The organism is Paenibacillus sp. Paensp111 (assembly GCF_059492195.1).
Genome location: NZ_CP168527.1, coordinates 3,322,501 through 3,380,171 on the forward strand (window position 1 = coordinate 3,322,501; position 57,671 = coordinate 3,380,171).

At 50.4% G+C, this 57,671-nt stretch carries 53 protein-coding genes and 1 riboswitch (2 of these 54 only partly in view); of the genes, 13 read left to right on the forward strand and 40 right to left on the reverse strand.

What is annotated here, in order from left to right; all coding sequences use genetic code 11:
- From yhbH to ACEN86_RS15610, 3 genes are all read left to right on the forward strand, one after another.
- Positions 1-768 carry the 3' portion of a sporulation protein YhbH gene (gene yhbH / locus ACEN86_RS15600; protein WP_495631494.1) on the forward strand. It extends 396 nt beyond the left edge of the window, so the window shows 768 of its 1,164 coding nt (coding positions 397-1,164); the start codon falls outside the window, past its left edge; the stop codon is at positions 766-768.
- Complete coding sequence (locus ACEN86_RS15605; RefSeq protein WP_495631495.1) at positions 765-2,207, forward strand: SpoVR family protein; 1,443 nt, start codon at positions 765-767, stop codon at positions 2,205-2,207. The genes yhbH and ACEN86_RS15605 overlap by 4 nt, the downstream gene beginning before the upstream one ends.
- Before the next feature lie 135 nt (positions 2,208-2,342).
- A complete protein-coding gene (locus tag ACEN86_RS15610; RefSeq protein WP_495631496.1) occupies positions 2,343-2,855 on the forward strand; it encodes a DUF3231 family protein in 513 nt (170 codons plus the stop codon).
- A gap of 80 nt (positions 2,856-2,935) precedes the next feature.
- On the opposite strand, the gene ACEN86_RS15615 is transcribed toward ACEN86_RS15610, so the two are convergent.
- The gene (locus ACEN86_RS15615) at positions 2,936-4,831 is read right to left on the reverse strand and encodes a PrkA family serine protein kinase (RefSeq protein ID WP_495631497.1); all 1,896 of its coding nucleotides are present in this window, start codon (positions 4,829-4,831) and stop codon (positions 2,936-2,938) included.
- 287 nt (positions 4,832-5,118) lie between these two features.
- Between ACEN86_RS15615 and ACEN86_RS15620 the strand changes: the two genes are divergently transcribed.
- Positions 5,119-5,880, forward strand: a complete 762-nt coding sequence (locus ACEN86_RS15620) for a DUF2161 domain-containing phosphodiesterase (protein WP_495631498.1) — start codon at positions 5,119-5,121, stop codon at positions 5,878-5,880.
- Between the two features lie 129 nt (positions 5,881-6,009).
- On the opposite strand, the gene ACEN86_RS15625 is transcribed toward ACEN86_RS15620, so the two are convergent.
- Entirely contained in the window at positions 6,010-7,284 is a 1,275-nt protein-coding gene (locus tag ACEN86_RS15625; protein ID WP_495631499.1) for an aminotransferase class I/II-fold pyridoxal phosphate-dependent enzyme, read from the reverse strand.
- Between the two features lie 188 nt (positions 7,285-7,472).
- Between ACEN86_RS15625 and ACEN86_RS15630 the strand changes: the two genes are divergently transcribed.
- Complete coding sequence (locus tag ACEN86_RS15630; protein WP_495631500.1) at positions 7,473-7,883, forward strand: hypothetical protein; 411 nt, start codon at positions 7,473-7,475, stop codon at positions 7,881-7,883.
- Entirely contained in the window at positions 7,880-8,950 is a 1,071-nt protein-coding gene (locus ACEN86_RS15635) for a phosphodiester glycosidase family protein (RefSeq protein ID WP_495631501.1), read from the forward strand. The genes ACEN86_RS15630 and ACEN86_RS15635 overlap by 4 nt, the downstream gene beginning before the upstream one ends.
- Positions 8,951-9,217: 267 nt before the next feature.
- On the opposite strand, the gene ACEN86_RS15640 is transcribed toward ACEN86_RS15635, so the two are convergent.
- The 20 genes from ACEN86_RS15640 to metA all read right to left on the reverse strand — a co-directional run bounded on the left by ACEN86_RS15640 (position 9,218) and on the right by metA (position 32,330).
- Complete coding sequence (locus ACEN86_RS15640) at positions 9,218-9,472, reverse strand: AbrB/MazE/SpoVT family DNA-binding domain-containing protein (RefSeq protein ID WP_068622459.1); 255 nt, start codon at positions 9,470-9,472, stop codon at positions 9,218-9,220.
- Positions 9,473-9,703: 231 nt separating this feature from the next.
- The gene (gene trmL, locus ACEN86_RS15645; protein WP_495631502.1) at positions 9,704-10,168 is read right to left on the reverse strand and encodes a tRNA (uridine(34)/cytosine(34)/5-carboxymethylaminomethyluridine(34)-2'-O)-methyltransferase TrmL; all 465 of its coding nucleotides are present in this window, start codon (positions 10,166-10,168) and stop codon (positions 9,704-9,706) included.
- Positions 10,169-10,520: 352 nt separating this feature from the next.
- Entirely contained in the window at positions 10,521-11,609 is a 1,089-nt protein-coding gene (gene serC / locus ACEN86_RS15650) for a 3-phosphoserine/phosphohydroxythreonine transaminase (protein ID WP_495631503.1), read from the reverse strand.
- A gap of 291 nt (positions 11,610-11,900) precedes the next feature.
- On the reverse strand, positions 11,901-13,325 hold the full coding sequence (gene glnA / locus ACEN86_RS15655; RefSeq protein WP_495634320.1) for a type I glutamate--ammonia ligase: 1,425 nt from the start codon (positions 13,323-13,325) through the stop codon (positions 11,901-11,903).
- 226 nt (positions 13,326-13,551) lie between these two features.
- A complete protein-coding gene (gene aroF / locus ACEN86_RS15660; protein ID WP_495631504.1) occupies positions 13,552-14,595 on the reverse strand; it encodes a 3-deoxy-7-phosphoheptulonate synthase in 1,044 nt (347 codons plus the stop codon).
- A 342-nt stretch (positions 14,596-14,937) separates the two neighbouring features.
- Positions 14,938-15,897 carry a 4-hydroxy-3-methylbut-2-enyl diphosphate reductase gene (locus ACEN86_RS15665; RefSeq protein ID WP_495631505.1) on the reverse strand — a complete coding sequence of 320 codons (960 nt, stop codon included), beginning with the start codon at positions 15,895-15,897 and terminating at the stop codon, positions 14,938-14,940.
- A 64-nt stretch (positions 15,898-15,961) separates the two neighbouring features.
- Positions 15,962-17,419, reverse strand: coding sequence for a HAMP domain-containing sensor histidine kinase (locus tag ACEN86_RS15670; RefSeq protein WP_495631506.1), 1,458 nt, complete (start codon positions 17,417-17,419; stop codon positions 15,962-15,964).
- 2 nt (positions 17,420-17,421) lie between these two features.
- Entirely contained in the window at positions 17,422-18,111 is a 690-nt protein-coding gene (locus ACEN86_RS15675; RefSeq protein WP_495631507.1) for a response regulator transcription factor, read from the reverse strand.
- Between the two features lie 281 nt (positions 18,112-18,392).
- Positions 18,393-19,991, reverse strand: coding sequence for a S1C family serine protease (locus ACEN86_RS15680; RefSeq protein WP_495631508.1), 1,599 nt, complete (start codon positions 19,989-19,991; stop codon positions 18,393-18,395).
- A gap of 118 nt (positions 19,992-20,109) precedes the next feature.
- Positions 20,110-20,766, reverse strand: a complete 657-nt coding sequence (locus ACEN86_RS15685; RefSeq protein WP_495631509.1) for a response regulator — start codon at positions 20,764-20,766, stop codon at positions 20,110-20,112.
- Entirely contained in the window at positions 20,756-21,799 is a 1,044-nt protein-coding gene (locus tag ACEN86_RS15690; protein WP_495634321.1) for a sensor histidine kinase, read from the reverse strand. Before ACEN86_RS15690 ends, ACEN86_RS15685 begins: the two co-directional genes overlap by 11 nt.
- 5 nt (positions 21,800-21,804) lie before the next feature.
- Positions 21,805-22,782: a cell wall-active antibiotics response protein LiaF gene (liaF, locus tag ACEN86_RS15695; protein ID WP_495631510.1), complete on the reverse strand. Its 978-nt coding sequence runs from the start codon at positions 22,780-22,782 to the stop codon at positions 21,805-21,807.
- A 208-nt stretch (positions 22,783-22,990) separates the two neighbouring features.
- Positions 22,991-23,284, reverse strand: a complete 294-nt coding sequence (locus ACEN86_RS15700; protein WP_495631511.1) for a hypothetical protein — start codon at positions 23,282-23,284, stop codon at positions 22,991-22,993.
- Positions 23,285-23,358: 74 nt separating this feature from the next.
- Positions 23,359-23,898 carry a 3D domain-containing protein gene (locus tag ACEN86_RS15705; RefSeq protein ID WP_495634322.1) on the reverse strand — a complete coding sequence of 180 codons (540 nt, stop codon included), beginning with the start codon at positions 23,896-23,898 and terminating at the stop codon, positions 23,359-23,361.
- 365 nt (positions 23,899-24,263) lie between these two features.
- Complete coding sequence (gene thrS / locus ACEN86_RS15710) at positions 24,264-26,201, reverse strand: threonine--tRNA ligase (protein WP_495631512.1); 1,938 nt, start codon at positions 26,199-26,201, stop codon at positions 24,264-24,266.
- 406 nt (positions 26,202-26,607) lie between these two features.
- Positions 26,608-27,540 carry a putative sporulation protein YtxC gene (locus ACEN86_RS15715; RefSeq protein ID WP_495631513.1) on the reverse strand — a complete coding sequence of 311 codons (933 nt, stop codon included), beginning with the start codon at positions 27,538-27,540 and terminating at the stop codon, positions 26,608-26,610.
- 197 nt (positions 27,541-27,737) lie between these two features.
- Entirely contained in the window at positions 27,738-28,871 is a 1,134-nt protein-coding gene (gene mqnC, locus ACEN86_RS15720) for a cyclic dehypoxanthinyl futalosine synthase (protein WP_495631514.1), read from the reverse strand.
- 166 nt (positions 28,872-29,037) lie between these two features.
- A complete protein-coding gene (locus tag ACEN86_RS15725) occupies positions 29,038-30,192 on the reverse strand; it encodes a trans-sulfuration enzyme family protein (protein WP_495631515.1) in 1,155 nt (384 codons plus the stop codon).
- Positions 30,192-31,373 carry an aminotransferase class I/II-fold pyridoxal phosphate-dependent enzyme gene (locus ACEN86_RS15730; protein WP_495631516.1) on the reverse strand — a complete coding sequence of 394 codons (1,182 nt, stop codon included), beginning with the start codon at positions 31,371-31,373 and terminating at the stop codon, positions 30,192-30,194. The genes ACEN86_RS15725 and ACEN86_RS15730 overlap by 1 nt, the downstream gene beginning before the upstream one ends.
- A 21-nt stretch (positions 31,374-31,394) precedes the next feature.
- Positions 31,395-32,330 (reverse strand): homoserine O-acetyltransferase MetA, encoded by a 936-nt coding sequence (gene metA, locus ACEN86_RS15735; protein ID WP_495631517.1) that lies wholly within the window; start codon positions 32,328-32,330, stop codon positions 31,395-31,397.
- 116 nt (positions 32,331-32,446) lie between these two features.
- Positions 32,447-32,573: riboswitch (SAM riboswitch) on the reverse strand.
- 500 nt (positions 32,574-33,073) lie between these two features.
- Between metA and corA the strand changes: the two genes are divergently transcribed.
- On the forward strand, positions 33,074-34,009 hold the full coding sequence (corA, locus tag ACEN86_RS15740; protein ID WP_495631518.1) for a magnesium/cobalt transporter CorA: 936 nt from the start codon (positions 33,074-33,076) through the stop codon (positions 34,007-34,009).
- Positions 34,010-34,094: 85 nt separating this feature from the next.
- On the opposite strand, the gene ACEN86_RS15745 is transcribed toward corA, so the two are convergent.
- Positions 34,095-35,099, reverse strand: a complete 1,005-nt coding sequence (locus tag ACEN86_RS15745; protein ID WP_495631519.1) for an HRDC domain-containing protein — start codon at positions 35,097-35,099, stop codon at positions 34,095-34,097.
- Between the two features lie 199 nt (positions 35,100-35,298).
- Between ACEN86_RS15745 and ACEN86_RS15750 the strand changes: the two genes are divergently transcribed.
- The gene (locus ACEN86_RS15750) at positions 35,299-35,601 is read left to right on the forward strand and encodes a DUF3055 domain-containing protein (protein WP_495631520.1); all 303 of its coding nucleotides are present in this window, start codon (positions 35,299-35,301) and stop codon (positions 35,599-35,601) included.
- Positions 35,602-35,927: 326 nt separating this feature from the next.
- Positions 35,928-36,920 carry a biotin synthase BioB gene (bioB, locus tag ACEN86_RS15755; RefSeq protein ID WP_495634323.1) on the forward strand — a complete coding sequence of 331 codons (993 nt, stop codon included), beginning with the start codon at positions 35,928-35,930 and terminating at the stop codon, positions 36,918-36,920.
- Between the two features lie 215 nt (positions 36,921-37,135).
- On the opposite strand, the gene modB is transcribed toward bioB, so the two are convergent.
- The 3 genes from modB to ACEN86_RS15770 form a co-directional block, all read right to left on the reverse strand.
- Entirely contained in the window at positions 37,136-37,807 is a 672-nt protein-coding gene (gene modB / locus ACEN86_RS15760; RefSeq protein ID WP_495631521.1) for a molybdate ABC transporter permease subunit, read from the reverse strand.
- A complete protein-coding gene (locus ACEN86_RS15765; RefSeq protein ID WP_495631522.1) occupies positions 37,808-38,785 on the reverse strand; it encodes an MBL fold metallo-hydrolase in 978 nt (325 codons plus the stop codon). It lies immediately after the preceding gene.
- A 197-nt stretch (positions 38,786-38,982) separates the two neighbouring features.
- Entirely contained in the window at positions 38,983-40,104 is a 1,122-nt protein-coding gene (locus ACEN86_RS15770) for a foldase protein PrsA (RefSeq protein ID WP_495631523.1), read from the reverse strand.
- Between the two features lie 210 nt (positions 40,105-40,314).
- Here ACEN86_RS15770 and ACEN86_RS15775 point away from each other — a divergent pair, with 210 nt between their 5' ends.
- Positions 40,315-41,676: a dipeptidase gene (locus tag ACEN86_RS15775; RefSeq protein ID WP_495631524.1), complete on the forward strand. Its 1,362-nt coding sequence runs from the start codon at positions 40,315-40,317 to the stop codon at positions 41,674-41,676.
- Between the two features lie 116 nt (positions 41,677-41,792).
- Here ACEN86_RS15775 and ACEN86_RS15780 read toward each other — a convergent pair whose 3' ends face one another.
- The 4 genes from ACEN86_RS15780 to ACEN86_RS15795 all read right to left on the reverse strand — a co-directional run bounded on the left by ACEN86_RS15780 (position 41,793) and on the right by ACEN86_RS15795 (position 44,890).
- Complete coding sequence (locus ACEN86_RS15780) at positions 41,793-42,101, reverse strand: hypothetical protein (RefSeq protein WP_495631525.1); 309 nt, start codon at positions 42,099-42,101, stop codon at positions 41,793-41,795.
- 273 nt (positions 42,102-42,374) lie between these two features.
- The gene (locus ACEN86_RS15785) at positions 42,375-42,599 is read right to left on the reverse strand and encodes a helix-turn-helix domain-containing protein (RefSeq protein ID WP_068620025.1); all 225 of its coding nucleotides are present in this window, start codon (positions 42,597-42,599) and stop codon (positions 42,375-42,377) included.
- A 190-nt stretch (positions 42,600-42,789) separates the two neighbouring features.
- Positions 42,790-44,382 carry an MDR family MFS transporter gene (locus ACEN86_RS15790; protein WP_495634324.1) on the reverse strand — a complete coding sequence of 531 codons (1,593 nt, stop codon included), beginning with the start codon at positions 44,380-44,382 and terminating at the stop codon, positions 42,790-42,792.
- Positions 44,383-44,449: 67 nt separating this feature from the next.
- Positions 44,450-44,890, reverse strand: a complete 441-nt coding sequence (locus ACEN86_RS15795) for a MarR family winged helix-turn-helix transcriptional regulator (RefSeq protein ID WP_495631526.1) — start codon at positions 44,888-44,890, stop codon at positions 44,450-44,452.
- Positions 44,891-45,107: 217 nt separating this feature from the next.
- On the opposite strand from ACEN86_RS15795, the gene ACEN86_RS15800 reads away from it, so the two are divergent.
- The 3 genes from ACEN86_RS15800 to nagA are packed head-to-tail and all read left to right on the forward strand — an operon-like array spanning position 45,108 to position 47,915.
- On the forward strand, positions 45,108-45,959 hold the full coding sequence (locus ACEN86_RS15800) for a MurR/RpiR family transcriptional regulator (protein WP_495631527.1): 852 nt from the start codon (positions 45,108-45,110) through the stop codon (positions 45,957-45,959).
- A gap of 16 nt (positions 45,960-45,975) precedes the next feature.
- Positions 45,976-46,704: a glucosamine-6-phosphate deaminase gene (nagB, locus tag ACEN86_RS15805; protein ID WP_495631528.1), complete on the forward strand. Its 729-nt coding sequence runs from the start codon at positions 45,976-45,978 to the stop codon at positions 46,702-46,704.
- Complete coding sequence (gene nagA / locus ACEN86_RS15810) at positions 46,701-47,915, forward strand: N-acetylglucosamine-6-phosphate deacetylase (protein WP_495631529.1); 1,215 nt, start codon at positions 46,701-46,703, stop codon at positions 47,913-47,915. The genes nagB and nagA overlap by 4 nt, the downstream gene beginning before the upstream one ends.
- Positions 47,916-48,030: 115 nt before the next feature.
- On the opposite strand, the gene ACEN86_RS15815 is transcribed toward nagA, so the two are convergent.
- The 10 genes from ACEN86_RS15815 to ACEN86_RS15860 form a co-directional block, all read right to left on the reverse strand.
- Positions 48,031-49,305, reverse strand: coding sequence for a YhcN/YlaJ family sporulation lipoprotein (locus ACEN86_RS15815; RefSeq protein ID WP_495631530.1), 1,275 nt, complete (start codon positions 49,303-49,305; stop codon positions 48,031-48,033).
- Positions 49,306-49,419: 114 nt separating this feature from the next.
- Positions 49,420-50,136, reverse strand: a complete 717-nt coding sequence (locus ACEN86_RS15820; protein WP_495631531.1) for a glycosyltransferase — start codon at positions 50,134-50,136, stop codon at positions 49,420-49,422.
- Positions 50,137-50,142: 6 nt separating this feature from the next.
- Entirely contained in the window at positions 50,143-51,000 is an 858-nt protein-coding gene (locus tag ACEN86_RS15825; RefSeq protein WP_495631532.1) for a dTDP-4-dehydrorhamnose reductase family protein, read from the reverse strand.
- The gene (locus ACEN86_RS15830) at positions 50,997-51,983 is read right to left on the reverse strand and encodes a polysaccharide biosynthesis protein (protein WP_495631533.1); all 987 of its coding nucleotides are present in this window, start codon (positions 51,981-51,983) and stop codon (positions 50,997-50,999) included. The genes ACEN86_RS15825 and ACEN86_RS15830 overlap by 4 nt, the downstream gene beginning before the upstream one ends.
- On the reverse strand, positions 51,973-53,067 hold the full coding sequence (wecB, locus tag ACEN86_RS15835) for a non-hydrolyzing UDP-N-acetylglucosamine 2-epimerase (RefSeq protein ID WP_495631534.1): 1,095 nt from the start codon (positions 53,065-53,067) through the stop codon (positions 51,973-51,975). The genes ACEN86_RS15830 and wecB overlap by 11 nt, the downstream gene beginning before the upstream one ends.
- Positions 53,068-53,101: 34 nt before the next feature.
- Positions 53,102-54,607, reverse strand: coding sequence for a glycosyltransferase family 4 protein (locus ACEN86_RS15840; RefSeq protein ID WP_495631535.1), 1,506 nt, complete (start codon positions 54,605-54,607; stop codon positions 53,102-53,104).
- Between the two features lie 57 nt (positions 54,608-54,664).
- A complete protein-coding gene (locus ACEN86_RS15845; RefSeq protein WP_495631536.1) occupies positions 54,665-55,801 on the reverse strand; it encodes a CgeB family protein in 1,137 nt (378 codons plus the stop codon).
- Between the two features lie 31 nt (positions 55,802-55,832).
- A complete protein-coding gene (locus ACEN86_RS15850) occupies positions 55,833-56,921 on the reverse strand; it encodes a CgeB family protein (protein WP_495631537.1) in 1,089 nt (362 codons plus the stop codon).
- Positions 56,922-57,176: 255 nt separating this feature from the next.
- Positions 57,177-57,554 carry a hypothetical protein gene (locus ACEN86_RS15855; RefSeq protein ID WP_495631538.1) on the reverse strand — a complete coding sequence of 126 codons (378 nt, stop codon included), beginning with the start codon at positions 57,552-57,554 and terminating at the stop codon, positions 57,177-57,179.
- Positions 57,503-57,671, reverse strand: the final stretch of a protein-coding gene (locus ACEN86_RS15860; protein ID WP_495631539.1) for a hypothetical protein. Its footprint extends 191 nt past the window's final position; the window shows 169 of its 360 coding nt (coding positions 192-360); the start codon falls outside the window, past its right edge; the stop codon is at positions 57,503-57,505. The genes ACEN86_RS15855 and ACEN86_RS15860 overlap by 52 nt, the downstream gene beginning before the upstream one ends.

Sequence of the window (57,671 nt, forward strand, 5' to 3'; positions counted from 1 at the left end):
AGCGAGCTCGAACTCCCTTTTATGGAAGATAAGGATAACGACCAGATTGAAATTTCCGATATTCGTTTTAATGACATCCGTAAGAAAGGCATCATGTCCAACATCGATAAGAAACGTACAATTCTGGAAAATCTGCGTCGTAACTCAACCAGTGGCAAGCCCGGCATCCACGGAATATCACCGGACGACCTCAGGTACAAAACATGGGAGGATATCGTTGTTCCCCACTCCAATGCGGTCATTATTGCGATGATGGATACCTCGGGTTCCATGGGTACTTTCGAGAAGTACTGCGCACGAAGCTTCTTCTTCTGGATGACCCGGTTCCTCCGCCGGCAGTATGAAAAAGTAGAGATCGTGTTCATCGCCCACCATACGGAAGCCAAGGAGGTCAGTGAGGAGGACTTCTTCACACGTGGGGAAAGCGGGGGTACGATCTGTTCTTCAGCTTATATGAAGGCACTAGAAATCATTGATACAAGGTACCCCCCTTCCAGTTACAATATCTACCCTTTCCATTTCTCGGATGGTGATAATCTCACCTCAGATAATGAGCGCTGCGTCAAGCTGATCGGAGAACTTCTAGACCGAAGCAATATGTTCGGATACGGAGAAGTCAACCAGTACAACCGGGGGAGCACTTTAATGTCGGCTTATAAGAACATTTCAAAAGAGAGATTCCTCCATTACATTATCAAGGAAAAAGGAGCTGTCTATCAGGCCCTTAAGAGCTTTTTTCACAAGCAGGAAGGGGGTCTAGTTCAATGAGCCTGGAAATGGAGCAGCTGGAGAAATCCATAAGTGAGATTATGGAGATTGCCGATGGCTTCGGCCTTGATTACTATCCAATGAGATATGAGATCTGTCCGGCCGATATCATCTATACGTTCGGGGCATATGGGATGCCCACCCGATTCAGCCACTGGAGCTTCGGAAAAACCTTCAATAAGATGAAGCTTCAGTACGATTTTGGCCTTAGCAAAATATACGAGCTCGTCATCAACTCCAATCCCTGCTATGCGTTCCTGCTGGATGGAAATTCGCTGATACAGAACAAGTTGATTGTGGCTCATGTGTTAGCCCACTGCGACTTCTTCAAAAACAACACCCGGTTCGCAGCCACGAACCGCAATATGGTTGAGAGCATGTCAGCAACTGCCGAGAGAATCAGCCAATATGAATTGATTCACGGTACCGATGCAGTAGAGACGTTCGTCGATGCCGTTCTTTCGATTCAGGAACATGTTGATCCCCAACTGATCAAACCAAGGCGGCTGGATAAGAAACGGTATACTGAAGAGAAAATGCGTGAGCAAAAAGAAGGACGGCATACCACAAGAACCGCCACTCCGTATGACGATCTGTGGTCCATAGACCAGCCGCAGTCCGGGGCAGGACCAGCCGAGCCGGCTGGACTCCCTGCATTCCCTCCAGAACCGGAAAAGGACCTGGTCTGGTTCATTCAGGAATATTCGGAAACGCTCGAGGATTGGCAGCGGGATATCATGAGTATGCTTAGAGAAGAGATGCTCTATTTCTGGCCTCAAATGGAGACCAAGATCATGAACGAAGGCTGGGCCTCGTATTGGCACCAGCGGATTATCAGAGAACTGGACCTGTCCAGTGAAGAGACAATCGAGTTCGCCAAGCTGAACTCGTCCGTTGTGCAGCCTTCCACTCAAAGTCTGAATCCGTATTACTTGGGACTGAAGATCTTCGAGGATATTGAGAAGCGCTGGGATCGGCCGACCAAGGAGGAACAAGACCGCTTTGGAAGACAGCCCGGCAAGGGCAGGGAGAAAATATTCGAGGTCCGGGAGCTCGATTCCGATATTTCTTTTATTCGCAGTTATTTAACAAAGGATTTGGTCCGTGATCTGGATCTCTACGTGTTCCAGAAGCAGGGCTCTGAGTGGAAGATTACAGATAAATCCTGGGAAAATATCCGTGACCAGCTCGCGTTATCCAGAGTGAACGGCGGTGCGCCTTACATTGTTGTTCAGGATGGCGATTACCAACGCAGCGGCGAGCTTGTGCTGAGGCATCAATACGAAGGAATTGAGCTGGACCTTAAATATCTCGAGCGCACGCTCCCCCATGTATACCGTCTCTGGGGCAAGACGGTGCATTTGGAAACGGTGATCGAAGATAAGAAGGCGATATTTAGCTTCGATGGGCAGAAGCATTACCGGAAGTTCGTAAGCTGATAAAGATGTAAATTTGTCTTCAGTCCGTGGTTAACCATGGATTGAAGGCATTTTTGGTGTGAGGCATATTTTCCAGATGTATGGGTACTCTACATGGGTATTTCACTATATTTCAGTTAAAAAGGAGTAACTTACATGGCTATCCTGGGTGGTAACCCTAAAGACGAACCCCTGCATTATGGTGAAATTTTTGGTGTATGGCAGTTCTCCACTAAAAGCAAGGCAGCCCTATCCAGCTATCAGGCTTTTATGTACCATGCCGGTGACCAAGATCTTAAGAAAATTATTGAAGACCTCATCGACCAGGCGAGCCGGGAAATCAAAGAAGCAGACGAGCTTCTGCTAGCCAATGGGATTCCTCCTGTTCCTGCCTTACCTGAAAGACCCCCAGCCGCTTTGGAGGAAATCCCAGTAGGGGCACGTTTCACTGATCCGGAAATTGCCGCAGCCATCGCTGCTTCTATATCCATGGGTATTATCGAATGCAGCCAAATTATCGCCATTTCCATCCGGGAAGATGTTGGAGCACTCTTCTTGAAGAATCATGGGCTTAAAGCCGCGCTTGGTGTCCGTGTTCTTCGGATGCTCAAGGAAAAGGGCTGGCTCATCCCTCCGCCTCTGCTCATTCAAAGACCTGAGGGAGATTGAGTATTCTCCCAAATAAAAAGGGCCGCTCCTTAAGATCTAAGATCTTGAGGAGCGGCCTCTTCAGCTTTTACCTGCAAACTTTATCTATTCAGCAAGCTTCCCACATAACGCAATAGCTCGTTTGCACACACCGGGCAATAGCCGTGATTCTCGATCAGGCGTTTGCTGACTTCATTAATTCGCTTAAGTTGATTCTCATCCGGCGTTTTCGTTGAAGTGGTGATCTTGACGATATCTTTCAAATCCACGAATAGCTTCTTCTCAATGGCTTCGCGAAGCCGATCATGGTCGTTATATTCAAATTTGCGTCCTTTTCTGGAATAGGACGAGATTCGGATCAGAATCTCCTCGCGGAACGCCTTCTTGGCATTCTCTGAAATCCCGATTTGCTCCTCAATCGAGCGCATAAGCCGCTCATCCGGATCAAGCTCCTCATCGGTCAGCGGATCCCGAATACGGGACCAATTGCAGAACGCTTCAATATTATCGAGGTAGTTCTCAAACAAAGTACGAGCAGACTCTTCGAAAGAATAGACGAAGGCCTTTTGAACTTCTTTTTTGGCCAGTTCATCATACTCCTTGCGGGCAATCGCAATAAAATTCAAATACCGTTCACGTTCCTCCCGAGTAATAGAAGCATGCTGGTCCAAGCCATCCTTGATCGCCCTGAGTATATCCAAAGCGTTAATGCACTGAAGATCCTGCTTAATCAGCGCGCTGGAAATCCGGTTAATGACGTAGCGTGGATCAACGCCGGACATGCCTTCATCCAGATACTCATTCTGAAGCTCCTTGAGGTCGGCAATCTTGTAGCCCTCCACCTCTTCCCCATCATATAGCCGCATCTTCTTAAGCAGATCAACGCCCTGCTTCTTGGAGTCCTTAAGTCGGGTGAGAATCGAGAAGATCGCTGCAGCCCGCAGGGAATGCGGAGCAATATGAATATGGTTCATATCACTCTGGCTGATGAGCTTGGAGTATATTTTCTCCTCCTGCGACACCTTGAGATTATATGGAATCGGCATAACGATCATACGGGATTGAAGCGCTTCGTTCTTCTTATTGGCAATAAAAGCTTTGTACTCGGTTTCGTTCGTATGCGCCACAATGAGTTCATCTGCACTGATAAGCGCAAATCTTCCTGCTTTGAAATTCCCCTCCTGGGTAAGCGACAAGAGATTCCATAGAAACTTCTCGTCACACTTCAGCATTTCCTGAAATTCCATCAAGCCCCTGTTGGCCTTGTTCAGCTCTCCATCGAACCGGTATGCCCGGGGATCAGACTCAGATCCGTACTCGGTAATTGTTGAGAAATCAATGCTCCCTGTAAGATCTGCAATGTCCTGGGACTTAGGGTCAGAGGGACTAAATGTACCAATACCGACACGGGCATCCTCGGAAATTTCCAGTCTGGCCACTCTGACATGTTCAATGTCATTATCGTACTCCGTCTTCAGTCTCATCTGGCAGACAGGGCATAAATTCCCCTCAATCCGGATTCCCAGCGCCTGTTCGACTTCAGGACGCAGCTCAAGCGGAATAAGATGCAGCGGATCCTCATGCATCGGGCAGCCTTCAATCGCATACAGGGCGCCTTGATCTGTGCGCGAGAATTTTTCGAGCCCTCTTTTGAGAAGAGTAACGATGGTTGATTTCCCTCCACTAACCGGGCCCATAAGCAAAAGAATTCTTTTGCGTACGTCAAGCCTGCGGGCGGCCGAGTGAAAATATTCCTCCACCAGCTTCTCAATGGCGCGATCCAGTCCAAAAATCTCCTGTTCAAAAAACTTGTAGCGCTTCTGGCCATTCACTTCCTCAACGCCATAGGATTCAATCATGTCGTATACGCGGGCATGAGCTGTCTTGGCCGGAGACGGGTCTTTCTTCAGCAGCTCAATGTATTCTTTAAAAGTACCGCTCCACGCCAACCGATCACTTTCTGCCCGGTATGCTGCAACGCGTTCAAAAATATCCATGCTTGGTACCTCCTGTGCTTCCGATATGAACTACGCATCTTTGTCTGTCCCTGAGAGCAGTACGCCGTGAGCTTTTACAACGGTTAAAAAAGGATATTACATACTTATGCGAGCTTATACAATTAATTGACGATTTTATCTGAACTATATTTTATACCTATCGGAAAAATCGGTATTGAATCACCTATGCGTATCTTGGTTCGTAATTCAATTGAATTCTTTATGCTATACTCTATTTACATGACTATCTGTGAGTACTATACGCGCCAAGAAAGGAGCCCAAGAACATGGCGGTTCAACACGAAACGGAATTATACAAGCCGCTAAAGCTATTTTTCGAGGAGCAGGGTTACGAGGTGAAGAGTGAGGTGCGGCATTGTGATCTGGTCGGGTTCCGGCCTGATCAGAGCGAGCCCCTGATTGTCGAGATGAAGAAAACCTTCAATCTGGCTCTGCTGCTGCAGGGACAGGCACGCCAGAAGCTGAGCAGGGAAGTCTATCTTGCTGTAGAGCGGAATCGGCAGAAGAAAGGCGCTCATAATCAGCGCTGGGGTGAAATTACACAGCTGTGCCGAAGACTCGGGCTCGGGCTCATTACGGTAACTCATTACAAGACCAAGAAACCGTTTGTCGAGGTTCTGTGCAGACCTGAAGGAATGGAAAGCTACGGAGGACCCAGACAGGTGAAGACCCGGGTTACCCGGCTGGCTAATGAATTTCGGGAGCGGAGCGGGGATTATAACGTCGGGGGAAGCCGCGGGCAAAAGCTGGTGACCGCTTATCGCGAGAAAGCGCTTCGGGTAGCCGTGGTGATGTCCCGCGCCGCGGGGCAGATGTCCCCGCGCGAGATCCGTGACCAGAGCGGGGTTGGTACAGCCGCAGATATTCTGCAGCGCAACTATTACGGCTGGTTCGAGAGAGTCAGCCGCGGCCGCTACAGTCTGACTCCGGCGGGGGCAGAAGCGCTGCAGCAGTATGAACAGGTGACGGCAAGCCATCGTCAGTTCGCGGCAGCCGCGGATGAGGATAATGCTCTGCTTATCGACTGAGATAAGGCAGAACAAGGATATCATCACGCGGCATGTCAGGCGGCATGTAGGCAGTAGGAGCAGAATATTCGCCGGGGAGAACATTGAAGCTTGCTCGGGGCAGACGACACACTCATCCCAGCAGCCGAGCTACTGGTGCCAGCGTGCCGTAAAATCCTCGGCTGCTTCGCAAATGCGCTCCAGCCCCAGAAGCAGCCGCGGCCGGCTCTGCGCAGCCAGCGACAAGCGCAGCGTCCGCGGGTTCCCCGCTCCCGCGTAACACCGCGCGCCGGGCAGGAACGCCGCGCCCTTCAGACGCGCCGCCCGAAGAAGGGCGGCGCTGTCCATGCCTGCCGGCAGCTCTGCCCACAGGAAGCGGCCGCGGCCGGCAGCGTGCTGGCAGACAGCGCCGAGGGCGCGGCTGCCTGCCAGCACAGCAAGAGCTTCCGCTCGCCGCGCGGCGTACTCGCGGTTCAGCGCCGCGGCATGCTGCGCCCAGCTGAAGCAGGGCTGCACCAGCAGCTGCGCCGGGACCCCGGCCGGGCAACTTATGTCTTCTGCGCTGCCAGGGACCCCTCTCGCTTCCTTCAAGCGCTCGATTAGCGCTTTATCCGCTTGATTCCTTCTGCCCCGAGTGTCTTCTGCGCTGCCGAGCGCCTCTCTCGCTTCCTTCAAGCGCTGAATCAGCGTCTCCCCCGCTCGAATCCATCCAGCATGGATACCATGGCCATCCATGGACATGAGTTCAGCGATTCGCCCGTCATATCCCCGATCTCTGCCGATTTCAAATAACGAGCGGCCTGACTTTCGCAAATTGTTCGTCCCAGCCGCAAAGGGAGCCTCTGCACTGCTTCGGTCCCCCACAAGCCAAATACCGGCTTGCCGGGTGATCTCAGCAATTTCCCGTATGCGAGCAGAACTCCATATAGCCCCGGTGGTATCCGAATATTCAAGAGAGATATATATTAGGGCCGGCTTAATCCGGACAAGACAGCTCTTCAATTCTTCAGGCCGCATGCCATCGCCATCGCAGTCTACCGGAACGACCTTCAATTTTCTTAGGAGGAGTTCCTCTAACACAGCTGGCGAGACGGGATTCTCCACCACCACGGTATCCCCCGGATTAACCAGCTCACCCAATAGCAGCTTCCAAGCCTCCATCCTGCCGGTTGTCAGCAGCAGAGAGGACTTCTCTATCCGAGTAGATTCATGGCTGTAGGTTCCAAGAATGAAGTTAGCCCAGCCGGATTGCAGCTTATCTCCGAACCCGGGTTCCCGGCTGTCTGCTCCTGCTTCGTCATTTTTTTCATCTAAATCCACTAACCACTCTTTACTGACCGGATACAGCCCTCTTTCCATCCCTTCCCCTGCAAGGGAAATGATGCCAATCCCATGTTCCTCATGCCTCTCAAAATTCCGTTTCATCACGCATCGGCCCCTTTCAGCACCAGCTCTGATCCCATATTAGTATATGGAGCAGACCAGCCCGATTCTCCAGAATGAATTTTTTTTGCTCTGGAACCTTTGAAAACATTTACATATTTTGCGTACAAGATAGGGGAATGTTAAAATGAAAATTGGTAAAAAATTAGAAAATGCTTGAGGTGATACACATGTCTTACTCTACGGAGCCTGTTTCCACGCCTACTTCGGCGCGCAGCACGAGAAACCGGGGAACGTCCGTAAAGGTATTTCTCGTCATTTGGCTGCTGCTCATCGGGAGTGGAATAGCCGCAACCTACTGGTACAGTCATCATCTGCAGCAGAACATGCTCTCCGCGCTCGACGCCAAATGGCAGGCACAGACGAACGCAATCAAGGCCGAATATAATTTCAAATTATCATCCTTATCGAATGAGGTAAGCCAGCTCGACAGCAAGGTTCAATCGTTCAACGAGCTGCTTACCTTCACGAAAGATAATGCAAGCAATAAGACCGACAACAGCAACAAGCTATACACTCAGTTGGCTGAAGTTAAGAAGCAGCTGAGTGCACTACAGAGCAAGATGGATCTGTTAAAATGAACATCCAAGTCAAACAGCTCAACCGGTTCTTTTTGCTTGCGACTGCACCATTCTTCGGCCTGATCCTTGCACTTCTTCTCGGTAGTGTTCAGCTGAACTGGGAGGGGCAGCCCGTAAAATTATCTGCTCCTCCAGAGCTTGATCAGCATGTTAATCAGGTGTCTGCTTCCTTGTCAGACGCCGAAGAGACTGCTAAATATACGATTTCAACCATTCGAAGAACAGCTGTGTTATATCAGAAGACGACCTCGGCCATGGCTCAGGTGGTCAACGCTGCCCAAAAAGCTTCCCATAAGCCCGAGGCTATTTATGACCGACGCATTACTGCCAAGTTCGGTTCCTCACCTTATGAGACCGTCCAGAGCGACAAAATTCGGATTGAACTGTACAAGATTAACCCTGGTAGCTATAAGGGATATGCCATGAAGATCAAGCTTAAAGATCCGTCAGCCATGAAGATGGCTGTTGCCGGTGACAAGCTGGGCTCTTCCGAGACCACCATGCAGGCGGTCAAACACAGTGGGGCCATAGCAGGGATTAACGCAGGAGGATTCGCAGACTCCGGGGGCAAACGATATCCGCTCAGTACCACGATTCAGAACGGCAAATATTTAACCGGATTCCAGCCCAGCTTCAAAGACCTTTCATTCGTCGGGCTTAACCAGTCTGGGAAGCTCATCGGAGGCAAGTTCTCCAGTCAGTCCCAGCTGGATAGATTGAAGCCGGTATTTGGGGCTACCTTCGTCCCGGTCCTCCTGCAAAATGGTGCCAAGACCCCCATTCCCGAGAAATGGCTGACCTCTCCTTACCGCGCACCCCGAACCGTGATCGGCAGCTACCGGGATGACCAGCTGCTGGTGCTCGTGGTGGATGGATACGATGAGAATGGCCATTCCGGCGCCTCCCTGCCTGAGCTTCAGGACAAGCTGTATAACCTGGGCGTCCAAAGTGCCTATAACCTGGACGGCGGGGGTTCCACCTCATTAATCCTTGGTGGCAGGGTGATTAACAAGCCTTCGGACGGCGCTCTTCGCCCGGTCCCTACTCATTTTTTATTTTTCAAATAATATAGCTTTTAATTTTGTTCATGTGATGGTTATAATAGACATAGTGAGTATACGTTGGAGGTGGCTGCATGTCCTTTTCATTAACATTCTGGATTGTTACACTAGTGTTTGTCCTGTTCGTGGCCGGAATCTTAACTGCATCCTATAACGATGATAAAACCAAAGGTTTGTAATGAAAGAAGAAGCTCTTCCTAAGGAAGAGCTTCTTTCTTTGTCATAGGATTTAAAAAGCACCGCAGAATTCTGCGGTGCTTCGTAACACACGTCTTACGCGTGTCGTGGTAAATGATTCATTTCAACCAGGCATTGGCCACAAATGGACCGTTCTTTGAACTCGCTTACATCTTCCATATTGCCGCAGAATACACATTTTGGACGATAACGTTCAAGGATGATATGATCGCCCTGCACGAGAATTTCGACAGGATCCCCTTCATTCATTTGATATCTCTTCCGAAGCGATTTGGGTAAGACGATTCTCCCCAGTTGATCCACTTTACGGACCACACCAGCAGGTTTCATAAAAAGCACACCTCTCCCGAAAAATATAAACAGACACCGCACTTATTGGGTTCTTCCCTTTAGATATAATAAAGCATCCCCCTCTAATATATCGGTCAGAAAAGAAAAAGACGGAAGGTCTTTAAATAAATATATTTCGGCATAATTTTCCTAAATCCTGCTGAGTAATCACAAATTCGCTAAAATTCTTTAAAAAATCGCATCTTATGACGTATTTACATTGCATTAACCTTAATCCATTCCCGGGAAATTCAATTGTCGCAGAGCTTCATATACAATAATCGCCGCAGAATTCGACAGATTCAGAGACCGGACCTTGTCGGTCATTGGCATCCGGATGAGACTGTCTGGATGAGCCTGGAGAATTTCGGGCGCAAGTCCCTTGGTTTCTTTTCCGAAAACGAAGAAATCGCCATCCTGATACTGGAAGTCGCTGTATCTCTGATCCGCCTTGGTTGTGGCGAAGAAAAATCTGCTCCCTTTGTACATCTCCTCCACCTCAGCAAAGGAATCGTGGTATTCAATATGAACCGCATACCAGTAGTCAAGTCCGGCACGCTTTAGTGTGGCATCATCCGTACGGAAGCCCAGGGGGCGTACCAGATGCAGATGAATTCCGGTTGCTGCGCAAGTACGGGCAATGTTCCCGGTATTCGCCGGTATTTCGGGTTCTACAAGCACAATATGTAAGGCCATGATGAAGAAAGCACCTCTCTCTACAAAATCACTATATAAGACGCAGTTGAAATTGACATGTAGGTAAGACGTAGCGGAGGGGAAGCTTGGAACTGTAGGAGCGAAAGCGATCGCCTTTGTCTCCGGATTTCATCCCTGCTTTGGTATACATCCAGAAATCTGGAGATAACAGCGACCGAAAGTCCAAGCATTCACCGTAGTTACGACTGTCACCATAAATGTGAATATTTATAATGCGTATTATATAGAAGCACATCCTACTATTATATCATGTTTCACATAAAACCAAACCATTCAGCAAAAAAGGTGATACCCGTAAATCCGGATATCACCTTTCTATATAGACTTGATCTTAACCGTTCTTTCTTTGGAATTCTCCCATGAAGTCAACCAAAGCTTTGATGTGTTCGTAAGGAACTGCGTTATAGATCGATGCACGAAGACCTCCGACACTGCGATGGCCTTTGAGGCCTACAAAGCCTTCCTGCTCGGAAGCCTTCACGAATTGCTTCTCAAGATCTTCGGACGCCATACGGAAGGTTACGTTCATGTTAGAGCGGCTGTCCTTATCTGCGAATCCGTGGAAGAAGCCACCGCTGTTATCGATTGCATTGTATAGAAGCTGTGCTTTCTCACGGTTCTTGGCCTCGATTCCGGCAAGGGAACCTTGTTCCTCAATCCATTTAAGCACCTGGTTCACCATATAGATCGAGAAGGATGGAGGAGTATTATAGAGAGAGTTATTCTTGGTGTGTGTGTCATATCTAAGCACGGTTGGAATATGTTTTGGCGAGTTCTGGATCAGTTCTTCACGGGCAACTACAACCGTTACGCCTGAAGGGCCAAGGTTCTTCTGAGCACCCGCATAGATCATTCCGAAATTCTTCACGTCAAATTGGCGTGACAGGATATCACTGGACATATCTGCAATCAAAGGTACATTACCTGTATCCGGGAATTCCTGGAACTGGGTGCCTTCAATCGTCTCGTTAGAAGTAAGATGCAGGTAGGCTGCATTCTCAGGCAATTGAAGATCCGCCAGACTCGGAACCGATTTATATTGGTTGTCTTCCGAAGAAGCGGCAATGAACGTATCCCCGATTAATTTAGCTTCACTGATCGCTTTGTTGGCCCAGCTGCCTGTCTTAACATAACCCGCAGTCTTGCCTTCAGCTAACAAGTTCATTGGAAGCATAGCGAACTGGGTGGAAGCTCCGCCCTGCAGAAATAGAACCTTGTATCCTTCCGGATTGCCAAGCAGATTCAGGAGACGGCTTTGAGCTTCGTTGTGGACTCCTTCATAGACGGCTCCGCGGTGGGACATCTCCATAATCGACATTCCATTGTCCTGATAATCGACAAATTCAGCTTGGGCGCGTTGAAGCACTTCCAAGGGTACTGCTGCGGGACCCGCATTAAAATTGTAGGCTCTCTTACTCATTTGGACTCCCATCCTCTCTCTTAATCAAAGTAAGTTGAATATGACGGTGCTATAGTTACGGTTTACTATAACAACATTCTATCCCTGCATCAAGAACATATTGAACAACTTTGGACAAGTTTGCAGAATTGACACATTAACGCTTTGTCTTGCGAAAGACTGTGGCATGATCACACTGAACTTTTCAGGGATTAAATAAGAAATATCTATAGCAAAAGGGACCGTCCCCCAGGTCCGAATCGACCTTAGGGACGGCCCCTTAGCTATCATTTCATGAATATATAAGTTCTATTACAGGTCGAAGTAAAGTCCGATTTCATGCGGGTGTACGCGCATAGCAACTGCTTTAGCTTCTTTACGCTTCAATGCTACAAAGTTATCAATGAAGTCTTGTGTAAATACGCCGCCTTCAGTCAGGAATTCGGTGTCGGCAAGCAGTGCATCAAGAGCCTCATCCAAGGAACCTGGAACGCTGCGAATTTCTTTCTTCTCAGCATCGGACAAATCATAGATATTCTTGTCGTATGGTCCATAACCTTGTTCTTGCGGGTTGATCTTACGCTTGATTCCATCAAGACCTGCAAGAAGCATAGCTGAGAATGCCAGGTAAGGGTTAGCCGTGGAGTCCGGTGTACGGAACTCGATCCGGCAGCCTTTAGGTGTTACAGCCGCTACTGGGATACGAACTGCTGCAGAACGGTTACCTTTGGAGTATACAAGGTTAACTGGTGCTTCGTAACCAGGTACCAGACGTTTGAATGAGTTCGTGCTTGGGTTCGTGAACGCAATCAAAGCTGGAGCGTGGTGCAGGATACCTCCGATATAGTGAAGGGCCATTTCACTCAGATTTCCATATCCGCCTTTTTCATAAAAAAGAGGGGTATCGCCATCAAAGATGGACTGGTGAACGTGCATACCGCTTCCGTTGTCACCGAAGAGTGGTTTTGGCATGAACGTTGCTGTTTTGCCAAATTGTTGTGCTGTATTGTGAACGATGTATTTGTATACCATCAAGTTATCAGCAGTTTTGAGAAGCGTGTCGAAGCGGAAGTTAATCTCAGCTTGACCTGCAGTAGCTACTTCGTGGTGATGACGCTCAATACGAAGTCCTGCTTCTTCAAGCAAACGGCACATTTCGCTACGGATATCCTGCTGCTTATCAGTTGGAGCTACAGGAACATATCCACCTTTTACAGGTACTTTGAAACCAAGGTTGCCGCCTTCTTCTTCACGGCTGGTGTTCCATCCGGCTTCTTCGGAATTCACTTCATAGTAAGAGCGGTTCATGCTGCTCTCATGACGTACATCATCGAAGATAAAGAACTCGGACTCTGGTGCGAAGAATGCTGCTGTACCTACACCGCTCTTCTTCAGGTATTCTTCAGCGCGAACAGCAATACTGCGTGGATCACGCTCATAACGGTTGCCGTCTGGTGTAAAGATATCACAAAGAATGTTCAAGGTAGGATGTGCTGTAAAAGGATCAACAAAGCTTGAGCCCGGATCCGGCATCATAACCATGTCAGATTCTTCGATACCACGGAATCCCGGGATAGAAGAACCGTCAAAAGCTACACCATTTACAAAAGTTTCTTCGTCAACCTCTTTGGCTGGCAGACTGATGTGGTGTGCCCGACCGGACAGGTCTACAAAACGGAAATCCACCCACTCAATTTGTTTCTCCTGAATAGTCTTCAAAACCTGCTGTACTGACATCATTAATCCTCCCAATCACGAACATTAAAGCAAGCAAAAACACTTAACGTTCATACTATATATTTTCTGTCGTCATTATAATACCAAGCAAAAGCATCCGTCAATAGATATGTAAGGTATTTTTATGGCTCATGTTAGGTATCATCACATTTTTATCGCTGTACATAGGTAAAGAACCCTGCGCGATATAGCGAGGGCTCTCTTCTTATCTATTTCCCGGGAAAAATTAGACTTGCACGATGCTTGGAGCTGCTTTGAATGATTTGCCGACAATTGGAGCCAGCTTCTCTAAATCTTGCAGAAGTCCAGCAAATTGGTCAGGGAACAGAGATTGTACACCGTCACCCGTCATCGAGTTGTCCGGATCCGTATGCATTTCGATAATCAGACCGTCGGCTCCGGCTGCTACTGATGCCTTCGCCATCGGTTCAACCAGCTCACGTCTTCCTGTTCCATGGCTCGGGTCGGAAATGACCGGCAGGTGGCTGAGCTGCTGCAGTACAGGAATCGCTGACAGGTCCAGCGTGTTCCGGGTGTAAGTCTCAAACGTACGGATGCCCCGCTCGCACAGCATGACGTCCGGATTGCCACCGGCCAGGATATACTCGGCCGCATTGAGAAGCTCATCATAAGTGGCGCTGAATCCGCGCTTCAGAAGGACAGGACGGCCGCAGCTGCCCAGCTTGCGAAGCAGATCAAAGTTCTGCATGTTCCGTGTTCCAATTTGGAGAATGTCCGCATATTCCGCACAAACATCGACATATTCAGGGGTCATGACTTCCGTAATGGTCAGCAGGCCGTGCTTCTTCCCTGCCTCAGCCATCATGATCAGACCTTCGACGCCTACTCCCTGGAAGCTGTACGGGCCGGTACGCGGCTTGAATGCACCACCGCGCAGCACCTGGCCCCCAGCGGCTTTAACCAGGCGAGCGATCTCATCGATCTGTTCAGGAGTTTCTACCGCACAAGGCCCACCCATTACCACTAGCTCCCCACCGCCAATTTTGACATCACCAATAGAGATAACTGTATTCTCGGGATGGAAATCACGGCTGGCCAACTTATAAGATTTCGAGATTTTAACTACGTTCTCTACATCCTTCATTTGACGCAGATGCTCTGCAAGCTTCGGTTCAATCTGTCCGATCAATCCGATTACAGTACGGTCATTCCCACGGGAGACGTGCGCCTGCAGTCCCTCCTTCTCAATTACAGCGATGATCTCTTGAATACGCTCTTCGGGCGTATGGTTGGAAGTAATTACGATCATATTTGAACATCCTCTCATTTGGCTTGAAATTCCAGCAGGATACGTTGTAAATACGGGAAGCCTGCCTACATCCCCTTCGGTATATCTTTCCGATTATGTTCTTATCAGAGTATTATGAATACTGTTAAACTGCTTTTTCACTTAAACGCTTGTGTGCTTTTAAGCTTTTAACCGCTAAAGTAAATATACATGATGACTGCCTCTTCGTCAAGACAGAGACAAGCCTATTTATAAAAAGACTATAAGGAGTTTCACAATTTCTTAACAATGTGCGCTTAGTCAAAAAAAAGCGCCCCAAAAGGGGCGCCTGCTATATGGAATGAACTAGCCATATAACTAGAATTATAAGGTCTTCGATGTGCTTTTCTCCCGGACAGGAGGAAGCAGCTTCTGCATATTCACGGTACGCACAATCTCCCACGTCTCCGGGCGGGCAGGGTCATACTGTTCCAGATAAGCAATTACCTCTTTGGTGATCGGGGTGGGCGTCGAGGCGCCCGATGTAACTCCCACCTTGCTAACACCCTCCAGCCACTCCCGCTTGAGTTCCGTAACGTCCGCAATCCGGTATGCTGTTACGCCAGCAATCTCTTCGGAGACCTGGGCAAGACGGTTGGAGTTGTTGCTGCGCGGATCTCCGACTACAATCACGAGATCCGTCTGACCGGCCTGCTCAGCCACAGCCTCCTGCCGGACCTGGGTGGCGAGACAAATCTCGTTATGCACTTCGGCGCCAGGATACTTCTCTACCAGCTTCTTAATAATATGCTTGATATCCCACTGGCTCATCGTGGTCTGATTCGTAATAATGATCCGGTCTGAGGTAATGCTCAGAAGATCAATCTCTTCTTCCCGCTCAATGAGATGCACATGCTCCGGGGCGATCCCCAGCGCACCTTCCGGCTCGGGATGCCCTTTTTTGCCGATATAAATAATCTCGTACCCTTCCGCGACCTTCTCTTCGATCAGGACATGCGTCTTGGTCACATCCGGACAAGTAGCGTCAACCGTAGTAAGCCCTTTATCCCTGGCGATCTTTCTAACCTCGGGAGATACCCCGTGGGCCGTAAAGATGACTGTTCCTTTGTCTACCTGACTTAAAATATCGAGCCGGTTGGCACCATCGAGCGTAATGATTCCCTCATCCTCAAAGGATTGGGTCACATGGCTGTTATGAACGATCATACCCAGTATATAAATCGGACGAGGAAGATCCAGGTTCTTGGCCGCCTGACGGGCCAGGACCATAGCATCAACAACGCCGTAGCAATAGCCGCGCGGTGAGATTTTGACGACTTCCATAAGTTTAACCCCGCTTTCTTGGAGCTGCAATGAACTCTCTATGACAAACACCTCTAATTATAACCTATTGAAGCGGGGTCGGAAAGGCAGGGAGCCAGATTACAAAGGCTGTGCCCTCACCCTTGCGGGAGATGACCTCCACCGAGCCGCGATGCTCATCAATGATCCATTTGGCGATGGAGAGTCCAAGTCCTGTCCCCTGGGTAACTCCGCGGGAGGGGTCGGCCCGGTAGAAACGTTCAAATATGTGCGGAATATCCTTCTGATCCATCCCGATCCCTGTATCCGCAATCCGGATTCCGATCTGGCCGCCCACTCTGACCGCATCGATCATAACTTTGCCTTCCGGCGTGTATTTAAAGGCATTCTCAATAAAGATAAACAGCATTTGCTGCAAATAATCGCGGTTCCCCTCTACATATAAGCCAGCAATAGCGGAGAGATCCCCCTGAACCCAAGCCGCGGAACGGGTAAGAAACTGGGATCTTCGAATGACATCCTGCACAATCGGAGACATAAGCAGCGGCTCCCTCGTAATGGTCTGGCCCGTATCCGCACGAGCCAGGGAGAGCATGTCATTCACAAGCCGGCTCATCCGTTTGGATTCATCAGCAATATCGCTGATCGCTTCCATCGACAGGCTGCGCAGGCTCTGTTCATCCATCTGAAGTCGCCCTTCCGCCTCCTGATCCCAGGCCTTCTTGAGCAAATCCACATTTCCCCGTATGGTCGTCAGCGGTGTCCTAAGCTCATGGGAAGCGTCGGATACGAACCTGCGCTGGGTTGCATAAGCTTCTTCCAGTTCCTTATAGAACCTGTCGGTTCTGGATAACATCTGATTCACCGTGCCAATCAGCTGTCCAATCTCATCATTTGGCCCCTCATAATCAATACGGACACTGAGGTCATTTCCCGTCTGAATCTGGTTGGCCGCTTCTATGACCTTGCCGATGGGACGCATGGATTTGCGGGCCAGGAACAGCCCCAGGGTTGAAGCGCATACGACCGTAATGAAGAATCCGAACACGAGTACCGTCTTCATCTGATCCATGAGCCGGTCCTCAGACATGGTATTCACGGCTAGTGACAGAACTCCAAAAGGCTGGTCAGCCGAAGGTACAGGCAGTTCAAACAGAATAAAGGCATAACCATTCTTGGTAAAAGACGAGAACTTGCCCCCATTTACAAGCGAATTCGGCTTGGGTACCGGCAGACTTAAATTCCGATCCTGTAAGGCAGGAGCCAGACTGGTAATCCCTGAACCGTAGAAGCTGTAAATCTGCCAGGAAATATTATTATCTTCCAGCCTGTTCTTCTGGTCTCTGCTTAGCTGAAGATCAATATTCTGCCCGTCTGTGTAGGTGTCCAGGTTGCGTATTTGATTGGCTTGCTCAACGATCTTATTCTTGACCTCAGTGTAAATGTTGTAACGCACAAGTCCATAAATCGAAGCTCCGAACAACACCAGAGTTACGGCCAGTATGCAAGTATACCATGCGGTCAGCCGCCATCTTATGGACATGGTCAAGATTCTCCTCTCAAAATATAACCGGCTCCGCGGATCGTCTGAATGACCCGTTTCTCGCCCTGCTCCTCCGTTTTTTGTCTTAACATTGCAATATAGACCTCCAGCACGTTCGATTCCCCGCTGTAGTCATATCCCCATATTTTATCCATAATCAGATCACGGGTTAGAAGCCGCTTCGGATTCTGCATGAATAGATACAGCAGCTCGAATTCCTTGGCGGTCAGCTCAAGCCTGCGCCCCGCTCTAATGACTTCCCTCGAATCGTAGTCCAGAACGATATCTTCAAATACTAACCGGTGGGCGTCTCCTTCCGGGGTACTCTCCTTGCGGCGCAGCAAAGCTCTGACCCTGGCCAGCAGCTCCTCCAGTGCAAAAGGCTTAACCAGATAGTCATCGGCGCCAAGATCGAGCCCCTTCACCCGGTTCTCCACCTCATCCTTGGCGGTAAGCATAAGAATGGGAACGCTGCTTCCGCCCTCGCGAATCCGCCTGCAGACTTCAAAGCCATCCACCTGAGGCATCATGACATCCAGCACAACCAGATCGGGATCTGCCGTCAGCATCATCTGAAGCCCTTCCATGCCATTAGGGGCAGAATATACATCATAGCCTTCAAAAGCCAGCCCCCGCCGCAGCATAGATATAATTTTCTCGTCATCATCAATGATTAATATACCGGATCTCATAGGAACTCTCCTTTAGCTTCCCAGCCTCCAGACGGCTGGTCCTTCTCAACTCTCTGTATTGTACCAAAATAAAACCGTAAATTTATAGCCAAAAAGACAGCTTGTGTTTGGCTGTCTTTTTGGTGCTATAGCCAAAGAGACAGCTTGTGTTTGGCTGTCTTTTTGGTGCTATAGCCAAAGAGACAGCACGTTAAACGGCTTTTTGGTGCTACAACAAGAAGCGGTAGGGTTCTCCCTGCCGCTTCTGCTTCATACGTGCCCGGTATGTCTGCCCAGATAACTTACTGCAGATTCTGGAAATTGTTCTTGTCGCCAATTGTTACAGTAACGTCCAGCTTACTGTCATTACGCACAACGTTCAGCTTGACTTTGTCTCCAACCTTATGAGTCTGAATGTAAGCAATCAGATCTTCCTTGGTTGCAAAGCTCTTGCCATCGGCACCGGTAATGATATCATATGGGCGAAGATCCGCACTGTAGGCCGGAGATTTGTATACAATCTCGGAGACTACAGAGCCTTCCTTGACATTCGTCCCCATCTGCTTCGCAACTTCATCCGTCAGCGTCATGAGAGAAGCTCCAATGAAGGGAACCGGCTTCTTGGGAATGGCCTGATTATTCTTCAATTTATCAAGAACTTCATTAATGGTGCTGGTTGGAATCGCAAAACCGATACCTTGGGAGTTCTCGCTAACAGCTACGTTAATCCCGATAACTTCACCTTTCAGGTTCAGCAGAGGTCCCCCGGAGTTACCTGGGTTGATCGAAGCATCTGTCTGCAGGAGGTTCTCGTATTTACGATCCTTCTCCCCATTCTCCCCGGCGATCGAAATCTCGCGGCCTTTGGAGCTGAGTACACCGGCGGTTACCGAATGGTCAAAGCCCTGCGGGTTACCGATAGCTACGACCCATTCACCGACTTTGGTAGTGTCCGAGCTTCCAAGCGGAATAGAAGGGAAGCTGCTGCCTTCAATCTTGAGAACAGCCAAGTCGAGGTCATAGCTTGTGCCAAGCACTTTAGCTTCATAAGGCTTATTTGTCCCTTGGACCGTTACCTGCACAACATCGGCATTATGAACCACGTGTTCGTTGGTCAGAATATAGCCTGTTTTATCAAAAATAAAGCCCGAACCAAGTCCTGTCGGTACAAGCTGGTCACCTTGGGAAGAGGATCCGCCGCCTCCGCTCTGTCCGTCGCCGCCGAAGATGCCGCTGTCTCCACCGAAGAAGAATTGGTTGAACGGATCTGAATTGCTGCCTCCCTGGCTTCCCTGGCTCTGCTTGCTAGACTTTACCAGCGTCTCAATCTTGACCACTGCGGGTCCCGCATGATCTACAACATCACTGACATCGCCTGGATTAGTCATTGGAAATACGGCTTGGGTGGTCTTCGAACCTGTTCCTGTGCTCGGCTCAGGCTGCGCCGTACTGCTGCTCGCAGGATACGCAGCGACTGGAGTAGCTGCTTGATCTCCTGTGAACAGGTTCTCTTTGTCAGCGAAGAACATCCCTCCGCCAAGAATCAGCATCCCGGCCAATGCACCGGCAATAACTGATTTCGCGGATGATTTCGGCTTGCTGTTATACTGCCAATTGCCGCTGCCTTTAGTCCCGCCTCCAGAGCCCTGAGCTCCGCCACCACCTTCACTGGATGGACGGATATCATAGGATGTCATGAGCGTTCTCACCGGCTGGGGCGGTGTAATTTCAACTTGGTTGGGATCGGAAGGATTCTCTCTTCCGCCTTCTCTATTATCTTGTCCATAAGATTGGAAAGGACCATATGAATAGTATGATGAACCGGATTCTGCAGGCTGCTGCGGCTTATCTGATGCATTGTCCCCAAAGCTGTGTCCGGGCTTGTTTCTTTGTTCGTCCATGGTTTAATATCCTCCTTATCCCATGATTGTAAGGGATCTTGTTTACTTGTTCTTATTGTGTACTATAAACCTTAAACGTACCTTAAAAACAATTAAAAAGGAGATAAACCTTGCGGCTCTAGGAAACCCACCCTTGGCGGTGTGCATAAATTGCAAGCTGAGTACGATCTTCTAGCTCGCATTTCATTAATAGATTGCTAACATGCGTCTTCACGGTCTTGATGCTGATATGGAGCTCCTCACCGATATCCTTATTCGTCTTGCCTTCGGCGATCAGCAGCAGCACCTCTTTCTCGCGTTCAGTCAGTCCCGATTCATTATTCTGAACGGTCCGCTGACGAAGACCGCGTGTCAGTGCCTGCGCCACATCCCCCGTCATGACCGGCATCCCTCTGTAAGCGCCCTGCAGCGCATAGATCAGTTCCTCGGCGGACACCGTCTTAAGAACATAACTGACGGCGCCGGCTTCTATAGCCTTAACTACAAGATCGTCCTCCAGAAAGCTCGTCAAAATGACAATCTTCAGATTGGGAAAACGGGCAATCAGCGCCTTAGTCGCTTCAGCCCCGTTCATGACCGGCATCATCAAATCCATGAGAATGAGATCAGGCATCACCCCGCCTTCCATTCCGGTCAACATATTCACGGCCTGCTGGCCATCTCCTGCCTCGGCAATAACCTGAAACCGGGGATCCAGCATCAGGTAAGTTTTCAGCCCCATTCGAACCATATCATGGTCATCGACAATCATAATTTTCACCGTTTCACCGCTCATGTTCATCGCTCTCTTCCCGCTCTTCGAATTTAGGAATATGTACTCGTATCGTGGTGCCCGCACCAGGCTTGCTGATGACTTCAACATGCCCGCCGAGCTTCTCAGCCCGCTCACGCATGGTCGTCAGACCGTAAGACCCCTGCCTTTGATAATTGGAACTGAAGCCCTGCCCATCATCACTGATGCTTAATACAACCTGCCTTGGTCCTTCACGCAGTGATAGACTGACCAGCTTCGCTCCCGCATGCTTGACGATGTTCGCCATAGCTTCCTGAATGATCAGGAAGAGCTGATGCTCCTTCGCGTCGGACAGCTGGCCGTGGATATCAAGCTCCTTCATGCCCTTTAGATTATTCTGGCGGCAGTAGTCCGGGAACCACTGGTCTAAGGCTTCGGATAAAGTCTTATCCACGAGCTCCATCGGTCTTAGCTGGGCAATAAGTGCTCTCATCTGTTTCTGGGCAATCTGGGACATCTGAATCAGCTGGTCCATCACTGCCGAGGCCTGGGCCTCATTCACCTCAAGCACCTTGGGCAGGGAGGAAGCGGCCATATGGATCGCAAAAAGCTGTTGGCTGACGGTATCGTGCAGATCTCTGGCCAGCCGGCGCCGCTCTTCAAGAACGGCCTTCTCGGAGGCTTGTTCCTTCTCGATGACCTCCTGCTCCCCAAGCTGCTGCAGAAGCTGCATCTTCTTCTCCACAGCGGCCATCATCGTATTGAATTCCAGATACACTCCGGCAAAGGTAGGATCGGGAATCGACGGCATTCTGACATGAAGATTGCCTTTGGCTACCTGCAGCATATTGAGATGCAGCACATCGATCCTCCGCTGAATCCGTTGCCCGGCCAGGTAACCGATAATGATCGAAAACACCACAATCCCCACCATGTAGTAAATCCACATGTGAGGGTTCGTGATGACGATATAGCCGGATGAATTTAGAACGAAGAGGGCTGCCGCTGCCATACTTCCTGTCAGCAAAAAGTAGAACAGCAGCTCCCACTTGCTACTTTTCAAATTTCGCAGCATCATAATCAGCCCACCATATTCACTCGAACGTCTCCAACAAACACACTGACGACGAGCTTCACCTTGCGGCCTGCTTCCCCGTAGTGAGGAGAACTGGATTGTACATTACTGAGAAAGCCGCCCTGCTTCTCGTTCAGCACCTTCATATCCCCAATGAACGAGCTGGAGCTGACCGTAATGGCCACATCCATTTCATCAGGCATGAACACCTTCACATCACCGATAAATGCCGACACATTAATCTGGGTCTCCCCATAAGGGATCTGAGCCTTGGTAAGATCAATGACCGTATCGCCGATAAAATGAGAGACGTTCGTTGGCTTCAATTCGAAATAATCGCGTCCGATATGCACGTCACCGATGAAGCCGGACTTGTTAATCCGCTCATGGCCATTGTAGGAATTACCATAACTATGGTGACTCGCATTTCCTTTATTCTCCCACGGATTCATAGACGGCTGTGCAGGCGGCTTTTCTCCGAATTTCTCACCAAAGGCCTCATCCAGCGGAGACTTCATCTCCGGGTGAAACGGAGGCTGGGTTGGTGGATAGGGCGGATAAGGCGGCTCCGGAGGAAAGGGAGACTCGGAAGGGAACCGGTCCTTATGACGATTCCTGCGGCGTTCTCTATAGGCTGAGCCACCTCTCGGCTTGAACAGAATACACAGCCCCCCGAGAATTAGTGCAGCGGGAGCGAATAAGCGGAAGAACTCCCCTGGAGACAAATCAACCCAACCCAGATTTCTTCCGAGAAAATACATCCCGACCATAGTGACAATCAAGCCGCCAATAGCTGAAGAACCGTACCGTCTGCCGCTGAACACCTGCGATAGTCCAGCAAAAATTACGAATACCGGCCAAAAGGTAGAAAAAATATAACCGATGCTGATCTGCGTATAACCCAGCTGATTAAGCAGGAACAGCGAGCCGATTACGATAAGGATAAGCCCTCCTATATATCTGCCGAATGAACCACTTCTCATAAACTACGCCTCCAAATGATACAAACTTTAGCTTGACTTAAGTGTACAACAGGAGCGTTAGATCACAACAGCGGCGTGAGGTTGAACTTGGCCTCGGTCTCTAGACCGAGGGAGTTGGATTTTTTTACTAAATATATAGAATGGATTGTACTAAAAATAAAGAAGCTGCCCCATCTTAAAGATGGGACAGCTTCTTTGGCGCGGCGGATTAGCTGTTGTTGCGGCTGCGGCTTTGACGCTTGCTGCTTACAGAATTGTTGTTCATAGAGCCCAGTTTGTTTGAACTGTTGCTCTCTTCTGCAAACTCTGCATTGAATTTCTCATCCGGAGTCTGAGAGTTTGTGTGAGTCTGACCCTCAGCGTGAGAAGCTCTGGCCTTCTGGGCTACAGTATTCATGTTACCCGTCTCCACTGCAAACTCTGCATCGTATTTCTCATTCGGAGTAAGGGATTTACCTTGTCCACCCATGCTGCCTTGATTCATTTGATTGTTGCGTGGCATATTGTGTCACCTCCGTTTAATGATTGCAGGGTACCTAAGCACCCAGTCCATAGTATGGTTAAACGGATGATCTATTATGCACTTTCCCACACATTCACAGGAACCTCTTTGTTCACCTGCATCACTTGTCCGAGTTCCCTCAGCATCGCCTCGGTCAGTTTGCCCCGGCCGTGCTTCAACACTTGAACCTCAACCTTCTTCTTGCCCCATTCTTTGTACACCTGCTTGGTAGTGGAGAAATATAGGTCAATCTTCTTCCCTTTGATCGCCGACCCCTTGTCGGCTACAACTCCATATCCATAGCCGGGAATGTACAGAATGGTACCGATCGGGAACACCCTGAGATCAGCGGCGATGGTAGAGACGGTTCGTTTATCTCTTCGCACTTTAACGCCTGAGTACGTAATGCCGTACTGTGGGTGGTTCCTGCTCTTGCCTGTTGATTCAATGCCAGCAGTATATCCCGTTGCCATAACGGATACGGTTCTGAGCACGCGCTCGCCCTCAGGAGCAGCAAGAACAGCCGAAGCAGCACTGCTGCGGTTAGTCTGTCCGGATGATCCAGGCAGCTTCTTCTTCCGCTGGCCCTCCAATTTCCAGACCCGATCCCGTATCGAAGGAGCAACTACCCAACTTGGATGCAGTGCCGATTTGCTGCTGCTTTTAACAATAGGACTCTTCCTGCTGCTATCTTTCTTGCTATAGGATTCGCTAAATTCCAAAGCTTTGCTAACAAACCGTTCGAATAAGGATAACGGCTTGAACTCGCTTGCGTATATCGTGCTGTCGGGTAATACCAGACTGAATGTAATCATGGTTATCGTGAGTGTAACACTGAATTTTCTCCAAAAATAAATGCGGTGCATATGAATACCTCCCCCTTATTCGAGAGGTTCTCCAGATGCACCGCATTTTATACTTGCCTATATTTAATTTAACGAAAGTATTACAGCGATCCGGTGTAGGAGATTAACTCATCCTATATAACGTGGTTACGGATCTCTTCCTGCAGCAAAGCTACAGTCTCGTCAATCGTCTTGGCGCCAATATCCCCTTCGCCGCGCTTACGGACTGATACCGAAGCACTGTTCTTCTCGTTCTCACCGACGATGAACATGTACGGCACCTTTTCCAGCTGAGCTTCACGAATCTTGTATCCCAGCTTCTCGTTACGCAGGTCCGCTTCTACACGAATGCCGCTGGATTGCAGCTTCTCAATCACTTCACGTGCATAGTCGTCAAAAGCACCCGATACCGGAATAACCTTCGCCTGTACCGGAGACAACCATAGCGGTAGAGATCCCGCAAAATTCTCCAGCAGGAATGCGGTCATGCGCTCCATGGTACTGATGATCCCGCGGTGGATAACGACTGGACGGTGCTTCTGCCCGTCATCGCCTACATACTCCAGCTCGAACCGTTCAGGTAGCAAGAAGTCCAGCTGTACAGTGGACAACGTCTCTTCCTTACCGAGAGCCGTCTTGATCTGCACATCCAGCTTCGGACCATAGAAGGCCGCTTCGCCTTCCGCTTCAAAGAACGGAATATCCAGCGATTCCACAACCTCACGCAGCATGCGTTGAGACATTTCCCACATCTCGTCGTTCTGGAAGTACTTCTCGGTATCCTGAGGATCGCGGTAAGACAAGCGGAAACGGTAATCGCGAATGCCGAAGTCGTCGTACACGTGCTGGATCAGGCGAATTACGCGCGCGAACTCGTCCTTAATCTGATCCGGACGGCAGAAGATATGCGCATCGTTCAGGGTCATGGCACGAACACGGTGCAGCCCGGTCAGTGCGCCAGACATTTCATAGCGGTGCATCAGGCCCAGCTCAGCGATACGGACCGGAAGATCACGGTATGAACGCATATCGCTCTTATAGACCATCATATGGTGAGGGCAGTTCATCGGACGAAGAACAAGCTCTTCATTATCGAGAACCATCTTAGGGAACATGTCCTCTTGATAGTGTTCCCAGTGACCGGATGTTTTGTACAGCTCCACATTTCCCATTACCGGTGTGTATACGTGCTGGTAGCCGAGTCTTTCTTCCAGGTCAACAATATAACGCTCCAGCGTACGGCGCAGCTTCGCTCCGTTCGGCAGCCAGATCGGCAGACCCTGCCCGACAAGGTTCGAGAAGGTGAAGATCTTCAGCTCTTTGCCAAGCTTGCGGTGATCGCGCTTCTTCGCTTCTTCCAGCAGGTGGAGGTGGTTATCCAGCTCCGCCTTCTTCACGAATGCGGTACCGTAGATCCGCTGCAGCATTTTGTTCTTGCTGTTCCCGCGCCAGTAAGCCCCAGCTACGCTGAGCAGCTTGAATACTTTGATCTTGCCGGTGGAAGGTACGTGAGGACCACGGCACAGATCGAAGAACTCGCCTTGATCATAAATTGTGATAATGCTGTCTTCCGGAAGATCCCGGATCAGTTCCAGCTTATAAGGATCTTCAAGCTCTGCAAAAATATCCAGAGCTTCCTGACGGCTCACCTCACGGCGGGTAATCGGCAGATTCTCCCCTATGATGCGCTCCATTTCTTTCTCGATCTTCTGCAGATCTTCAGGATTAAGCGGGTGTTCAAGATCCATATCATAATAGAAGCCGTCCTCAATAACCGGCCCGATTCCAAGCTTAACTTCCTTATTGCCGAATAGACGCTTTACCGCCTGGGCCAGCAAGTGGGCCGAGCTGTGGCGCATCATCTCAAGACCATCCTGGGAATCCAGGGTAATAATCTCAATTTGAGCTCCTTCAACCAGCTTCGTATTCAGATCAACAACTTGTCCGTTCAGCTTACCTCCCACAGCGTTCTTGCGCAGACCGCTGCTGATGGATGCTGCCACATCTTCAAACGTACTGCCTTCGGCATACTCCCGTACGGAGCCGTCCGGCAATTTAATGGATACTGCCATGTTCATCTTCCTCCTCCAAAATAATCCGGTTCCTCATAGAAGCGGACAACAAAAAACACCCGCCCCCGAAAAGGGACGAGTGTGTAATAACCCGTGGTTCCACCCTAATTTGACTCACACTGCGGTTAACACATACACTCCACAGCTGAAGTCCTTCATTAGCATTCTGTAACGTGAATGATCCGGCGGTTCTTACTGAATTCGAATCGAAGATCCGAGCGTTCAGAGCCGCAGCTACAAAGGGGTAGAATAAAGTCGAAGCGGAGGAAATTTCAGCCGGGGTTCCTCTCTCTGCACGTTCCGTTGTACCTTATTCCATGTCTTTATCATGGCTGTTCCTGAGATAACAATTTCTTCAGCTATTATATCGTTACGAATGAAGACCAGTCAAGGTGTACAGCCCTTTTTATCCATGATCAAGCCCCTTACGGTCTCTGGTCCCCTGCTTGCGTTCTCCTTCCGCGAAAGCCTTGCAGCGCGGACAGTATTCACACATTTCGATACGTTCTCCGAAAATTTGCCGTATTGTCGAAATGATCTGCACCTCCGGCTCCCGGGTATGCACGATGATTCGTCCAGGGGACAACGAGATGAGCGAGCTCACAATAACATCTTCAAGTTCAAGCTCATTATCGGCGATTCGGGCTACGACCCCTTCCACTACGGCGGCTTCGAGCGGCATCATGTGCTCGTTGTATATCGTAAATTCACTGCCACCCTTATGCATCAAGTGAACAACGCCAATCTGTGTCTCCTGAAAATGCACAAAATATTTCAGCAACCCGATAAATTCCTCATACTGCTTATCGAGCAAAAACTCATCGACCACGTAATCCAGCGTCTCCCGGATTTGATCTCGGTACTCCTTCATCCGAAAAGTCATAAAGCCATCCAAATTCAGTTCGGCACCCTCTTCAAGAACATAACGAATGTGCACCGCAAGCTGCCCGCAGCGCCGATTCCGAACATCTATCCCCTCGATCTCCGGGCTGAGTAAATGAAGGCAGGAATCCACAATTCCTGCCAGATCCTGTTCCCCTGTAAAGTCATATTCCCTGGAGACCAGCCGTCTTACTATGTCCGCTTCCTTTTCCGCAATGATGTACTCAGCAAGTGCATAAGACAGCTTCTCCCGAATGGTAATGGAGCGCTTGGCAAAGCTGTAGGCGGTCTCATCGCCTTCAAATACCGCACTTACCCTATCGCCTTGGGTAGCGAAGCTCAATTTAAACTCTGATTTGTCTCTATGTAAACCGTTAAACTTACGCCGGATAAAACGGGCGAACCGGTCTGCCTCTTTCTTGCTTCCCGCAGCAGTGGTTACCACACAGAACTCCATGGCCTTGCCTCCTTCCCTTCTCTCTCCAAAGTATATGGTGAGACCAGGGAGGATATACGGGAGGGACATATGGAAAAGAATGCAGGGAAAGCGGGACAAAACCTCTATACCATTAAAACAGCGCTCATTCCCACAACCCTCCCAAAAGAGGATTAGTGATGAACAAGCGCTGCTGAGTTTGAAATATAAATTAATAATTAGTTCTGCATAACAAAGTCATTCTCGACATTCGCGCTCTCATCATCGAACACGCGAAGAATGTCATAACGGGTATTCCGCTGCGCAGGAATCTTGCCGGCTTCGCGGATGAGCTTCAGGATCGAGCCGATGTTCACTTTGTGCGTAGCACCTGCGGACGAGACCACGTTCTCTTCGATCATCGTACTGCCGAAGTCATTGCAGCCATATTGAAGGGAGAGCTTGCCGACCTCCGGTCCCATCGTTACCCAGGAGGACTGGAAGTTCTTGATATTGTCCAGCGTGATCCGACTGATCGCTACCGTCTTCAGATACTCCTCAGGAGTCTGACGATCCAGCTTCAGGTTCGTATTATCCGGCTGGAAGGTCCACGGAATGAAGGCCAGGAAGCCTTCAGAATCGTAGCCATTCTGGATGCATTCATCCTGGGCGTCACGTACACGGTGCAGATGCAGCGCGCGTTCCTCCATCGTCTCACCAAGGCCGATAACCATGGTAGCTGTAGTGTTCATACCGACCTTATGGGCTGTCTTCATGACATCCATCCAGTCTGTCCATGAGCCCTTAAGACGGCTGATCTTGCGCCGTGTCCGGTCATCCAGAATTTCGGCTCCGCCGCCCGGCAGGGAATCAAGACCCGCTTCGTGAATCTGACGTACAACCTGTTCGAGGGTAAGCCCATCCGAGACAACAACCATCTTCTGAATCTCCGCCGGGGAGAACGAGTGCATCGTAATCTCCGGGAAGCGCTGCTTGATCCCGCGCAGCAGATCCGTATAATAGCTGAACGGCAGGTTCGGGTTCGTCCCGCCCTGCATCAGAATTTCGGTACCGCCCACATCCATCGTCTCCTGGATCTTCTGGAAGATCACTTCATCCGGGAGTACATATCCCTCTTCCGAACCCGGTCTGCGGTAAAAGGCGCAGAATCGGCAGTACACATCACATACGTTCGTATAGTTAATATTCCGCCCAATCACAAAGGTAGCGATAGGATCGGGATGCATGCGGTTCATGAGAATATTGGCGGTATGCCCCATCTTCTCAACTTCATTGGATTCAAATAGAGCCGTAGTATCCTCAACCGTAAGGCGTTCGCCCTGAAGTGCTTTATTCAAAATTGAGTCTATCATACAGAACCTCCTAGCAAGAGTCTGGTAATTATATTCATTATTTCATCGTAACATACCCGCCCAAGAAAAACAGCACCCGAAACGCCCGGGTGCTTATCCTAAATCAAGGAATTTGAACATTTATTGAACTAAGGTTCAGTGAAACATTGCATGTGCCTCTTACAAATTAGCTGTTCTGAAGCGCCTGCTCCAGATCCGCAATCAGATCATCAATATCCTCCAGACCGACTGAGAAGCGCAGCAGCCCATCCGTAATTCCGCGCTCGGCACGCACTTCAGCTGGCATGGACGCATGAGACATCATAGCCGGATACGATAAAATACTTTCCACAGCGCCCAGGCTCACCGCCACGAGCGGCAGCTTCACGCGGCTGAGCAGCTGCTTCGCACGCTCGCCGGAACCCACGTCGAAGGATACGACCGCGCCATAGCCGGTCGACTGCTTCTCCTGCACTTCCCGGCCCGGATGCTCCGGCAGGCCGGGGTAATATACAGCGCCGATGTCATCCCGGCTGCTGAGCCAACCTGCGAGCTTGCGCGCGCTGATCTCGCTGTGCGCCATGCGCGCAGCCAGCGTCTTCATGCCGCGCATAAGCAGCCATGAATCCTGGGCACCGAGCACCGTGCCCAGACCATTTTGCAGATACTTGAGCTGCTTCGCAAGCTCTTCGCTGCCTGTAACGGCAAGGCCGGCCAGCACATCACTATGGCCCCCAAGGAACTTGGTCGCACTGTGCAGCACAATATCCACACCCAGCTCAAGCGGACGCTGGTAATAAGGGGTCATGAACGTATTGTCGACAATGCTCAGCAGGCCCTTTTCCTTGGCCCACTCCGCCACTGCTCCGATATCCGTGATCTTTAACGTTGGATTCGATGGCGTCTCCATATATACGGCTTTGGTGTTCGGCTTCAATGCAGCCTTAACTGCCTCCAGATCCGTCATATCGACGAACGTCGTCTCAATATTCATTCGGCTGAGGATGGTAGTCAGCAGCCGGTATGTACCGCCGTATACATCTTCTGTCACGATGATATGATCCCCTGCCGAGAGCAGCATGAAGGTCGATGAGATCGCAGACATCCCAGTGGAGTAGGCAAAGCCGCGAACCCCGCCTTCAAGCACAGCAATATAGTCTTCTAGTGCTTGACGAGTTGGGTTGCCCGACCGGCTGTAATCATGAACCGGAGGATTAAAGATATCATGATGATGGAAAGTAGAGGCCTGGTAGATCGGCACACTGGATGCCCCGGTAGCCTCGTCCACTTCCGTTCCGAAATGCAGCAGCTTCGTATCGAATTTCCGTTCTTGTCCGCTCATTATCCTTGTCCTCCTTCAATTTCGGCCCGTGCCGCCTCGATAGCCTGATCCAGATCGGCAATTAGATCATCCACATGCTCCACTCCGACCGAGAAGCGAAGCAGACGATCGTCCACGCCCACCGCTTCACGAATCTCAAGCGGAATATCCGCGTGGGTCTGAATAGCCGGATAGGTCATCAGCGATTCCACGCCGCCCAGGCTCTCCGCGAAGGCGATCAGATTCAAGCTGCGCAGGATCGGCTCCACGAACTTGGCATCACGCACCTTGAAGGAGAAGATCCCCGTGTTGCCGCTCGATTGTCTGCTCTGAATAGCATAGCCAGGGTGATCCGGCAGCCCCGGATGGAAGACTTCGGCGATCTCCGGATGAGCATCCAGATGCTTCGCAATCGCCAGCGCATTGCTCTCATGGCGGTCCATGCGAAGCGCAAGGGTTTTCATGCCGCGCATTAATTGGTAGGAATCTGTAGGGCCCAGAACGGCACCGATCGAGTTATGCAAGAAAGCGATCTCGTCGGACAGCTCTTTCCCTTTCGTTACAATCAGACCTGCCAGCACATCATTGTGACCACCCAGGTACTTACTCGCACTATGAATGACAATATCCGCTCCAAGCTCAAGCGGCCGCTGGAAATACGGAGTCATCAGCGTATTGTCCACAACGCTCAGGATCCCATGCCGCTTGGCCCAAGTACAGACAGCCTCGATATCCGTAATCATCATTAGAGGGTTGGTCGGGGTCTCAATAATCAGCGCCTTGGTGTTCGGCTGGCGGACCTGCTCGAGCGCATCAAGATCATTCGTATCTACGTAAGATGCGGTGATTCCGTATTTGCCTAGAATCCGTTCGATTAACCGGTAGGTTCCGCCATAAAGGTCGAGAGACACAATCAGATGATCCCCTTGCGCGAACAGCGTGAAGATGGTCTGAAGAGCCGCCATACCTGAACTGCAGGCAAAACCGGCGTCCCCGGATTCCAGCGCAGCTGCCGCATCCTCCAGCACTTTCCGTGTTGGACTCTTCGTACGGGAATAATCAAAGCCCGTGCTCTGGCCAAGACGCGGATGGCGAAAAGCTGTAGCCTGGTAGATCGGATAATTCACCGCACCGGTGACAGGCTCTTCCACCGAGCCAATTTGTGCTAGCCTGCTCTCAATATGAAGCTTTTGATCTGACATATACTTGAACAACCCCCTAATTTAGATGTGATAGATATATTCAGCGTTCTCTTCCATATCGTAAGGTGTTTCTTGATACACATAGTAATTGAGCCAATTGGAAAATAATAAGTTAGCATGCGCCCGCCAGGTTGAAGGCGGCGTACGTGTCGGATCATCCTTAGGAAAGTAGTTGACCGGAAGCGCAACTTCAAGGCCCCGGCTCACATCGCGATCATACTCCCACTTGAGGGATAACGGATCATATTCCGAGTGACCGGTCACGAAAATCTGCTTTCCGTCTTTGGTGGCCACAAGATAAATCCCCGAATCCTCGGATTCAGCTAGAATTTCGAGATCCTGCTTGTTCTCAATATCCTCTCTGCGCACAGAGGTATGACGGGAATGCGGTACATAGAACAGCTCGTCGAATCCGCGCAGCAGCTTAACATTAGGAATATTAATCGTGTGCGGGAACACCCCGAAGCATTTATCTGGCAGCGCGATCTTCGGCACTCCAAAGTGGTGATACAGTCCAGCCTGGGAACCCCAACATATATGAAGCGTTGAAGTGACGTTAGTCTTCGTCCAATCAAAGATCTCCTTCAGCTCCTCCCAGTAATTGACTTCTTCGAAATCCATCTGTTCAACAGGAGCTCCGGTAATGATCATTCCATCGAAGCGGTGCTTCTTGATCTCATCGAACGTCTTGTAGAACATCTCCAAGTGCTGGGCCGAGGTATTCTTGGAGGTATGGGAACGCGGATGAAGCAGAACGATCTCCACCTGTAGAGGAGTATTCCCCAGCAGCCGCAAGATTTGCGATTCTGTAGTCTCCTTAGTAGGCATCAAATTAAGGATCGCGATTCGCAGCGGACGGATATCCTGTTCATAAGCACGGCTTTCGTCCATCACGAAGATGTTCTCGTTCACAAGCACTTCCTTGGCGGGCAGGCTGTCAGGTATTTTGATTGGCATTTGTGTTCACTCCTTTTTGGTATGAGTGCGATTTCCTATTGGCAAAAGCGGGTGCATACAGAAAATGACCCTTCTCACACATAGAGAAAGGTCATATCGGTTATATATATGCGCCTCTCTCATCTCTCAGAGACCCAGGCTCTCTAACGTCTGCCTGTAGTTCTGCAAGAATTAGCACCGTGCGATCGCTCGCCGGTTGCCGGGTTTCATCGGGCTGGTCCCTCCACCTACTCTTGATAAGAATTCGCGTATGAAGTTAATATTTCATAGAAGAAATTATAATTTCCCTGCAACTACTGTATAGCATAACCGGGCTCTTCGTCAAGAATCCGGTGATATTTTTCATACTGAGAATACTGCACCTCCCCGCCCCTTGCGCCATATGTTATCCCATGACTCGTCAAGGGACTTTTTCCTTGAAAATTTTCATACCGCGGCGTTATACTAGACGAGTGTTACAAGCCCAGAACCGAAGAGGTGAAGTTAGAAATGGAAGGCGACCCGAGTAGTCCGCAGAGCTATGCCCCTGCAGAACAACTGCATAGAAGACAAATCAGCAGGACACTTGCGGGAGGAAGGGGCTCTTTCGTTTCCCGGTGCCATTACTGCCTTGACTTATGGTAATGCTCCGGCTGCTGATTTCTTTTCTGTGCTCTTATGAGAATGAACTGATGTAATGAACAGTGCATTCACATAACCCAAGAGCATATCCCTTCAGACGAAGGGTAAAGGAGTGAAATCAGATGAAAATTCGCCATGTTAACGCCGGTGTATTCACTGTGGTGGAAGATTTGGAGCTTACCCTTACGCCGCCGGCGGAAGGATTCTACTGGATCGATGCTGACGCCGAGGACCTTGCGCTGCTGCAGCCGGCTTTTGCCCTGCATGATCTTGCAGTGGAGGACTGTCTGACAGAAGAGGAACAGCGTCCGAAGATTGAAATTTATGATAATCATTATTTCATTGTAGTGAACAGTATTCGTTTTGATGATGAAGAGATATTCCTGCGTGCACTCAGCATGTTCCTGGGACGGCATTATATTATAACGGTAACCAAGCAGAAGATCAGCGAGCTTAGAGCTATTAAGCCTATACTTTGGGAGCAGGAAGTGAACGAACCTGACCGGTTCCTCTACCTGCTGATTGACCTCGTGGTCGATAATTACTTCCTGGTCGGAGACCGGATCGAAGATAAGATCGAGAAGCTGGAGGAGGACATTCTGGTTCATACCAAGCGTTCTCATCTGAATGAGATTATTGGTCTGCGAAGCGAGATTCTGTGGCTGAAGAAGATGCTGGGTCCGCAAAAGGAAGTTATCAATATTCTTAATAAGAAGGATCTGCGGCTCATTGACGATCAATTGCAGAAGTATTTCAGCGACATTTACGAGAATGCTGTGAAAATTTCCGAGAACTTTGACACCTTCCGAGAGCTGATGGGCAACTTGCGAGAAGCCTATCAGTCCAGTATCGCCAACCGCGCCAACGAAATCATGCGTGTATTTACCGCTATTACAACTATCTTCATTCCGCTGACCCTGATTACAGGCATTTACGGGATGAACTTCGATAATATGCCAGAGCTGCATGGCAGATACAGTTATTTTATTGTGATCGGGATTATGATCACTTTAGGTTTTGGCATGTTCTATATTTTCCGCAAAAAAGACTGGATTTGAGCTCACCGCTCTATCCCAGATCAGATAAAGGACGAAACGATCCCCTGCCTTGCCGGCAGCTGGAGAGCTTCGTCCTTTCTCATTTCTAACCGGCGCTCCGCACGCCAGAGCCCATCCGCCGGTAACGGATGCGGATCAGCCGCAGCTGCTCGTACATCTTCTCCACATTGCACTCAAGCGGAAGCTCTGCTCCATATACCCGCTGAAGGACGGGCTTAAGAAAGGTATCGCCCAGTTCCTCATATGCCTGCCAGATGGCCGTCTGCTCTGCCTCCGGGACCTCCTTTAGCTCTGCAAGCAGCAGCGTCTCCAGTTCATACCCATCCTTCTCCAGATCTTCAAGCAGCTCTACAGTCTCACGCCGGTCAAGCCCTGTCCGCCTGCACATCTCCTCTACATCACCGCCTTCTGCGATCGCTTCAAGCATGACCCTGCGCAGGCCGAACTTCTCCATCTCCATTCTGTACTTGACTTCCTTCTGCTTGTAGAGCCAGGAGCGGAAGTCTTCTTCATCCAGTGTTCCCTCCACCCAGTTCAGCGGGAAAATGAACGAACGCTCGCCCTGCTGTGTCAGTTCAAGCAGCTCATCTCCATACTCCGCAGACTTAGATTCACCTACACCCGGCAGCTGCAGCAGCTCCTCGCGTGTCCTTGGCTGAAACACACTGATCAGCCTAAGCAGACGGTTGCTGGCAATTAGATAAGGGGCCTTGCGTTCTGCAGAAGCGCGTCTGCGCCGCCACGCGCTAAGCTCGGTGAATAACGTCTCGTTCGGATTGAGTTCACTATAGAATACGAGCTTTTGGGCTAGAATAGCCTTGCCTTTCCCTTCCTCTTTCTCATGGAACATCCCGTCTATCACCGGTCTGAATCCTTCTCCAAGCTTCACTGCCAACCGGTGACGATACACATGAAGCATCTCGGACCAGGATTCCCCCTCATACCACAGGGTCTCTGCCTCATCATCTGCGGTCAGCTCGTTCCAGCCCATTCTCCATACGCCCTCATCCTCGCCTATCCATACCTGTGCTCCGCTTGGTATTTGTTCACCCGACTTCTTCTCCATACTGTTAAGAAATATGATCCGCATTAGGCAGCACCTCCTATAAATCAGCACACAAAAAAGCACCTCTCCGGCTTATCGCCAAAGAGGTGCTTCCCCATTCGTATACTGTTATCCTTATCATACCTTATTCTGGAAGAAAGTCAAATATAAGTGTATTCTGCCTGGCGACCCTTTTCCTGATATAATAGGAATAACTTAAGACAGTTTAGGAGGCACTATCTATATGACGTTCTCTGAAAAGGATCTGGATTTCCTGTCCGATTCCACCGAGCAAACATCTACCCGCTTTATCACATTTATCGGCCATTCCATGAAGCGATTCGATCTGGCCATTACAACAACGAACCGCTTCTACGGGAAGAAGCTGGTTACCGATTTACAGGCAGGCAAGACGGCCATCCTGGGCTCCGACGATCTGGATGAAGAAGGTTATCTCGAACGTGTCTACAGTCTGGATGAAGAAGAAGGCGATGAGCTGCGCGGATTCCTGTATCAGGTGCTCGGCGAGCCGCATTTCACAGATTGAATCAGGTGTACAAGATGGTGTACGAAGCGGGGATCTCCCCCGCTTTCTTTATTGGAATGCATTATTGGACAGCCTTAACAAGCTTTGTTATATCTTCGGCCCATCGTAATCCGTGACAATGAATCAGGCTCGCAGTCATGTTCCTTTTTCCTTACAATTAAGACTGCTCTCTCCCCATTCGTGTATGCTATTTAGCCAAAACTTGTGCCTAGAGTACTCTTTACAGGTAAATTCGGGTCTGCTAGAATGTCTACATTAATTGTCAACCAATTAATTATATCAGGTTAACAATATACATAGCGAGGGAGAACTGCCGGATGAAGACCATGATCGCTAATCAGTTAGGCTGGATATCGCTTGCCGAGAAGGCACTGAATGGGGAACTGATTACATTAGAGGAAGGACTGTCTGTACTTGAAGCGGACTCGGAAGAAGTACTGCCGATTATGCATGCGGCGTTCCAGGTCAGACGCCATTATTATGGCAAGAAGGTCAAGCTTAATATGATCATCAATGCCAAAAGCGGACTTTGTCCCGAGGACTGCGGCTACTGCTCGCAATCGATTGTCTCCACTGCACCGGTCCAGAAGTATACCCTCCTGGACAAGGAGACGCTGCTTGCCGGAGCGAGAGAAGCCATGCAGCGCAAAGCAGGAACCTACTGCATCGTGGCTGCTGGAAGGGGACCGACCGAGAAAGAGCTAGATCAAGTGGTGGACGCGGTCAAGGAGATCCGCGATACGATGCCCCTCAAGATCTGTGCCTGCCTCGGCATTCTGAAGGACGATCAGGCAAGGCGCCTTGCCGATGCAGGCGTGCATCGATACAACCACAATTTGAATACGAGTAAGTCCAACTATTCATCCATTACCACCACCCATACCTATGAGCAGCGGGTCCACACGGTGGACAAGGTCAAAGCTTACGGAATGTCTCCCTGCTCCGGAGTTATCATTGGCATGGGTGAAACCGATCAGGAAATTGTTGAAATGGCTTATGCGCTTCGCGAACTGGACGCGGACTCCATACCCATTAACTTTTTGAATGCCATTCCCGGGACACCTCTTGAAAATGCAGGCCGCACGCCTGCGATGAAGGCGCTCAAAGTGCTTGCGCTGTTCCGGTTGATCTGTCCGTCCAAGGAGATCCGGGTAGCCGGGGGCCGGGAGGTTAACCTTCGCTCTCTCCAGCCCCTGGCCCTGTATGCAGCCAATTCCATCTTCGTGGGTGATTATTTGACAACGGAGGGTCAGGATATTACCGCGGATCACCAGATCATTGAGGATTTGGGGTTTGAGATTGAACTGAATGCCCTCTAGAGTGGTGCGAATGAGATGAGCAGGACTTTTCTTAAGAACTCTATTTGCTAAGGACTACTATAAGGTCGTCGCAATTAGTCTCTCTTGATCTCTCTTGATCTCTCTTGATCTCTCTTGATCTCTCTTGATCTCCCTTAATTACTTTAATCAATTCACTCTCAGTTACCACACACTACAAGTCAATCATACAAGCTCTGCTCCCGCTTTCTCCTCACTCATTCCCGCTCCGCAGCCGATCTGGTGAACAGCAGCAGCACAAAAGACATGAGGACCATGAGCCCGGCCCACAGCCAGGCTGAGTTCAGATCATTGGTGTCTACAGCGATATATATCGCTGTAGGCAGAGTCTGGGTTCTGCCGGGAATATTCCCGGCCAGCATCAGGGTGGCTCCGAATTCACCCAGGCTTCTGGTGAATGCCAGTATGAATGCCGTGAGCAGTGAGCGGCGTGCCAGCGGCAAGGTGACAAAGCGGAGGAGCTGAAACTCCGACGCTCCCATCGAGCGCCCTACGGCAAGAAGATCGCGGTCAATCGAGGTGAACCCTGCCTTGATAGTCTGATAAGCGAGGGGAAAGGCAACCACGGCTGCAGCAATGACTGCAGCCCCCCAAGTGAAGACGATCGGCATGTGGAAGAGCATCTCGAACACCTGCCCCACCCAGCTTCGCCGTCCAAATATGACAAGCAGCAGGAAACCGACAACCGTAGGAGGAAGCACAAGGGGAAGCATGAAGAAGGTCTCTATCACGGTGAGGCCCGGAAATGCCCGAATAGTCATTCGCCATCCCGCCCATATGGCACAGATAAAAGCGGCAATTCCCGCAAGCACGGATACCTTCAAAGAAAGAGTAACGGGCGACCAAAAATCTAGGGTATTCATCATCATTTATTCAACCGCATAAAAGATGACTTGGTCCCGGGAAGCCTCTTCACAGGCTCGTCCCTGTCTGACCAGCTCGATCAGATGGGCCAGGGCTTCTGACATGGCAAACCGCATCTGATGAATTCCAAGCTTGCTTCCAAACAGTGCTGTACAGACTTCAAAACAGGAACGCGGCCGTTCCTTCAGCAAGCCCTCAATGATCCCCAGACGCTCTTCATGATGGAGCAGAAGTGCCTCGAGCCGTTCCCTGAAATAATCAAACGGATGCCGGTGGCCGGGATAGGCAAAGTCCACTGCATAACCAGCCAGCTTCAGCATGGCATCGGTGTAGGACTGCAGTGGCTGCGGGTCACTTCCCGGCAGGAAGCTGATGTTCGGGGAGATTTGCGGAAGAACTGCATCCCCGCACAGTATGGTTCGGCTCTGTGCTTGATAGAACGAGATGTGACCGGGAGCATGTCCGCCCGTCTCAATAGGGAGCCACAATCGGTCTCCCATTTCCAGCGGCGTCCCCTCATCTATATAGGATACGAGCGGCTCGGGTGTCACTTGGGGCAGGAAGCCCGCCAAGTGTCCGGATAGCTGCCCGGTCCATTCCGGCGGCATACCATGAACCTGATATAATGCAGGCAGCTCCTCGTTGATCAAGCTTCCGCTGCCCCACATGAATTTGGTCTCTGCGTGTGCACGGCGTGACATCCAGACGCTGGCCCCCGTATAGGACTGGATATGACCGGCCAGACCATAATGATCGGGATGATGGTGAGTCACCACCACCGAGGTAATATCGTCCCTCTTAAGGCCAAGTTCGTTCCATATTTCCTTCCATTCCAAAATGCTGGTCTCGGTCTTGGGTCCTGGATCCACAATTGTTATTCCGTTACTACCGCGAAGAATATAGCTGTTCACCCACCGCAGCGGCGGGGCCATTGAGATCTTCACCTGAATGATGCCATCTTCCCATTGTTTAATTTCGGACATGCCTCTTCAACCTCAGCTTCCTCACAGAATCATACGAGGTGAATGTTCAGGCTCGTATTCTTCTTCTCGATTACCTATATAACGCTCCTTATTTTACCTTCTTTCCCCTCTGAACTCAAAGCAAAACATAGGACCTTATGTACTCCATATATAAACAGCCGGGTTCAAATGAACCCGGCTGCTCTCCATTGCTTTAATTATTTAGTTGTACCGGCAGCAGCTGATCCCGATTTCTTATCCAGGGTGTTCACAATCTTTGCCTTGGCTTTAACCTCTTGAAGCCAGGCTGGCTGCAGCTGGCTTACCTGCTGGGACTCCAGGCCGTCACGAATCTGATCTTTGCGTTCTTCAAAAGTAGCTGTGTGGGCTTCCTTGCGGTCCGTCAATTTCAGGATCTGGAAGCCGGACTGCGACTCCACTACCCCACTAAGCTCGTCCTTCTTAAGCTTGAACGCAGCGTCTACCACCGCTGGGTCCTGCTGACCTTTAGCGAAGAAGCCCAGATCGCCGCCTTTAGCTTTGGTAGCTGTGTCCGTAGATTTCTCCTTGGCGAGAGCTGCAAAATCACTTCCGCCCTTCAGCTGCTTAAGAATATCGTCCGCTTCAGCTTTGGTAGCCACTGTAATGCTTGATACGCGGACTTGCTCCGGTGTATTCAAGGACTCTTTGTTCTGGTCAAAGAACGACTTAACTTCTTCATCAGTCACTTTAATTTTGGAGCTGAGCAGCTTTCTCATTTCAAGCTGCTTAACCACTAATTTATTTAGATCCTCTTGGGTCATGCTGTTCTGTTGAAGTGCCGCATCCAAGCCTTCCTTAGAACCATATTGCTGTTCGAGATAACTAATTTCTTTTTTGATATCGGCGTCAGTGATCTTAATATTAGCTTTAGTCACTTCCTGCTTCATCAGCTCATCGTTAATCATTTCGTCCAGAGTCTGCGCTCCACCTGCTTTGACCAGCTCGTCATACAGCTTGTCCTTGGAGATCTCTACCCCGTTGACTGTTGCAACTGGTCCGTTATCCGACGTGCCTTTGCCTGTTAGTGGCTTCACCAGAAGAATAACCAGCGCAACAGCCAGAATCAAGGAGATGACCATCCAGATCAGGCTTTGTCTCTTCGCAGCCGTAACCGCCGGGTTACCGCCTGCACTTTGTTCAGTTACATACGCCATCTTGTCAGGCGATGAATAAGCTGCAGGTTCCTGAGCAAAGGTCTGCGGCGCAGCAGCCGTAGCCTCTTCCTTTACCTCCGTGTTCTCTTTCTCTGCGTCCGGGCTTACCCCTTGTCCCAAATCCTTCTGATCTTTGTCTTCCATGCGAATAATTGACTCCCCTCTAATGCTTGTTTAATTTCACTTTACCAGAAACGCTACTTGTTAACCTTAACAAATCATAAAAAAACCTGATTAAATTTTAAGGAACCCTTAATAAAACCCTAAAGTCCTACTCTCTAGAGATGAACTTCATTTTTGTTTGGGCCGTAAAAAGAGTAAAATAGAACTATACCCTATTTTAGGAGGATACGAATGACTACAGATTATAAAGCTTACTTCGAAAGCCTGCGTGAGCAGCACCTGGATCAACTGAAAGAGCTGCTTACCATACCCAGTATCTCCGCACTTTCCGAACACAAACCGGATGTGGCCAAAGCCGCCTCCTGGATAGCCGATGCGCTTAGAACAGCTGGACTTGAACATGTAGAGGTTCATCAAACGAAGGGACATCCGATTATTTATGCCGATCATCTTCATGCACCCGGCAAACCCACCGTTCTGATCTATGGACACTATGATGTTCAGCCTGTGGACCCCCTTCATCTGTGGGAGACTCCGCCATTTGAACCTAGCATTCGGGACGGTAAGCTGTATGCCCGCGGAGCCACTGATGACAAAGGCCAGCTCTTCCTGCATATCAAGGCGGTTGAAGCCCTGTTAAGCCAGGAATCCGCGCTGCCGGTGAATGTCAAGTTCTGTATTGAAGGAGAAGAAGAGGTATCAAGCCCCAATCTTCCTCTGTTCCTTGAAGACAACCAAGAGAAGCTTGCCGCTGATGTGGTGCTCATCTCGGACACATCGCTGATCGAGAAGGGCAAACCGGCTATCAGTACAGGACTCCGTGGATTGTGCTCCCTTGAAGTGTCTGTACATACTGCGAATACGGATCTGCATTCCGGTACCTTTGGAGGCGGTGTACCTAACGCTCTTCACGCCCTGGTCTCGCTGCTCGCTTCGCTCCATGATGAACAGGGCCGCATTGCAGTAGAAGGCTTTTATAAAGGGGTGCCTGAGCTCTCCAGTGAGATGAGAGAAGAGTTCGCGAAGCAGAACTTCAACGAAGAAGGACTCCGGACAGATCTGGGGCTTGATACCCTGTACGGGGAAGCTGGATATTCCTTCGTTGAACGAACAGGCGCACGGCCAACCCTTGAACTGAATGGGGTATACGGCGGATTCCAGGGTGAAGGCTCCAAGACGGTAATTCCGAAGGAAGCCCATGCCAAGATTACTTGCCGGCTTGTCGGCGATCAGGATCCGCAGGATATGCTGGACAAGATCGAGCGTCATCTTCAATCCCACATCCAGCCCGGTGCGAAGGTAGTAGTGAAGCAGATGGAGAAAGCTTTTGCCTTCAATATCGATCCTTCCCATCCGATGCTGCAGAAAGCAGCCGAAGCCTACGAGCGGGTATACGGTACACGCGCACTCTTCACAAAAGACGGCGGCTCGATTCCGATCGTAGCCACTCTGTCCCGGGTTCTCTCCGCTCCAGCGGTCATGATGGGCTTTGGTCTGCCGGACGAGAATCTTCATGCGCCGAATGAGCATTTCAACCTTGAGAACTTTGATAAAGGACTTCTTACCCTCGTTGAGTATTTGAAGCTGATTTAAGACGCGTTCGAAGGATGAATTCCATACAAGGAATACAAAGAAGCCATCCAGGCCTATCTCCTTAAGGAGATTACCTGGATGGCTTCTTTGCTTGCATCCTGAGGATCAAGCAGCTTCTATTCCAATACTTCGGTCTTGAATACATTGTCGACCTTCGCGCCAAGTCTCTTCTTGAGTGGGACCTTGATGTCTCTTCCCAGCTCATTAAAGAAGGTACTGACTTCACATTTCACATTCTCAGCAATTAATGTAATGCATCCATCCTCAGCTATGTTCCGGTTATCCTCGGCCGGAACTGAGACCTGGATGTCATACTTCTTCATGAGTGTGCGGATGTATCTCGCAAATATCTCAAGTAACTCCTCATTGTTGAAATTCTCGATTGCGATTTTTCCCTTGTTCGTGAAATTCAAATTCACTTTCACTTGTCTTCCCCCTTTTCTGTTAAACCACTTATGGTATTCGTACCAACCAGTTGAATGTAGGGTCACAAAGAAAAGGCTGCCGTCCTGACTTTTGAAAACTCACTTAATGGCTCTGCTATATATCATACCTCTTTTTCGAGGTAAATTCATGCTTTCCCAAATATTTCTTCAATAAAGCGCATTCATACTGCGTTAAACATAACAAAAAGCCTTCTCGGGTTCCCCTGCGGTATCCGTCGAGAAGGCTCATGCTTCATGCCGGGTGAAGCACCCTCAAATCTTTAGTTCCCCAAGCTTAATCAGCTCGACTACTGCCTGTGCACGACCTTTGACGTTGAGTTTCTGCATGACATTTGAGATGTGGTTTCGCACCGTCTTCTCACTGATAAACAGCTGCCCGGCAATATCACGCGTCGTTTTATCCTGCACGAGCAGTTCGAAAACTTCCCGCTCACGATGTGTTAATAAGAATTTACTGTTGCGATCGCTGCCCTTCAAAATGTGTCACCCCTCCTTGCTCGGGTTTTGTGGTTTAACAAGCAAGGGATACAGTCAAGACATATTATGAATGGGGTATGCAGAAGGTGCGGTGCATAGGGAAAAATGGGCATATCCGGCGGGGCAAGCCGGCAATAACAGGAACGCCGCACCCCTCTGCAAGGGTCCGGCGTTCGAAATAATGTATATGTTACTGCTGAACGGCGTTCTCTGCCATGGCATTCGATTTCTTTTTGCCGGCATCGGACAGCTTGACGTTCCTCATCACCAGAGCAACGACTACCCCGGCCAGCACAAAGAATAATCCGTACAGGAAGACACTGTGCAGGGATTCAACAAGAGCGTTCTTGAGAATCGGATTCACCATCTCCATCAGCTGCGGCGGAATCGCCTTCTGCATTTCTGGGGATTGTACCGCAGAGTAGATCTGCTGTGGATTGTGTTCGATCATATCGTTGAACTTGTCCACCAGCGGCTTGGCTTTCTCCGGAAGCTGACCTAGCAGCGGTGTCAGGTCACTCGTCAGCATGCTGCCTGATTTATTATTCATGATAGCGCCAAGCAGCGTCATCCCGAACGTCCCCCCGATAGAACGGAAGAATTGCGAAGATGAAGTAACTACACCCAGCTGGGATTTCGGAAAGCTCTCCTGAAGCGCAAGTGTCAGGATAGGCATAACCAGACCCATGCCCAGACCAATTACAACCATATAAGAGGTAGCCACAAATTGACTGGTGTCTAGAGACAGCATGGTCAGCAGATAGAAGCCGGCTGCCATCACCAGCATGCCCAGAATAATCTGCAGCTTGACTCCAAGGGAGTACACCAAACGTCCACCGAACACACTGGTCAGAATCATGGCAATCATCATCGGGGTCATAATGGTTCCCGATTGGGTTGCACTTACTCCAACGACCCACTGCATGAACAGAGGCACGAACATAATGGCCCCGAACATGCCAATCGCCATGAAGAAGCCAATCCCGTTCAGCATGGAGAACGTGCGGTTCTTGAACAGGGAAACCGGGAGAATCGGATCTTCTGTTTTGGCTTCAATGAAAACAAAAGCAGTAAGCGATATAAGAGCTACGATAAACATCGATATAATCTGCCATGAACCCCAGTCGTACTTCTCTCCCCCAAAGCTGAGCGCCAGCAGAAGAGCTACTACGCCGATGACCATTGTAACTGTTCCGGCCATATCCAGCTTGACTGGTCCTTTGTTGATATGCTTCGGCAGACCTTTCGCGATAAAGATAACTGCAAGCACCCCGACCGGAAGGTTAATATAGAAAACCCAAGTCCAGTTCCAGGCATCCACGATCCATCCGCCAATCTGCGGACCCAGGACGGAAGAAAGTCCATACAGGGCTCCGAAGATCCCCTGCCATTTGGCGCGTTCCTTGCCTGTAAATAAATCCCCGATAATGATCATCGCCATCGGCATCATGACACCGCCGCCCAGCCCCTGGATCGCACGGAAAATGATCAGTTCGGTCATATTCTGGGACATTCCGCACAGTGCGGACCCCGCCATAAATATAATCAGACCCGTAATGTAGACAACACGGCGTCCAAACAAATCCGCAAGCTTACCCGCAAGCGGGACTACCGTCGTTGAAGTCAGCAGATATGCGGTAGTTAACCAGGTGATCAAGGAGAGCCCTCCCAGATCCTTGACTATGGTAGGCATTGCAGTACCTACAATCGTGCCGTCTAACGCCGCGAACAGCATGGCGATAATAAGCCCGATGACGAGCAGCTTTCTCTTGGACGCATCCATAGCAGATGCCTCAGTAATGTGTTCTGACAAAGTAACCGTTCCTCCTTAAATTGTCCCGCTTAAAAGTTCATTCTTCCCTGCCGGGCTTCTCAATGGCCGCGAACTTCTCAAATATAGCCGCAAGCGTATTCAGCTCGTTCTCATCGAGATGGGAGAAATAATATCTGATTATGGCCCGCGATTTCTTCTTGGCTTCCTTAAGAATCGCTTCCCCGTGTTCCGTTACCGAGACAAGCACAGCTCTGCGATCTTGCTCGTCATGGCGCCGCTCCACATAGCCGTTCTGGACCAGACGGTCGATCATGACCGTAATGGCGCTCGGCTTGACTTCCAGCTTCTCAGCTAGATATGAAATATTGCAGGATTTCTCCTTCGAGATCAGCGCCAGCATGTGATACTGGGGGCCGGTAAGCCCAAGCTCACGGTGAACCATAATTTCGGATTCCATCTTGCGGATCGCACTCTTCCAAGCCGTCTCGATCCTGTCGATGTAGCCATCGTAATCCATAAGCCAATCACCTCCATTCACATATCTTTCTTATTTAATATTTAAACACTTTATTATTTAACTTATGAAAATATAATACCTGCTGAAATAATTGTCAATACTTAGTCTGGAGTCCTTGAAAACCCCACCAAATTGTATTATTATCAAATCAAATATAGAAATAATTTTCATTTATATAATCATAATTATAAAAATAATTTTCAGAGGGGCGTTAAGCTTGTCTCCTATTCTTCATGCACTGGAACAACAATTGGAAGCTCTGCCACCGCAGGAACGTCGTCTCGGGGAGAAGATTCTCGAATCCCCCTCTTCTGTCGTTCACCTCGGCATCACCGAGCTAGCACAGGTATGCGGGATCAGTCCTTCTACCATTACCCGGTTCTGCAAGACCTTTCATTTCAAGGGCTTTCCTGATTTCAAAATGAAGCTGGCGGGCGAGCTCGCGCAGAAGCCTGCCGAGAATGCCTACCAGGACGTCATTGCCGGCAATTCCCTTCATAAAATTGCTGAAGCCATTGAAGCCAATCATCTGGCCTCCATCACCGACACGACCCGGCTGCTGGATATGAACCAGATGGAGCAGGCTGTCACGGCCCTGTGCCGAGCTGGACGTATCGATCTCTATGGCGCAGCGACATCATCAATTGTCGCCCAAGACTTTTATCAAAAGCTGATACGTATCGGCAAGAACAGCACCGCATTCGCAGATTCCCATATGCAGATCACCTCCGCTTCGAGTCTCGGCCCCGGAGATGTAGCTCTTGCATTATCCTACTCCGGAGAGACCTCGGAGACGATCAGCGCCATGCGCTGCGCTAAGGACAGCGGAGCCTTTACCATCTCCCTCACTCAGTACGGCAGCAGCACTCTGGCCTCCCTGGCGGATATATCCCTATTCTCTTCTTCCCTTGAGAAAGGGATGCGGCGCGGAGATATGGCTTCCCGGATCGCACAGCTGCACGTCATTGATATTCTTTTTACGGGGATGGTAAGTAGAGAATTCGAGGACTATATTCCGCGGCTGGAAAGTTCTTATCAGCATGTACGTAAATACCGCACAAATTCTTGAAGAGGAAGTGATTCCGATGCTGAACATCATCAAGGTGTCAAGTGACCAGCAATTCAACGAGGTGGGGGCAGGCATGATTGCCGGACTTCTGCAGTCCAACCCCCGTGCCACGCTAGGTCTAGCCACAGGCAGCACACCGGTAGGGGTATATAGTCATTTGATTAATCTCTATAGACAGGGGCTCGTCAGCTTCGCGCAGGCTCAAAGCTTTAACCTCGATGAATATATCGGCCTGTCCGCGGAGCATCCGGAAAGCTACCGCCACTTCATGAATGAGAAGCTCTTCAACCACGTGGATATGGACCTGAAGAATGCGCATATTCCTGATGGAACTGCGGCCGATCCTGAGAAAGCAGCGCTTGAGTATACCCGGATGCTCGAGGATGCCGGACAGATGGATCTGCAGATTCTCGGAATTGGACACAATGGCCACATCGGGTTTAACGAGCCTGCTGACGAACTTCATGCGAATACCCATGTGGTTGAGCTGAAGAAAGGCACACGTGAGGCGAATGCACGCTTCTTCAATTCGATCGATGAGGTCCCTACCCATGCTATGACCATGGGCATTGGTTCGATTCTGAAATCACGGCAAATCCTGCTTATGGCCAAGGGAGCAAGCAAGGCTGAAATTCTGGAGCGTGCGCTAAAAGGACCGTTAACGACGCAGTGCCCGGCTTCCCTGCTCCAGACTCACCCCAATGTGGTCGTCCTGGTCGATCAGGCTGCGGGAGGACGGTTATGATGAGTAGTCAGAACAATCAGAGTAATCAAAGTAATCAGGGCAATAGAACCTTCCAGATTGTCCACGGTCAAGTTGTTACGCCAAATGGGATTATCAAAGATGGGGCCGTTACCGTTATTGACGGAATCATCCGTTACGTTGGGTCCACATCTGGAGCCCCCTCACAGGGCATTAATTCAGTTGAGATAATCGATGCAAAAGCAGCCTATGTGCTCCCTGGATTCATCGATATCCATGTTCATGGCGGGATGAAGGAGGATTTTACCGATTCCACGCAGGAATCCCTGGATATCATTACGAAATTCCATGCAGCCCAGGGAACTACAGCCATGCTGGCTACCACGATGACAACTCCGAAGGAGGTGCTGGACCAGGTCCTGGAGGAGGTCCACACCTACAAGTCTAAGGATATGCCCTATGCCCAGCTCGAAGGCGTTCATCTGGAAGGGCCCTTCATCAGCCCCAAATGGCCTGGCGCACAGAATCCGGAGCACATTGTCCCCCCGAATAAAGAATGGATTGAACAGTGGGAAGCCAGATATCCCGGCCTGATCAAACAAGTCACATTCGCACCTGAACGCGAGGGAGCACACGATCTGATCCGTTATCTCCGCAGTCAAGGAATTGTGGCTGCTGCAGGCCATACTGATGCCACTTATGAGGAGATTATGGCGGCGGCGGAAGTCGGTCTGCATCACTCGGTGCACATGTTCAATGCGATGACTCCGCTTCATCACCGGAAGCCCGGAGCAGCCGGTGCCATTCTAAGCTCTCCGCGGATAAGCTGCGAGATTATTGCGGATGGCATTCATGTTCACCCCGCAGCAATCTCCATCATTGCCCAGCTGAAGACTGCGGAGAACTTCGTCCTCATTACGGATGCCATGTCAGCGGCTGGACTCGGCAACGGAGAGTACATGCTTGGCGACCTACCGGTTGTAGTTGAGGATCATGTATGTACGCTGAAGGATAGTCCGGGTACTCTAGCTGGAAGCACCCTGACCATGATTCGCGGCTTCCGCTATCTTGTCCAGCAGGTGGGGCTAAGTGTGGAGCATGCTTCCCGGATGGCCAGCGGCAATCCAGCCAAGCTGCTCCGGATCGCGAGCCGTACAGGCGCCATTGAGACCGGCAAGCAGGCGGACCTGCTCCAGGTAGATCAGGAGGATTTGCAATTACGCAAAGTATGGATCAAGGGTAATTTGAACTGAATTCAACTCAACTCGAATGAATGGCCGCAAGCAGCATAAAGACTGGGCAGCAGATATCCATCATGGATACCTTCTGCCCAGTCTCTTTATTCATTCATTTAGGGTTAGACTACGTCTAGCGGGTCGTTCCGCCTGAGTATCCATTTCCAGGCTGAGGACCGCCTAACGTATTGCCGATTCCATTGGTGTTGCGCGGAGCCGGTGTATATCCGCTTGGGCCGGTCATGGTTCCGGCACGGGACGGGAATATACGCTGAATCAGCGCGCTGAAATCATTCTCTACGCCACGAAGCATCTGTCCGCCCTGCGACTGAGTGGCATAACCGCTTACGCGGGATACAAACTCAGGATGGCCGGAGACATGGACATTCTGGATATGCGGCGCAGCGGCCTTGATTTTGCGTTCGATCTCAATCTTCAGCGATTGAGGAATGTTATCGAGCGGGCCGGTCCCATTCGTACCGTAGCTGCCGTTCGCACCATAGGTACCATAAGTACCCGTAGTTCCGTTAGTACCATAGGTACCCATTGTTCCGTTAGTTCCGTAGGTACCTGTTGTTCCACCCGTTCCGTTCATGTAGCTTCCGTTCGCGCCTCTCAGGCTGTTCGAACGAAGCCCATTTACATCCAGCCCGTTGCTGCTGAAGTTATTAGCTCCGTTCAAAGCCGAATGATTCGTGTTCATCGTTCCATTCCCAGTAGTAGTGCCCATGCCTCTACTGTTCATGATGTTCCCGTTCATTCCGGTACCATTCGTACCTGTGCCGCCAATCCCAGGGGCATAACCATAGCCTGTTCCTGCAGCAGATCTTGGACCTGTACCGCCTCCGTAGGAGTAGTACGAGTTACCCGAGATTCCACCGTTCATTCCGCCATAATAGCCGGTACCAAGGTGAGTTCCCGCTCCTTTTCCATCTGCACCATACGTGCCGTAAGTGCGGGTACCGCCTGTTCCGCTGGAACCATAAGTTCCCCCCCGGACCGCATCCATGAGACTTCCGGCAACGCCGGATCTTCCAATGCCATGCCCTAAGCCATCGGATCCCGTGCGGCTGCCGGTGCCCGGAGTTACACTCTTGGCACTGTAGCCCGTACCCGTTGTCCCATGAGGTCCATGGAGGGTTACGGCTACATAAGCGTCACGGTCAGTTACCAGAACTTGTGCAGTTCGGATCTGGCTTAACGAAGACACCTTGTTGCTTAGAGCCGGGCTGTATTTCAGGCCCATAATCCGGTTGTTCTGTACAGAGTTCAGATCATAACGATTCCCTGTCTTCGCATTCTGGGTACGAAAGTTGTTGTTGTTATTCTTGCCACAACCCGTAATACCAACCATACCAGCAAGAAGGGCAGCCGATAAGGTCAAGCTAACAACCTTTCCTCCACGCATGAGTTCATCCCCCATCATCACTTTTAGTTAATAAAATAAGGACTAACAGGGATTAGGATGTGCCTCGCTGAGCGTGTGTATCCAGTTAAGATTTAGCAGGAAACAGGCTGATGATCATAGGGGTGTGGCCAAGATTAAATCGAGTAACTGCTCTCTATACCGGTGACGTACGCCTTCAATCTCCTGCTGGATCGATTCACTATGAAGGACGGTACCCATATCCGAATGCCACCTGTAGGCGGTCAAATTCACGTTAAGATATGGAAAAGGCATGCGGGCGAGCACCACCCGCAGCCAATAATCATAATCATGCGTATAAGGCAGGTTCTCATCAAAGTACCCCAAGGTGTTGAAGACATCCTTCCGAAACATAACGGTGCAGCCATTCACCGGATTGCCGTCAATAAATCCGGTCAGCATCTGCTTCACATTTCGCTGATCCCCGCCGGCACCACGGAGCGTGACGACCCCGGATTTATCGATATTGTTAAAATTAGTGAACGAAACAGGCGCCCCACTCTCAAGCATGAACTTCAGCTGGGCAGCTATTTTTCGGGGATAAAATAAATCGTCCGAGCTTAACCAGGCAATATAGTCCCCGGATGCGTGACGGATGCCGTGATTGAGGGCGGAGGCTGTGCCTCCGTTGGCTTTTCCTAGATAATATATCCGGTTCAGGTGAGGCTTCAATAGCTCGGCATGCTGGGTAGAACCATCATCGACCACGATAATTTCTATATTGGGATATGTCTGCTTCAATACACTCCGGACCGCTCTTGAAATATAAGGACAGTTATAGAATGGGATAACTACCGAAACTCTAGGCTTCACAAAGACTCATCCTCCTCTAACCGGAGAATATAAGTCTTGATGACGATCCATCCATTGCTTCAGCTCCCTCAGCATCTCCTTATAGGGCGGCAGCTTGAAGTGCACATCAGGACGAGTGGATACCAGCGTACGATCAAGCACCGGTCCGGAATCTTCGTTAATCTGTACATTCGTCTTATTCCAGATCTCCTTAAATAACAGAAGAAGCTCATGTTTACTGACCAGCTCGGGATGTGCAAGATGGATTAATCCGGATAGGGGAAGGGTTAACGAAGCGTCAATTACTTTTGCAAGCTCAAGGGTAGTCACGCCGTTCCACAGTACACGGCTGTACCCGCTAACCTCCCCGGACTGGCCCAGGAACCAATCCAGCAGACCGATCCCTCCGGATCGGATCTCCGGCCCAATGATGGAAGTGCGGATCGTCAAATGACCCGGATCGCGGATCTCCCCCAAGGCTTTGGATACCGCATAGATCGAGGTTCCATCGGTCCGCGCATCCTCGGTATATTTCCCGAGCGTACCGAGGAAGACGCAGTCCGTGCTGATATGGATGAGCCGTGCCCCCACGGTATCTGCCGCCCGCCGAAGGCGGTGCGGAAGATATCCGTTAATATGGTAGGCTCGAATCCGATCTTCTTCGGCGTACTGATTGAGTACGCCTACAGCGTTGATGATCACGTCCGGTCGAATCATTTCGACCGCTCTCTCCACCAGCAGGGGATCGTTCGCATCAATGAGGAGTCCTTCCGGATCAGCCAGGTCACGTGTAGTATAGAGGACCTGATGCCGGCCCTGTTCCTTGAAATAATTGACCAGCATATGCCCCGCCATTCCGTTGCCGCCGAATATCAGCAATTTCATGACAGAAATCCTCCTCGAATGAGAATGTTCTTAATCTCCTCTTTGCTCATCAGATTCTCCTCTGAGCTGAAGCTTGAGAAAGGAACTAACGGGGAATGCTCATAGTGCTCCTTCAGCCCCGGAATGCCGAGTGTAGGGAGAATAACGAGATATTCTTCGTCATATAATACGGTGGTCTTGCTCTCGAATTCACTCATCAGAATCTCATGTATTTTCTCGCCTGGACGGGTACCTGTCTCCATTACCGAGACATTCTCCCTGCCGGAGGCTTCAATTAAGACTTCGGCCAGATCTACGATTTTGCAGGTTGGCATAGTCATTACAAAGATTTCTCCACCCAGGCTCGCAGCCGAGGCCTTGAACAGCAGCTTGATCGCATCGGGCAAGGTCAGGAAGAACCGGGTCATGCTGGAGTCCGTAATACGGACCTGCCCCTTCTGCTTAATCTGATCCATAAATAAGTGAACCACACTTCCGTTCGTGCCGAGTACATTACCTCCCCGGACACAGACAAATCTCGTACGGGTTGGCAGCAGATTGGCATATACAATCAGCTTCTCGCCAATCGCTTTGGTCATGCCATAGAAATTGGACGGGTTGGCAGCTTTGTCGGTTGAAATATAAATGACCTTTTTCACTTCATTATCTATGGCGGCTTCGATTACATTTTGGGTGCCGATGACGTTCGTCTTCAGCGCCTCATAAGGCTGCTCCTCACAGACGGGAACATGCTTGAGGGCAGCCAGGTGGAAGACATAGTCCACATTTTTGCATGCAGCCGTAAGGGCTTCTTTATCCCGGATATCCCCAATCCGAAAAGTCAGTCGTTCATCCTCAAATGCACGGCTCATGGCCACCTGGGTGGATTCACTACGGGAATAGATGATGATTTCCTTGGGCTGCTGGGGCAGCAGCTGCTTGATCAGCTCATATCCCCATGAACCGGTACCACCTGTAACCAATATCACCTGATTATTGAACATTTCGTTTCCCTCCAAGCAAGAATTTTACTACAGTATCCGATACATGCTCGGAGAGATAGCCCTCCGGACATTCCCACTTGCGGTCCAGCTCGGTCATTAATCTAACCGATGCGGCGATGCGGTCCGCATCCAGCCCGGATACAATATTGCTTCCGCAGTCTACGGTCTCTGGACGTTCGGTTGTCTTCCGCAAGGTTACAGTCGGCACATGCATGATGCAGCATTCCTCCTGCACCGTCCCGCTGTCTGTCAGCGCGCACAGCGTATGACGCTCAAGATGAACAAAATCAAAAAAGCCAAACGGTTCATGAAACTCTACCAGCGGGTTCATTTGAATCGGGAAATCCTGTGCGATCCGGGACTTGGTACGCGGGTGCAGGCTGCATATCATTCGCAGGCCGTACATCTCGGCCACCTGATTCAGTCCTTTCAAGATCTGGATAAGGTGCTCGGGGCGGTCCACATTCTCTGCTCGGTGGGTCGTCACCAGGAAGTACTGATCAGGAACAAGGTTCAAGCGCTCCATAATCTGACTTGCCCGTATTTCCTGCTCGTAATGCTTCATGACTTCATAAATCGGGTTGCCCGTCAGGACAATCCGGCGGCTTGGAATTCCTTCCTGAATCAGATGCTGTTTGCTCTGCTGGGTATAAGGCATGTTGATGCTGGAGATGGCATCGATTACTTTGCGGTTCTTCTCCTCAGGAACATCCAGATCAAAGCAGCGGTTGCCTGCCTCCATATGCACCACTGCAATTCCCATCCGTTCAGCCAAAATGGCGCTCAGCGCACTGTTCGTATCGCCCAGCAGAAGAACCCGATCCGGCTTCTCTCGCTCAATAATGGCTTCCAGCTGCTGGAACATGGCTGACAGCTGTCCCCCGAATGAGGCTTGCCGGTCTTGCAGCACATAGTCCGGGGCTCTCAGACCAAGCTGGGCGAAGAAAATTCCGCTGAGGCTGAGCGTAAAATTCTGTCCGGTGTGAACGAGGATATGCTTATCCGCATACCGGTCCAGCTTGGGAATAATCAGACTCAGCCGGATAATTTCGGGACGAGTTCCGAGTATCGTCATGATTCTCATGTAATCAACTCCTTTACGCGTGGGCATGACAGAGCTATCCGGATCGCGCTTTCCTCCGGCGTTTGCGTGCTAGGCCTCTTAATTTGCGGGGAAGCTTGGCTTTGCGCTTAGCTTTAGGGTTCACTTTATCGTTCGCCGTCTTCAGCTTCTTGCGCCGGGTCTGTGTGGCAGAGAGCTTGCTGTGCTTACTGCGTGAACTTTGAGAGATTCGCTGGCCCTTTCTGCCTCCTTGACGAGTTCTTCCGGAAGGTCTGACCGAGCTGCGTCTCCGTCTTGGCAAATGCTGCTTCGTCCCTTGGCTCCTCACGGCTGCAATATACATGCCTTCCGGGGAATCATGGACCTTGATCAATCCCGGCTGCTGCATAGACCAGTCAATCAACATCTGCCTCAGCCGCTGCTCGTAGGCTGAAGGTCCGAAGATTTCATTCACCTTCTCCAGGTTCCGCGCTGAAGCCTCAGCGGTCAGGTCCGGATTCTCCAGCAGGGCAGTGACTCTCGCTGTCAGACCCTCCAGATCCCCTGGCGCCGCCAGGCTGTCACCTGATCCCACGGCTTCCAGGATCTCTTTAAGTCCACCCGAAGCATAGGCAGCCACAGGCTTGCCATAACTCATAGCTTCCAAGACTGTCAGGCCAAAGCCCTCAGGAACGACACTTGGAATCACGACCATATCCATGGCGCAGTATGCTGCCTCCACATGCTCTTCAAAGACGATAAAGTTGAACCGGCTGCTGAACTCCGATGCGTTCACTTGGGCCAGACTGCCTGCGAAGTAATCCCGGTCGAGCGTTCTCCCTATAATTAGAAAGCGTACGTTGGGCTCCTGGGGACATAAAGACAGCGCCATATGAATGAAATGATCAAAACCCTTTTCCGGAGTCAGATAGGATGAGATATAACCAATCAGCCGATGCTCCGGCTTGATTCCGTACTGATTCCGCTTCTCTTCGCGAAGCCGCGGCCATAGCTCCGGGTGAACTTCCGCAGCGTCCCACGATGGATACACAAGGCTAATCTTGTGGTCCAGAGAACAAGCGCGGAAGCTAGAGACCGAGGTCTCTGAAATCCCGGTGATCCACTGGCTGTATTGGTCAATCAAGCTGACCGCTTGCGGAGTGAATTCATTCAAAGCTATCGCTTCCGTAATGTTCCATATGACCGGAATTTGAGAGGAAGCTGCGGCCATAGCCGGAAGCAGATTGACACAGGTATTGGTCAGTACCAGGTCCGGCGACTCTGCACGAATCAGTGCCGCAATACTGTCATAGGCTGAACTCTCTCTCAGTCTTGCTGCTTCATTCAGCAGTTCGGCATGAGGGGTATACATGCCGTAGAACACCGGGTAGCCATGGATTCGTGTCGTTATCCCCAGACTGCGAGCCCGCTCGGTCAGCTTCCCTTCCTGAGGAGCAACCAGCACGCAATGGAAATATGGAGTGAGCTTGCGGCAGATGAACAGCAGCAGCTTCTCGGCTCCTGTAATGCTTCGGCTGCTGCTTAGATGTGAGAAAAGCAGCAGTTTTGCCTTTTTCACCATAGTTCAGGTCCTCCAGAGAGGAACTTTCACCTCCTTTGCAGGGTCTGAAGCGGTGCCTCAGCCGAAGATGACCGTCAGCATTTCATGGATGCGGTGAGCATAAGTATGCTCCCTATAGGTTCGCTCAAGAGCCGCAAGCGCAATTTCCCGGCGCTCCGCCTCATGGGTTAAATAAAAGTCCACTTTGTCCAGCAGCTCCTGCGGAGATGAAAAGGTCTCGATCTCCACACCCGGCGTGTAGAACCGTGCCAGATCACTCCGGAAATCCACCAGCTGCAGCGTAGCGCAGGCCGAGATTTCAAAGGTTCTCGGATTCGGAGACGAAGCCGGTATTTTCGCTGCATTATTATTCAGCGTCTCATCGTCGTGGGCTCTGTGCAGATTAATTACAATTTTGGTCCCGCTGTAGACCTCAGCTGTTTCACTCGGCCCCAGCCATTTGCCTACTTCAATCCGGTCGGAGAATCTGGAATACTCCGGCAGGCGATCCCACCAGATTCCGTTCATATACATGCCTTTGGCCATCAGGCTACCGATAATAGGGTTGAGAAAGTTGATCCTGTTCCAATAGGCTGAGCCGATAAAGCTTAGCGTCCTTGATATCTTCGCCCGTTCTCTTCCCGGCTTATAATGCCCGGTAAAGGCGCCAAAGGGCAGGTAATGGACCCTCGGACAGCCCACCTGCTCATAGAATGCAACACTGTTAAGCTCCAGGGTGAATACATAATCATAGTGGGTCACTTTGAGAACCGTGATATCCGTATAATAGGGATCATCCGTTAACCATACGGCGGTCCGGATCCCGGCCGCGCGTACCTGATCAATCTCCTCCACGCTCACATCCATACCGTCGAGCACAAGTACGAGATCCGGGGTGTGCAGGGCTGCCAGGGCGCTGATTGACTCTTGGGGATGAGTCTGTATCACTTCTGAAGTCTGGGAGCGAAGGGTCGATAGAATCGCCTCGTCTATAGGGGAATAGGGGAACCCTTTGCCCGAGGCCACATACAGGATACGAAGGGGTTTTACCGGGAATGTAATTTGATTCCTGCTGACGATGACGTCCGCTCTTCCCCTCAGATAGCCTTCCTCATATCCGGCCTTCCACCCGATCTCCCGTCCCCGCTGCCTTGGACTTATTCCGGGAGCAGACGGGACAGTGAGAGATGAGGTTGTTACTTGTGTTCTCAACATATTTTCACTCCTCGTAGTCTGCATAAAGGGGTTAACGGTCCAGCGACACTGTACCCAGCAGCCTTCGAACCCGGTCACCATAATGGTGATACTGCCGGGTCGTCCAGAGAGAACGCCATGCCATCTGCAGCCTCTCCTCTTCATGCTCCAGGTAATAGCTGATTTTTGCCTGCAGCTCTGAAGCGTCCTTAAAGGTCTCGATATCATAGCCCGGCCGATAATACGACGTCAGGTCTTCCCGCAGGTCGGTAATTTGAAGGGTTCCGCAGGCACTCATCTCGTAAGTTCTCGGATTAATGGAGCGTCCCGCAAGATTCCAGCTGTTCCGGTTATCCTCGCCTGCCCGGGTCGGGCGGTGAACATTAATCACGATTTTGGCCCCGTTATAATAACGGGCTGTCTCCTCCGGAGCGATCCACTCCCGGTGGATACAGGAATCCAGCTGCGTCCCCTTCGTAAGCCGATCCCAGTGCCCTCCGGCCAGGAAGACCTTCTTGCCCTCAAGAAAAGAAGCAAGCTCCTCGATCAGGGCGACCCGGTTCCAGAAGGCATTGCCGATAAAACAAACGTCATATTGATATTCCGGACCTACCTGCTGCGGATAAAAGATGCCCGAATCTGCGGCCAGCGGCAGGTAATGAACCCTGAGGCAGCCTGCCTCCTTGTACAGAGCAGCGCCTGACAGCTCATGGGTAAAGACCTCGTCGTATTCCCGTGCTAATTGTGCCGTCTCTTCCGAGAAATAAGGATCATCCACAAACCATACGGCCGTATGAATCCCCATAGCCCGAAGCTGTCTGATATGCTCTGTATGGTCCGGCGGAAATACGTGAAGAGCATTCATGACCAGCACCAGATCAGGACGATGGGCAGCCGCATCCTGGAGCATGGTGGAAGGATGGGATAGGATACACTGCGAAGTATGTTCCTCCAGAGCATGAAAGACCCCTCTGTCAATCGCCTCAAAACCCTGGGGCACATACATGACCTTCAGGTGAAAGGGGTCCGGCGCTTGATTATTCACCTTGCTGAGGACCGCCTGACAACCGCCGAACCGGCGTCCTTCCTGGTATCCTTGCCAGTACCCCCAGCTCCGGTCCGCTTCAAGCTGAGTCTTCATGCTAACCATCCTATCTGTGTTGTTAGTTTTATCCCTATACATATATGCGCGGGGTACACGTGCATCATGGACGACTACCCGAACTGTGGAAAATTGGCTTCAGCCCTAGTGCGGCAAGGGCCTCCAGGCTTTTGAATATAACGGCAGGGCGTCCCGCTCCGCGGGGAACCACATCTTCTGCATCAAAAAGAACACAAGAACAGCAATTCTGTAATAACAGAAGAATTGCTGTTCTTGTGTTCTTGGCTAACTCTATTAATCGGGCTCACTGTACGATAGTTTGTGGCCGTCTTCATATCCTTGGGCGAAGCCGGCATTAAAGCCTTCCTGATAGGACTCATCATAGCCCTTCTGGTAGGCATGGGCCGTGTCTAAGCCTGCCTCATCCGGTGTTCGTACTGCTTGGGGGTGAGCAGCAGCTTTGCGCTTCTGCCTGTGTCTGCGATAGCTTGATCTTCGCTTCTTATAGGGTAGACTGCCGGTTCTGCGGCGGCGCAGCCTAAGTTCACGGGAAGCCGAACGAACCTTGGACTTCCTGCGTCTGCGCACCTTTCCTCTCATGATTCTGATTCTCTTGGCGGTCAGCAGCCTCCCTCTCGAGCCGGCAGCTGACCGCTTCTTAGATCTGGCCATCGATTGTCTTCCTCCTCGACTCCCCGGGCAGCAGTTGGTGCAGGATCCAAAGCTTCATTTATCCATGGCATGGCAGGAGTTCCATAATATTGACGGTTCAAGCGGACACCGCACATC

Excerpts from the sequence above, each read along its gene's own strand:
- ACEN86_RS15605 (WP_495631495.1), top strand. The coding sequence starts at position 765 with ATGAGCCTGGAAATGGAGCAGCTGGAGAAATCCATAAGTGAGATTATG.
- ACEN86_RS15610 (WP_495631496.1), top strand. The coding sequence starts at position 2,343 with ATGGCTATCCTGGGTGGTAACCCTAAAGACGAACCCCTGCATTATGGT.
- ACEN86_RS15615 (WP_495631497.1), bottom strand. The coding sequence starts at position 4,831 with ATGGATATTTTTGAACGCGTTGCAGCATACCGGGCAGAAAGTGATCGG.
- ACEN86_RS15620 (WP_495631498.1), top strand. The coding sequence starts at position 5,119 with ATGGCGGTTCAACACGAAACGGAATTATACAAGCCGCTAAAGCTATTT.
- ACEN86_RS15625 (WP_495631499.1), bottom strand. The coding sequence starts at position 7,284 with ATGAAACGGAATTTTGAGAGGCATGAGGAACATGGGATTGGCATCATT.
- ACEN86_RS15630 (WP_495631500.1), top strand. The coding sequence starts at position 7,473 with ATGTCTTACTCTACGGAGCCTGTTTCCACGCCTACTTCGGCGCGCAGC.
- ACEN86_RS15635 (WP_495631501.1), top strand. The coding sequence starts at position 7,880 with ATGAACATCCAAGTCAAACAGCTCAACCGGTTCTTTTTGCTTGCGACT.
- ACEN86_RS15640 (WP_068622459.1), bottom strand. The coding sequence starts at position 9,472 with ATGAAACCTGCTGGTGTGGTCCGTAAAGTGGATCAACTGGGGAGAATC.
- trmL (WP_495631502.1), bottom strand. The coding sequence starts at position 10,168 with ATGGCCTTACATATTGTGCTTGTAGAACCCGAAATACCGGCGAATACC.
- serC (WP_495631503.1), bottom strand. The coding sequence starts at position 11,609 with ATGAGTAAGAGAGCCTACAATTTTAATGCGGGTCCCGCAGCAGTACCC.
- glnA (WP_495634320.1), bottom strand. The coding sequence starts at position 13,325 with ATGTCAGTACAGCAGGTTTTGAAGACTATTCAGGAGAAACAAATTGAG.
- aroF (WP_495631504.1), bottom strand. The coding sequence starts at position 14,595 with ATGATCGTAATTACTTCCAACCATACGCCCGAAGAGCGTATTCAAGAG.
- ACEN86_RS15665 (WP_495631505.1), bottom strand. The coding sequence starts at position 15,897 with ATGGAAGTCGTCAAAATCTCACCGCGCGGCTATTGCTACGGCGTTGTT.
- ACEN86_RS15670 (WP_495631506.1), bottom strand. The coding sequence starts at position 17,419 with ATGTCCATAAGATGGCGGCTGACCGCATGGTATACTTGCATACTGGCC.
- ACEN86_RS15675 (WP_495631507.1), bottom strand. The coding sequence starts at position 18,111 with ATGAGATCCGGTATATTAATCATTGATGATGACGAGAAAATTATATCT.
- ACEN86_RS15680 (WP_495631508.1), bottom strand. The coding sequence starts at position 19,991 with ATGGACGAACAAAGAAACAAGCCCGGACACAGCTTTGGGGACAATGCA.
- ACEN86_RS15685 (WP_495631509.1), bottom strand. The coding sequence starts at position 20,766 with ATGAGCGGTGAAACGGTGAAAATTATGATTGTCGATGACCATGATATG.
- ACEN86_RS15690 (WP_495634321.1), bottom strand. The coding sequence starts at position 21,799 with ATGCTGCGAAATTTGAAAAGTAGCAAGTGGGAGCTGCTGTTCTACTTT.
- liaF (WP_495631510.1), bottom strand. The coding sequence starts at position 22,782 with ATGAGAAGTGGTTCATTCGGCAGATATATAGGAGGGCTTATCCTTATC.
- ACEN86_RS15700 (WP_495631511.1), bottom strand. The coding sequence starts at position 23,284 with ATGCCACGCAACAATCAAATGAATCAAGGCAGCATGGGTGGACAAGGT.
- thrS (WP_495631512.1), bottom strand. The coding sequence starts at position 26,201 with ATGGCAGTATCCATTAAATTGCCGGACGGCTCCGTACGGGAGTATGCC.
- ACEN86_RS15715 (WP_495631513.1), bottom strand. The coding sequence starts at position 27,540 with ATGGAGTTCTGTGTGGTAACCACTGCTGCGGGAAGCAAGAAAGAGGCA.
- mqnC (WP_495631514.1), bottom strand. The coding sequence starts at position 28,871 with ATGATAGACTCAATTTTGAATAAAGCACTTCAGGGCGAACGCCTTACG.
- ACEN86_RS15725 (WP_495631515.1), bottom strand. The coding sequence starts at position 30,192 with ATGAGCGGACAAGAACGGAAATTCGATACGAAGCTGCTGCATTTCGGA.
- ACEN86_RS15730 (WP_495631516.1), bottom strand. The coding sequence starts at position 31,373 with ATGTCAGATCAAAAGCTTCATATTGAGAGCAGGCTAGCACAAATTGGC.
- metA (WP_495631517.1), bottom strand. The coding sequence starts at position 32,330 with ATGCCAATCAAAATACCTGACAGCCTGCCCGCCAAGGAAGTGCTTGTG.
- corA (WP_495631518.1), top strand. The coding sequence starts at position 33,074 with ATGAAAATTCGCCATGTTAACGCCGGTGTATTCACTGTGGTGGAAGAT.
- ACEN86_RS15745 (WP_495631519.1), bottom strand. The coding sequence starts at position 35,099 with ATGCGGATCATATTTCTTAACAGTATGGAGAAGAAGTCGGGTGAACAA.
- ACEN86_RS15750 (WP_495631520.1), top strand. The coding sequence starts at position 35,299 with ATGACGTTCTCTGAAAAGGATCTGGATTTCCTGTCCGATTCCACCGAG.
- bioB (WP_495634323.1), top strand. The coding sequence starts at position 35,928 with ATGATCGCTAATCAGTTAGGCTGGATATCGCTTGCCGAGAAGGCACTG.
- modB (WP_495631521.1), bottom strand. The coding sequence starts at position 37,807 with ATGATGATGAATACCCTAGATTTTTGGTCGCCCGTTACTCTTTCTTTG.
- ACEN86_RS15765 (WP_495631522.1), bottom strand. The coding sequence starts at position 38,785 with ATGTCCGAAATTAAACAATGGGAAGATGGCATCATTCAGGTGAAGATC.
- ACEN86_RS15770 (WP_495631523.1), bottom strand. The coding sequence starts at position 40,104 with ATGGAAGACAAAGATCAGAAGGATTTGGGACAAGGGGTAAGCCCGGAC.
- ACEN86_RS15775 (WP_495631524.1), top strand. The coding sequence starts at position 40,315 with ATGACTACAGATTATAAAGCTTACTTCGAAAGCCTGCGTGAGCAGCAC.
- ACEN86_RS15790 (WP_495634324.1), bottom strand. The coding sequence starts at position 44,382 with ATGGATGCGTCCAAGAGAAAGCTGCTCGTCATCGGGCTTATTATCGCC.
- ACEN86_RS15795 (WP_495631526.1), bottom strand. The coding sequence starts at position 44,890 with ATGGATTACGATGGCTACATCGACAGGATCGAGACGGCTTGGAAGAGT.
- nagB (WP_495631528.1), top strand. The coding sequence starts at position 45,976 with ATGCTGAACATCATCAAGGTGTCAAGTGACCAGCAATTCAACGAGGTG.
- nagA (WP_495631529.1), top strand. The coding sequence starts at position 46,701 with ATGATGAGTAGTCAGAACAATCAGAGTAATCAAAGTAATCAGGGCAAT.
- ACEN86_RS15815 (WP_495631530.1), bottom strand. The coding sequence starts at position 49,305 with ATGCGTGGAGGAAAGGTTGTTAGCTTGACCTTATCGGCTGCCCTTCTT.
- ACEN86_RS15825 (WP_495631532.1), bottom strand. The coding sequence starts at position 51,000 with ATGAAATTGCTGATATTCGGCGGCAACGGAATGGCGGGGCATATGCTG.
- ACEN86_RS15830 (WP_495631533.1), bottom strand. The coding sequence starts at position 51,983 with ATGTTCAATAATCAGGTGATATTGGTTACAGGTGGTACCGGTTCATGG.
- wecB (WP_495631534.1), bottom strand. The coding sequence starts at position 53,067 with ATGAGAATCATGACGATACTCGGAACTCGTCCCGAAATTATCCGGCTG.
- ACEN86_RS15840 (WP_495631535.1), bottom strand. The coding sequence starts at position 54,607 with ATGGTGAAAAAGGCAAAACTGCTGCTTTTCTCACATCTAAGCAGCAGC.
- ACEN86_RS15845 (WP_495631536.1), bottom strand. The coding sequence starts at position 55,801 with ATGTTGAGAACACAAGTAACAACCTCATCTCTCACTGTCCCGTCTGCT.
- ACEN86_RS15850 (WP_495631537.1), bottom strand. The coding sequence starts at position 56,921 with ATGAAGACTCAGCTTGAAGCGGACCGGAGCTGGGGGTACTGGCAAGGA.
- ACEN86_RS15855 (WP_495631538.1), bottom strand. The coding sequence starts at position 57,554 with ATGGCCAGATCTAAGAAGCGGTCAGCTGCCGGCTCGAGAGGGAGGCTG.